Origin of the sequence: Azospirillum sp. TSO5 (assembly GCF_003116065.1) — a bacterium.
Classification (GTDB): Bacteria; Pseudomonadota; Alphaproteobacteria; order Azospirillales; family Azospirillaceae; genus Azospirillum.
The window spans coordinates 1-57,671 of the sequence record NZ_LGQY01000072.1 but is presented as its reverse complement, the minus strand read 5'-3'; the positions used below and the strand labels follow the sequence as shown (position 1 = coordinate 57,671).

Annotated in this window: 45 protein-coding genes and 2 pseudogenes (1 of these 47 running past the window's edge); 21 read left to right on the top strand and 26 right to left on the bottom strand. The window is 66.2% G+C overall.

The genetic code is table 11. The features are described 5' to 3' along the window. The 3 genes in view from dpdG to dpdE are tightly spaced (each overlapping or abutting the next) and all read right to left on the bottom strand, a layout consistent with a single transcriptional unit that may run on beyond the window. Positions 1 to 499, bottom strand: partial view of a protein DpdG gene (dpdG, locus tag TSO5_RS18870; RefSeq protein WP_109152994.1) — the 5' portion only. Its footprint begins 404 nt before the window's first position; 499 of the gene's 903 nt are visible here — the first part of the coding sequence; it begins with the start codon at positions 497 to 499; the stop codon falls past the left edge of the window. After that, positions 496 to 3,069, bottom strand: coding sequence for a protein DpdF (gene dpdF / locus TSO5_RS18865; RefSeq protein ID WP_109152993.1), 2,574 nt, complete (start codon positions 3,067 to 3,069; stop codon positions 496 to 498). The genes dpdG and dpdF overlap by 4 nt, the downstream gene beginning before the upstream one ends. Further along, the gene (gene dpdE, locus TSO5_RS18860) at positions 3,069 to 6,308 is read right to left on the bottom strand and encodes a protein DpdE (protein WP_146203806.1); all 3,240 of its coding nucleotides are present in this window, start codon (positions 6,306 to 6,308) and stop codon (positions 3,069 to 3,071) included. Before dpdE ends, dpdF begins: the two co-directional genes overlap by 1 nt. A 584-nt stretch (positions 6,309 to 6,892) precedes the next feature. Between dpdE and TSO5_RS18855 the strand changes: the two genes are divergently transcribed. The 8 genes from TSO5_RS18855 (at position 6,893) to TSO5_RS18820 (ending at position 14,227) form a co-directional block, all read left to right on the top strand. Then, entirely contained in the window at positions 6,893 to 7,405 is a 513-nt protein-coding gene (locus TSO5_RS18855) for a winged helix-turn-helix domain-containing protein (protein WP_109152991.1), read from the top strand. A gap of 199 nt (positions 7,406 to 7,604) precedes the next feature. Beyond that, complete coding sequence (locus TSO5_RS32750) at positions 7,605 to 7,781, top strand: hypothetical protein (RefSeq protein ID WP_158282451.1); 177 nt, start codon at positions 7,605 to 7,607, stop codon at positions 7,779 to 7,781. A 1,032-nt stretch (positions 7,782 to 8,813) separates the two neighbouring features. Continuing rightward, entirely contained in the window at positions 8,814 to 9,221 is a 408-nt protein-coding gene (locus TSO5_RS18845) for a hypothetical protein (RefSeq protein WP_146203805.1), read from the top strand. A 129-nt stretch (positions 9,222 to 9,350) separates the two neighbouring features. Next, a complete protein-coding gene (locus tag TSO5_RS18840; protein WP_247870826.1) occupies positions 9,351 to 11,453 on the top strand; it encodes a protein-disulfide reductase DsbD domain-containing protein in 2,103 nt (700 codons plus the stop codon). 117 nt (positions 11,454 to 11,570) lie between these two features. Continuing rightward, positions 11,571 to 12,254, top strand: a complete 684-nt coding sequence (locus tag TSO5_RS18835; protein WP_109152988.1) for a DsbA family protein — start codon at positions 11,571 to 11,573, stop codon at positions 12,252 to 12,254. Beyond that, positions 12,251 to 12,748, top strand: coding sequence for a hypothetical protein (locus TSO5_RS18830; protein ID WP_109152987.1), 498 nt, complete (start codon positions 12,251 to 12,253; stop codon positions 12,746 to 12,748). The genes TSO5_RS18835 and TSO5_RS18830 overlap by 4 nt, the downstream gene beginning before the upstream one ends. Before the next feature lie 140 nt (positions 12,749 to 12,888). After that, positions 12,889 to 13,353 carry a DUF2892 domain-containing protein gene (locus TSO5_RS18825; protein WP_109152986.1) on the top strand — a complete coding sequence of 155 codons (465 nt, stop codon included), beginning with the start codon at positions 12,889 to 12,891 and terminating at the stop codon, positions 13,351 to 13,353. Positions 13,354 to 13,453: 100 nt separating this feature from the next. Beyond that, positions 13,454 to 14,227, top strand: coding sequence for an OBAP family protein (locus TSO5_RS18820; protein ID WP_109152985.1), 774 nt, complete (start codon positions 13,454 to 13,456; stop codon positions 14,225 to 14,227). Between the two features lie 450 nt (positions 14,228 to 14,677). Here the strand turns inward: TSO5_RS18820 and TSO5_RS18810 are convergent, their stop codons facing one another. The 9 genes from TSO5_RS18810 to mgtA form a co-directional block, all read right to left on the bottom strand. After that, on the bottom strand, positions 14,678 to 16,726 hold the full coding sequence (locus tag TSO5_RS18810; protein ID WP_109152983.1) for an isoamylase: 2,049 nt from the start codon (positions 16,724 to 16,726) through the stop codon (positions 14,678 to 14,680). Between the two features lie 19 nt (positions 16,727 to 16,745). Further along, the gene (locus TSO5_RS18805) at positions 16,746 to 17,015 is read right to left on the bottom strand and encodes an acyl carrier protein (RefSeq protein ID WP_109152982.1); all 270 of its coding nucleotides are present in this window, start codon (positions 17,013 to 17,015) and stop codon (positions 16,746 to 16,748) included. Next, positions 17,012 to 18,163, bottom strand: a complete 1,152-nt coding sequence (locus TSO5_RS18800) for a dihydrolipoamide acetyltransferase family protein (RefSeq protein ID WP_247870825.1) — start codon at positions 18,161 to 18,163, stop codon at positions 17,012 to 17,014. Before TSO5_RS18800 ends, TSO5_RS18805 begins: the two co-directional genes overlap by 4 nt. Before the next feature lie 14 nt (positions 18,164 to 18,177). After that, positions 18,178 to 19,188 carry an alpha-ketoacid dehydrogenase subunit beta gene (locus TSO5_RS18795; protein WP_109152980.1) on the bottom strand — a complete coding sequence of 337 codons (1,011 nt, stop codon included), beginning with the start codon at positions 19,186 to 19,188 and terminating at the stop codon, positions 18,178 to 18,180. Next, complete coding sequence (pdhA, locus tag TSO5_RS18790) at positions 19,185 to 20,192, bottom strand: pyruvate dehydrogenase (acetyl-transferring) E1 component subunit alpha (protein WP_109152979.1); 1,008 nt, start codon at positions 20,190 to 20,192, stop codon at positions 19,185 to 19,187. Before pdhA ends, TSO5_RS18795 begins: the two co-directional genes overlap by 4 nt. Next, the gene (gene acsA, locus TSO5_RS18785) at positions 20,189 to 21,946 is read right to left on the bottom strand and encodes an acetate--CoA ligase (protein WP_109152978.1); all 1,758 of its coding nucleotides are present in this window, start codon (positions 21,944 to 21,946) and stop codon (positions 20,189 to 20,191) included. Before acsA ends, pdhA begins: the two co-directional genes overlap by 4 nt. A 149-nt stretch (positions 21,947 to 22,095) precedes the next feature. Further along, positions 22,096 to 23,472, bottom strand: coding sequence for a nicotinate phosphoribosyltransferase (locus TSO5_RS18780; RefSeq protein WP_109152977.1), 1,377 nt, complete (start codon positions 23,470 to 23,472; stop codon positions 22,096 to 22,098). 75 nt (positions 23,473 to 23,547) lie between these two features. Next, positions 23,548 to 24,105: an Hsp20/alpha crystallin family protein gene (locus TSO5_RS18775; RefSeq protein WP_109152976.1), complete on the bottom strand. Its 558-nt coding sequence runs from the start codon at positions 24,103 to 24,105 to the stop codon at positions 23,548 to 23,550. A 187-nt stretch (positions 24,106 to 24,292) separates the two neighbouring features. Continuing rightward, complete coding sequence (gene mgtA, locus TSO5_RS18770) at positions 24,293 to 26,881, bottom strand: magnesium-translocating P-type ATPase (RefSeq protein ID WP_109152975.1); 2,589 nt, start codon at positions 26,879 to 26,881, stop codon at positions 24,293 to 24,295. Positions 26,882 to 27,038: 157 nt separating this feature from the next. On the opposite strand from mgtA, the gene TSO5_RS18765 reads away from it, so the two are divergent. The 3 genes from TSO5_RS18765 to TSO5_RS18755 all read left to right on the top strand — a co-directional run bounded on the left by TSO5_RS18765 (position 27,039) and on the right by TSO5_RS18755 (position 28,704). Then, positions 27,039 to 27,527 carry a phasin family protein gene (locus TSO5_RS18765; protein WP_109152974.1) on the top strand — a complete coding sequence of 163 codons (489 nt, stop codon included), beginning with the start codon at positions 27,039 to 27,041 and terminating at the stop codon, positions 27,525 to 27,527. Between the two features lie 36 nt (positions 27,528 to 27,563). After that, entirely contained in the window at positions 27,564 to 28,259 is a 696-nt protein-coding gene (locus tag TSO5_RS18760) for a phosphoribosyltransferase (protein WP_247870823.1), read from the top strand. A 133-nt stretch (positions 28,260 to 28,392) separates the two neighbouring features. Then, complete coding sequence (locus tag TSO5_RS18755; protein ID WP_109152972.1) at positions 28,393 to 28,704, top strand: GYD domain-containing protein; 312 nt, start codon at positions 28,393 to 28,395, stop codon at positions 28,702 to 28,704. Positions 28,705 to 28,706: 2 nt separating this feature from the next. On the opposite strand, the gene TSO5_RS18750 is transcribed toward TSO5_RS18755, so the two are convergent. The 3 genes from TSO5_RS18750 to TSO5_RS18740 are packed head-to-tail and all read right to left on the bottom strand — an operon-like array spanning position 28,707 to position 31,685. Beyond that, positions 28,707 to 29,756 carry a hypothetical protein gene (locus TSO5_RS18750; protein ID WP_146203804.1) on the bottom strand — a complete coding sequence of 350 codons (1,050 nt, stop codon included), beginning with the start codon at positions 29,754 to 29,756 and terminating at the stop codon, positions 28,707 to 28,709. A gap of 22 nt (positions 29,757 to 29,778) precedes the next feature. Next, the gene (locus TSO5_RS18745) at positions 29,779 to 30,759 is read right to left on the bottom strand and encodes a ribose-phosphate pyrophosphokinase (protein ID WP_109152970.1); all 981 of its coding nucleotides are present in this window, start codon (positions 30,757 to 30,759) and stop codon (positions 29,779 to 29,781) included. A 38-nt stretch (positions 30,760 to 30,797) separates the two neighbouring features. Further along, positions 30,798 to 31,685, bottom strand: a complete 888-nt coding sequence (locus TSO5_RS18740) for a universal stress protein (RefSeq protein ID WP_109152969.1) — start codon at positions 31,683 to 31,685, stop codon at positions 30,798 to 30,800. A 192-nt stretch (positions 31,686 to 31,877) separates the two neighbouring features. Between TSO5_RS18740 and TSO5_RS18735 the strand changes: the two genes are divergently transcribed. Beyond that, entirely contained in the window at positions 31,878 to 32,399 is a 522-nt protein-coding gene (locus TSO5_RS18735; RefSeq protein ID WP_109152968.1) for a BCAM0308 family protein, read from the top strand. Between the two features lie 108 nt (positions 32,400 to 32,507). Here TSO5_RS18735 and TSO5_RS18730 read toward each other — a convergent pair whose 3' ends face one another. Then, positions 32,508 to 33,359, bottom strand: a complete 852-nt coding sequence (locus tag TSO5_RS18730) for a Crp/Fnr family transcriptional regulator (protein ID WP_158282449.1) — start codon at positions 33,357 to 33,359, stop codon at positions 32,508 to 32,510. 29 nt (positions 33,360 to 33,388) lie between these two features. Between TSO5_RS18730 and TSO5_RS18725 the strand changes: the two are divergent. Beyond that, positions 33,389 to 33,487: pseudogene (locus TSO5_RS18725) on the top strand (IS5/IS1182 family transposase); the annotation flags it as partial. A gap of 21 nt (positions 33,488 to 33,508) precedes the next feature. On the opposite strand, the gene TSO5_RS32305 reads toward TSO5_RS18725, so the two are convergent. Then, positions 33,509 to 33,751, bottom strand: coding sequence for a hypothetical protein (locus tag TSO5_RS32305; protein WP_146203803.1), 243 nt, complete (start codon positions 33,749 to 33,751; stop codon positions 33,509 to 33,511). Positions 33,752 to 33,976: 225 nt separating this feature from the next. Between TSO5_RS32305 and TSO5_RS18720 the strand changes: the two genes are divergently transcribed. The 3 genes from TSO5_RS18720 to TSO5_RS18710 all read left to right on the top strand — a co-directional run bounded on the left by TSO5_RS18720 (position 33,977) and on the right by TSO5_RS18710 (position 37,638). After that, a complete protein-coding gene (locus TSO5_RS18720; RefSeq protein WP_109152966.1) occupies positions 33,977 to 34,549 on the top strand; it encodes an HPF/RaiA family ribosome-associated protein in 573 nt (190 codons plus the stop codon). Positions 34,550 to 34,639: 90 nt separating this feature from the next. Continuing rightward, complete coding sequence (ppsA, locus tag TSO5_RS18715; RefSeq protein WP_109152965.1) at positions 34,640 to 37,063, top strand: phosphoenolpyruvate synthase; 2,424 nt, start codon at positions 34,640 to 34,642, stop codon at positions 37,061 to 37,063. Beyond that, entirely contained in the window at positions 37,060 to 37,638 is a 579-nt protein-coding gene (locus TSO5_RS18710; RefSeq protein ID WP_109152964.1) for an NAD(P)H-dependent oxidoreductase, read from the top strand. Before ppsA ends, TSO5_RS18710 begins: the two co-directional genes overlap by 4 nt. Before the next feature lie 78 nt (positions 37,639 to 37,716). Here the strand turns inward: TSO5_RS18710 and TSO5_RS18705 are convergent, their stop codons facing one another. Next, positions 37,717 to 38,187, bottom strand: coding sequence for a DUF3775 domain-containing protein (locus TSO5_RS18705; RefSeq protein ID WP_109152963.1), 471 nt, complete (start codon positions 38,185 to 38,187; stop codon positions 37,717 to 37,719). Positions 38,188 to 38,365: 178 nt separating this feature from the next. Between TSO5_RS18705 and ftsH the strand changes: the two genes are divergently transcribed. After that, positions 38,366 to 40,300 (top strand): ATP-dependent zinc metalloprotease FtsH, encoded by a 1,935-nt coding sequence (gene ftsH / locus TSO5_RS18700; RefSeq protein ID WP_109152962.1) that lies wholly within the window; start codon positions 38,366 to 38,368, stop codon positions 40,298 to 40,300. A 132-nt stretch (positions 40,301 to 40,432) separates the two neighbouring features. Continuing rightward, positions 40,433 to 42,154, top strand: a complete 1,722-nt coding sequence (locus TSO5_RS18695; RefSeq protein WP_109152961.1) for a long-chain fatty acid--CoA ligase — start codon at positions 40,433 to 40,435, stop codon at positions 42,152 to 42,154. A gap of 267 nt (positions 42,155 to 42,421) precedes the next feature. Here the strand turns inward: TSO5_RS18695 and glmS are convergent, their stop codons facing one another. Further along, positions 42,422 to 44,248 (bottom strand): glutamine--fructose-6-phosphate transaminase (isomerizing), encoded by a 1,827-nt coding sequence (glmS, locus tag TSO5_RS18690; protein WP_109152960.1) that lies wholly within the window; start codon positions 44,246 to 44,248, stop codon positions 42,422 to 42,424. A 52-nt stretch (positions 44,249 to 44,300) separates the two neighbouring features. Continuing rightward, positions 44,301 to 45,653: a bifunctional UDP-N-acetylglucosamine diphosphorylase/glucosamine-1-phosphate N-acetyltransferase GlmU gene (glmU, locus tag TSO5_RS18685; RefSeq protein ID WP_109152959.1), complete on the bottom strand. Its 1,353-nt coding sequence runs from the start codon at positions 45,651 to 45,653 to the stop codon at positions 44,301 to 44,303. Between the two features lie 1,074 nt (positions 45,654 to 46,727). Between glmU and TSO5_RS18675 the strand changes: the two genes are divergently transcribed. The 3 genes from TSO5_RS18675 (at position 46,728) to TSO5_RS18665 (ending at position 52,544) form a co-directional block, all read left to right on the top strand. After that, positions 46,728 to 49,286, top strand: coding sequence for an EAL domain-containing protein (locus TSO5_RS18675; protein WP_158282448.1), 2,559 nt, complete (start codon positions 46,728 to 46,730; stop codon positions 49,284 to 49,286). A gap of 241 nt (positions 49,287 to 49,527) precedes the next feature. Beyond that, complete coding sequence (locus TSO5_RS18670) at positions 49,528 to 50,667, top strand: diguanylate cyclase (RefSeq protein WP_109152957.1); 1,140 nt, start codon at positions 49,528 to 49,530, stop codon at positions 50,665 to 50,667. Between the two features lie 176 nt (positions 50,668 to 50,843). Next, a complete protein-coding gene (locus tag TSO5_RS18665) occupies positions 50,844 to 52,544 on the top strand; it encodes an ELWxxDGT repeat protein (RefSeq protein ID WP_158282447.1) in 1,701 nt (566 codons plus the stop codon). Between the two features lie 51 nt (positions 52,545 to 52,595). Here the strand turns inward: TSO5_RS18665 and TSO5_RS18660 are convergent, their stop codons facing one another. The 6 genes and pseudogenes from TSO5_RS18660 to TSO5_RS33355 all read right to left on the bottom strand — a co-directional run. Continuing rightward, positions 52,596 to 53,657 (bottom strand): biotin-dependent carboxyltransferase family protein, encoded by a 1,062-nt coding sequence (locus TSO5_RS18660; protein ID WP_247870822.1) that lies wholly within the window; start codon positions 53,655 to 53,657, stop codon positions 52,596 to 52,598. After that, complete coding sequence (gene pxpB / locus TSO5_RS18655; protein ID WP_109152955.1) at positions 53,654 to 54,373, bottom strand: 5-oxoprolinase subunit PxpB; 720 nt, start codon at positions 54,371 to 54,373, stop codon at positions 53,654 to 53,656. The genes TSO5_RS18660 and pxpB overlap by 4 nt, the downstream gene beginning before the upstream one ends. A gap of 10 nt (positions 54,374 to 54,383) precedes the next feature. After that, entirely contained in the window at positions 54,384 to 55,685 is a 1,302-nt protein-coding gene (locus tag TSO5_RS18650; protein ID WP_109152954.1) for a TRAP transporter large permease subunit, read from the bottom strand. 3 nt (positions 55,686 to 55,688) lie between these two features. Beyond that, complete coding sequence (locus TSO5_RS18645; RefSeq protein ID WP_109152953.1) at positions 55,689 to 56,198, bottom strand: TRAP transporter small permease; 510 nt, start codon at positions 56,196 to 56,198, stop codon at positions 55,689 to 55,691. A 115-nt stretch (positions 56,199 to 56,313) separates the two neighbouring features. After that, positions 56,314 to 57,327, bottom strand: coding sequence for a TRAP transporter substrate-binding protein (locus TSO5_RS18640; protein ID WP_109152952.1), 1,014 nt, complete (start codon positions 57,325 to 57,327; stop codon positions 56,314 to 56,316). 225 nt (positions 57,328 to 57,552) lie between these two features. Further along, positions 57,553 to 57,671: pseudogene (locus TSO5_RS33355) on the bottom strand (flagellar motor switch protein FliG); the annotation flags it as partial.

Sequence of the window (57,671 nt, the reverse complement as noted above, 5' to 3'; positions counted from 1 at the left end):
GCAGGCCGTTCCACCGCGTGTCGTTCTGAAGCATGCATCTGGATTTGTCGGCCACTTGTTTGGCTTCAAGGGCCTGGATTTTGCTGTGTGATCCCGTGTCGAGTGTGTAGACGTCCTGGGCCAGGATCCAGGACAAGCCGCGGCTCAGGTCCGCGCTCTTGTTTTCCTCGGCCTCCCAGAACCGGAGGTTGTTCTCAGGTGCGAGCGCGATCATGCGCATGACCTTCGGGAGGCGCCGTTCCGCGATGTCGGGTGCCTTCCCCAGTTCTGCGCGGTAGGGCTCACGCAAAGTAACCATTGCGCCTTCGGCGGCGAAGAGGCCCAGTTCCGTCCAACGGTTGAGGGTTCGGGTGAGTTGCGCGGGATCAATCGCGTCGACGCCGAACCCACATGAGAGAAGAAGTTCATCACGCGGCCTGGGACCGAAACGGACGAGCGCGCGGACCAAGACCACAGCGACATTGAATAGCCCGTCGCTCGGCATGTTGAGGATGCTCATCGGCGTGCCCCGGCTTTGAACTGGTCGAATGAGAGGACGTTGGTCCCAGTCTCGGCCAGTCGCCGGCCCGGGTGATGGGGATCGGGTGCCGCTGGGGGCACCAGGATGACGTGCAGTGGCCTCTCGAGCAGGAGGAGGTGCTCGGGCATCGGACCTGAGGCGAGGAGCGAGGCGCGGGCGACGCGGTATGCAGTGGGGCCCGTGGCCTCCTCCTCGTCGGTCGATTGCACGAAGAGGATGCCATCGCGGGCGTTCCGGTGGAGGAGTGTCAGTCCCTCGAGGCCGCGCATGGCGTCGGGGACCGCGATCTCCCGAATGCCGAAGGTCGACACGAGGTCCGCAAGGATTGCGACGACCTCCGCCGCTTTCAATGTACCCGGCAGCGGCAGCAAAACCGGGGCGGCGGCGTCAAGGTGGGGGAACCGTTCCTGGAACAGGCGGGTGTCACAGGGTTCCACGCCCTCGATGCCGAACGAGGCCGGCTCGGCGTAGCGGACGTTGGGCCCGTCCCTCCTGCGGTCGACCGAACAGCCGCCACAGGCGCGCGACACCACAACGGTACGGCGTGGTGCGTGGCTCGTATAGAGTTCATGGAGCAGGTCGGAGACCTCGGCCGCGCCACTGAGCAGCCTGTCCAAAAGGCCGCGGCCGGCCTCGGCGGCCTTGAACGAGCGTTCGCGCTCGGCGCTGATACGCACGTCAAACGCGTCCCGGTTACGATGGGTAACCTCGGAGACTTGGACGACCGCACGCGTGAAGTATCGGGCCCAGTACAGATCGGCACGCAGTTCATAGGCCGCCTCGGCCTCACCCTCCTGCCGCGCAAGCGTTTCAGGTGGGAGCGACCGCAGTTCGAGCATGTTTGCACGAGCCATCATGATCAGCGTGCGCATGTTCCAAGCGGCATTGTAGTCGGTCTCGCGGTTGAGCCGGGGCGGAACAACGCTGAGGTTGACCTCGAGCAGGGTCCCCATCGGGTCGAGCGCCCTAGCACTGCCCGACATTGCCGACCATCGCTCAAACCCGAGTTCCTCGCTGATGAGAGAAGGAGCGGCCAGATTATCGGCGATCTCCCGGTCCACGGCGGAGTAGATCAGCAAGGAGGCGGACGCGCGACCGTCACGGCCACCGCGCCCAACCTCCTGGTAGAAACGGTCGAGCGTCTCTGGGACCGTCGCGTGGATCACGGTACGGACATCGCGCTTGTCGATGCCGACGCCGAAGGCCGATGTCGCCACGATGATGTCGAGACTGTTCCGCGCCCATTGGTCGACGATTCGCCGACGGTCAGCGTCGTTGGTTTCGCCATGGAAGCACTCGGACCGCGCAAAGCCGGCACGACGCAAGCGGGTCAGCCAATCACGGGCGTCGTCCCGCTTCGTCACATAGAGGATGCAGGGGCGTGGCGCGTGCCGAACGGCCTCCAGGATCTTCGCTGCCTTCGCGTCCTCGTCGTCCTCCCTGTGCATCCAATACTGCGGTTCCGGACGCAGGTGGATCGAGGAGACCATTTGGACGGTCTCGGCTGGGCCGAACAGTGTGTCGAACGTAGCGACGGTGTCAGGCGCCAGGGTGGCAGACATCAACACGGTCTTGAACGGTACCGCCCCGCATGCGCCCAGCAAGCCCCGCCGAACGCCTGCGAGCATCTGGAATGCGGGCCGGAAGCCATCACCCCACTGGCTGACGAGGTGCGCCTCGTCGACGACGAGATAGGCGAGCAATCCGTCCCGCGCAGCGTCGTAGAGCGCCGGGAGCAACGCTCCGGTCACACCCTCCGGGGAGGAATAGAGGATGCCTTGCGTCCCTTGACGGATCGCCGACTTCACGGCGGACCGCTCGTCGTCGGTCAACCCCGCATGCCAAGCAAGCGTTGGAATCTCAAGGCGCGGATGTCGGTCCTTCAGTAGGCTTTCCATCTGCCGCGCTTGATCGAGCGCGAGTGCGGTCGTCGGCACGACGCAGATGGTGAGCGGGCCTTCCAGGCCCCGCGTCAGCACGGGTGCCTGAACCACGAAGCTCTTGCCCGACCCTGTAGGGAGGGAGACGACAAGTGTCTCGCCGGGCGGCAAGAGGAAAGCGCTGCGCACCGCCTCGCGCTGGCCCGCGGACATGTAGGTGGTGAAACCGCTTGCCTCCGCGAGGAAAGGGTCGATCGCACGGCGCCGGTCGATGCGGACGTCCCGTTCCGCGAAAGCGTCCTCGAAAAGGGGGGTGTCCTCGGCGTCCATCCACGCAGGCGCCCAGGCAACCGCTTCGATCAGGTATCGTGCGACGGCGACTGACTGCGCGCGGACGCCGAAACGGGCCCAGTCGTCGCGGGAGGGCCAATCCCCATCCGCTGGGACCCGCAGGCGGGCCGTCGCGCCTGTTTGGAGGGTACGGCGGCGAAGGGCATGCCGGAGGAGCGACATCAAGTCGGAGAAACGCGCGGGCCTCCCCAATGGCTGCGCCTGGAACAGGATTTGCCGGATCCTATCGAATACGCCGTCGGCGCCGCGCGCCGGCACCGGCGTGAGCGGCCAACCCTCAAGGACGTCGTGCAGCGTCTCGAAGTCGAGCGACGCCATCAGTCCCGCCTGTCCACCGTGGCGGTTGCTGCCGCGTCACCGCACACAAAACTTGCGACAACCGCGTCCACCATGATTGACGGCGAGGCGATCCCCTGGCTGAGCGCTGCCGAGAGATCGCGCTCGAGTGCCCAATCCGCTTGGTCGGTGGGTAGTCCTCGCCGATCTGCGCGGGCGTGCAAATGTCCAAGGCGCTCCTGGTCAACACGATTGGACCGCAACAGTGCCCCCTTGATAAGATCGCGGAACGTGGGTAGGTCGCCCAGCACCTCTTCGGCGCGCCTGCGCGCCGCTTGGCAGGTGGCCGGCCAATCCGTCAGTTGCGGCAGGCCCAGCCGCGCGATGTTCCGCCAACGACTGGGGTTGAGGTTGTAATCCCGACCGCCCTGGGGCTGCGCTTCGGGGCGATAGGGAAGTACCAGCCTCGCTAAATCAGCTTCGTCCGTGACTGGCTCGAGTTCCTGGTCAAGCCATATTGTCTGGAAAGTTGGCGGAAGGGCCATGTCTCCTCTCCGCTTGATTGCAGCCTGCGCCGAATCGCTCAACTTCCCGGCGCCCGCCAAGACGGCACGCGCGCAAGTGAGGTCTGGCTCGACGATGAAGTCGAAGCGGAAGTACAAGTGTGCGGTTCCCTCGGTCCGGAGGCCGGGAAAGAAGCGCCAGAATGCCGTCGACCGCCCACGGTCGTCGTCCTGTGTGAGGTTCCACATACCGGTGATGAAAGGGTCGCCGTACCGCAGGAGGCGGGCATGGGCGGCTCTGCCCTCCCGGCTGAGTGCGGTCTTGCGCCGGTAGGTCAGCGGGACAGTCTTCAACACGCGCCCGCGCTTGCCCATCGACGCCTTGTCGATCGACGTCGCGCAGCGTTCATAGAAGGTTTCAAGCGGCACCAGCGTATGTGGCTGGTGCGTTATGTACCTATAGGAGAACGGATCAGCCTCGGCTCCAGAACGGCCCATGTCCGCTTGGCCGTCGACACGGCTGAACTGGAGGTTGAACTCGATCCACGCGGAGGCGGCGTGGTCGAGCTCACGCCAATCGTCATCCACCTCTGCAAGCGCGTCCAGCGTGTCAACCGGCGGGGCGCCCAGCGCATCCAAGGCGTCCTGCTGGTCGAGGTTGCGGATCTCACGCTCGATAGTGCCGTCCTCACCCGCGCTCGACTGGGTAAGGTCGGTGACCGCTTCGGCGCCCTCGCGGAACAACGCTCCGCAGAGGCCGCGGGTTGTCTCCTCAATGAGGTATTGGAGGCTGGCGACCGAACGGTCGAACACCCGCAGGGCACGATCGAGATAGTCCACCCAAGCGGTCTCGAACGGGTTGTCGCGGCAGACTAGGACAAGCGAGCGGACGGCGTCTCCAGAGCCGTAGCGGTCGGCGCGCCCAAGTCGCTGCTCCACGCGATTCGGATTGAGGGGCAGATCGTAATGGACGACCGTCTTGCGGCCGCCCTGCAAATTTAGCCCCTCCTCGGCCCGGCGGTCGCAGACGAGGAGGGGGCGTCCGGTGTCGCTGTTGAAGGCGAGCCAGTCTTCCTTGCCAGGATCATGACGGTCCACGGGGACGCCGAGCCGTTTATGGAGCAGCGCAGCCAGGGCATCCGCGGTTTCGCTTTCCGAGCAGAAGACCACGAATTGCTGCTTCGGCCTGAGATTTTTCTTCAGCGCCTCGACTAGGGCATCCGCGCGAGCATCGAATGCCTCACGCCCGGACAGCCGGCGATTGATCGTCGCAAACCTCTCGATGTCGCCGACCAAGTCCGCACGCCGCGCCAAACCGCCGACTGTCCCGCTCCCTGAGCAGGCATACTCCGCGATACGGTCCAGGACCTGGAGGAAAGCCGTCCCCCGCTCCACGTGCGCGCCACCGTCGTCGGCCGCCGTCGACTCGTCGAACCGCCATGCCTCCGCCGCTTCACAGGCCCTTGCAGTCGCGGGACATCCATATTCAATGCGGGTCGCGCCCGATCGGCCGGGCGTCAAGCCGACGATGGTACGACGCCGGTGTCTTAAGATGCGGCGGTGGAGGCGATAGATCTCGCCCACATGCGCGCGGACCCGCCCGATTGCCGCGACGAGGTCCGGGTCGTCCTCTGAGGGCAGGCGGTTCGCGATCTCCCGTAGGGCGGTGACATGCTCCTGGAGCAGTCGGTCGTCCGCAAACAAGGCTGTGAGTTCGTCCAGCGTGGGGTCAAGGTAGAGAACATTCTCGGGGGCCAACCCAGCGACGATGCCCGCGAGCACTTGCCGGTTCTCGATGCGGCGGCGGAGTCCAGCCTCGTCGTCCAATGGGTAAGTGTCGGGGTCCAGGAGGTGGAGTATCTCCAGAAAACCCCGCTCGTTATGGAGCGCGGGCGTCGCCGAGAGCAATAACACGCGTTCGATGTCCGGCGCCGCGGCGGCGACGTCCGCATATAGCGCCCCCTCAGGCCCCGCGGGCTTGCCTGTCAGGTGGTGCGCTTCGTCGATGACCAGCATAGACGCGCCGCGGAGCAGGGACTTGATGCGTTCATGGCCGCTGAGTGGCAGCACGTGGATGAGCTTGTCCAAGCAATGGCCAAGGAAAAACTTGGATACGAGTTCAGTACGCCACTGGGCTTCCAGCGCGTCTGGTACGATCACCACGATCATCCCGTGGCCGCCGAAGTCGAGGACGCATTGCCGGATTAAGACGCCGGCTTCGACCGTCTTGCCGAGCCCCACCTCATCCGCTAGCAGGTATCGCTGCACAGGATCCTGTAGGACACGGCGGACTACCTCGATCTGATGTGCCTCGAGTTCCACGGCAGAGGAAGCGAGCGCGGACATACCCATCGTCACGGCGCGCTGGGCCATGATCGAGCGGACGAACCCGCTACGCCCATCGGCGAAATGCGGCGTTTCGTTGATCCGGCTAGCAAGGAAGGGCGTTGGATCAGTGATTGGACGTGCCCAGCGGACGAACACCTCACTGGCAGGCAGCAGACGGTCTGAGCCGTTCGGAAATCTAACGTGCAGACGATCTTCCAAATCCTCTAGAAGTCGTCCGATCTCCCAAGCTCCAGTTCTTGGATTGAAATAGTAAAGGCGCGTCTGCCCGGGAAGCGTAATCGGTTCAATCTCACTAGTATGGTAGGTGTGTAATATTCCGTCTGCAAACGGCGCGTCAAAATACTCGACTGTGCAGGATTGGCCATGCTGATGGATGAGCTTCCCAATGCCGAGCGAAGCGTTTTCACCGATGCGGGCTTTTACAAACACAGACTTCTCCCACGCCGTCGTTTCGCACGAAATGGCTGCCTCAGTACATTGCGAGTTTACCCAATCCGCTGTGGTATTTAGCTACGTGCAGGTTGGGCAAGAACTGCGCCGGCAGCACGGCTCCCGCATCGGAGCGCATCCAAACCGATTGAGTAATCACATTTCTCATCATCGCTCGGTAAAATTGCCACTTTATATCCGCTCTAGTAGCATGTCTCAATGCAACGCGCAATCGGCGCGGTGAGTGCCTGACGTGGTGTGGCGTCGATCGGAACTGGCCCGGCTCAATAAATGTCGATTGACTTGCGCACAAGGTGCTGAGTGATGCAAAAAGCATTCTCCCTCCGTGGTCTTCCTGGCCTGCGAGCAAGCCTGCGCCTGCCACCGACTTTCCTGTGCCGCCCACTCAACCTCTGCTTGGCTGCGCATGATTTGAAAGAACCGCTGATCCAATGCCACCCCTTCACAGCGGGATTGCGGCCTTGTGTGTGTCATACCGGCCAGCGGAGGCGCTGACTCACTGAAGGGGACTCCCAAGTCGAGCGAACGATGATTCGATTCCTCATTTCGATGGGAAAGAGCGGATGGCAGCGGCGTTGACGTTCCGGGAAGACCTGAACACCAGCGAGTCGCGCGCCTCGGCGCGGCGGGAGCGAAGAAGGCGGGTGGCGGCACGGATGTTCGCCATCGCCCATGCTCTTGATGGAATGAGCCGAGGTGAGGCAGCGCGTCCGGCCGGCATGGACCGCCAAGCCCTGCGCAATGCGGTGGTGCGGTACAACGCTGAGGGTGTGGCCGAACTGAGTGGTCGTCCGCCACCCGGTCGGCGGGAATGGCTGAGCGAGGGTGAATTGGCGATGCTCAAGGCGATGGTCCTCGTCGGCCGCGATCCCAAGCGGCAAGGCTGCGAGGAGTGGACCCTGCCGATCTTGTGCGAGGTGATCGCCGAACGCTTCGCCAAGACGCTGCATCCAGCCAGCCTGTCGCGCATTGTGCGGCGGTCAGGGCTGTTGACGCAGAAGACACGGCCCCGTCACCCGCAGTCCGACGCCAAGGCGCAAGCCGCGTTCCAAAAAAGGGGCTGCGCGAAGCCCTGAAGGCCGCGGCGGCCGCACACCCTGACCGCCGCCTCCAGCTCTGGTTCCAGACAAAGCCTGCATTGGTCAGAAGGGCCGCACCACGCATTTCTGGTGGGAGCGCGGGCAGTGTCCGGCCGGGCTGTGCGACAAGCGCTTCACCTCCGCCTACCTCTACGCCGCCGTCTCCCCGGCCAGCGGCGCCGACTTCGCGCTGGTAATGCCGACCGTCTCCACCGCCGCCATGAGCCTGTTCCTGGACGGCTTCTCCAGGAGCCTGGAACCGGACGTCCACGCAGTGCTCGTGCTCGACCAGGCCGGCTGGTATGGAGCGCGGGCGCTGGTCGTGCCGGACAACGTTGCGTTCGTGCCGCTGCCGCTTACAGTCCCGAGTTGAACCCGGTCGAGTGCGTCTGGCTGCACCTGCGCGAGCGCTTCCTCTCCCATCGGCTCCTGGACGACTACGACGCCGTCGTCCAGGCCTGCTGCGACGCCTGGAACACCCTCACCGCCACACCAGGGCGTCTCAGCTCCCTCACCAGCTACCCATGGCTCCCATTTGTCATTGTTTAGGCTCGGCGGTGTCAGTCTGCATGCCGGGGAAGTACATTTTTCCGTTAGGCCCAAGGTGTTTGGTTTCGGGTGTGTGATCGGGGTGCCAAGGGGCAGGAGGGAGCCGCATTTCTTGGACTTCTGCGGCCTCGATGTTGTGGACCACGTACAGGCAGTCCAATGAACCGTTCTTCCGGGCCACCCGCCTCTCTGTACTGCCCGATTGGCCGGCTTGAATGTGCCATCCGACTGTGCCATCTCTGTGCTGTTGTTTGGCGCCGAGACCGTGGTGAGCCAATGCTGGCAAGGGTTTCAGGAGATGTCAGTTGGGGGTCCTAGTCCCCCAACCAACCTCTCCAAACGGCTAGCACTTCAAGAGCTTACGGGCAGCGCGCACCCCGCAACGCCGAGCGTGGCGACGCTGGCACACCTCTCCCTCCGTTCCGGTGTCTGGTACTGGCGACGGCGCTGACCGCGCGCTCTTTCCTGCGGCGATCACCGGACGACATACGAGTTGTCGCTCAAAAACGGGCGACCGACGCATGTGGAGTGCCGCCCGAAACCGAGGTGGTAAATCACCGACAGTTGGGCACTCCACATGGCCACCATGATGATTGTCCTTCGTTAGGGAAACAGAGATCCGTATCGGCACGCCAGCCAAGTCGGGGCGCAGCCGATAGAACGTAGTTTCCTAATGTCTAATGGATTTGCTTGCGATCCGAACAGGCAGGGGCCAGAGTGGCTCCATCGGTGATGCGGCACTGACGACAGGATTGACGCGGCATCCCGCCACCGCTCGCGGAAGGGTGAGCAGGGTAGGGGTGCGGCCACGTCCATATCGCGGTTGGCCTCAAGGGAGCACATCGGGGAGACGCTGTTGGATCGCACGGCGACCATGGTTCGAAGACTGGTGGCGGGCCTGCTCATGCTGGCCGCGCTGGTTGCCGCCGCCGGTTCGGGCTCCGTCAAGGCGTTTCCCGGTGCGGCCTTCGCCCAGAGGTCGGAGGTGGTCACCGCGGTGGCGGACCAGCGGCAAACCATCGTGCAGGAGTTCGTGTCTACCGCCCGTGACGCCGAGCGGCCCTGCGGCCGCAACGGGAACGCGCCCGGTCTGGCGCGGTGTTCCACGGTTCAATGCATCACGGTCTGCGGCGGCCTGCCCACGGCCGCATTCGCTATTCCTCCGCCCTCCGCGGACGCCGACGCGCATGGCTTCGTGACCGACGACCCGTCGCGCGGCATCTCCACCACTCCGGACCTGCCTCCGCCGCGTCCGTCCGCCTGAGCGGTCACGGAGCCTTCTACGCGAACGGGCATTGCCTGTCTCGCCATTGCCTTTCGTGACCGGATCGCCGGACACCGCCGCCCGCAGGGCGCGGTGCCCGTTGGCTCGACCCTGCTCACGGACCATGACATGCTCTCCTTTCTGATGCGGCGCCACGTGCTGGCGTCGATCGCGGCGACCCTCGTCGCCATGCTGGCTCCGGCCTCCGCCGACGCGGCCGCCGGACCGGTCTCGGCAAGCCAGGCATCGCACACGCAGATCCTGTCCCCGGTGAATGCCACGGGTGACCTGGAGACGGTTCCCGCCGGATTGCGCATCCTCCTGGAGGACGGGTGGAAGACCTACTGGCGCAGCCCTGGGGACGCAGGCATTCCGCCCCAGATGGACTGGACCGGCTCGACGAATGTCGCTTCGGTCGAGGTGCACTGGCCCGCGCCGCACCGGTTCTCCACCCTCGGCATCGAGACCCTCGGCTACAAGGGCGAGGTCGTCCTCCCCCTCGAGGTGAAGCCTGAACGGCCGGGTGACCCCATCTCGCTGCGCGGCACGGTCGACCTGCTGGTGTGCAGCGACATCTGCGTCCCGGCCGCGCATCAGGTCCGGCTGGACCTTCCCGCCGGTACGGCGGCGGCCGATGCGGATGCCGGAAACCTGATCGCCCGGTTCACCGCCCAGGTCCCCGGCGACGGAAGCGCCTCGGGACTGGCCGTCGAGCGGGTCTGGGCCGACACGGCGCAGAATACGCTGGCCGTCCGCGTGACATCGGTCACCGCGCCATTGACGGAGCCGGATGTCTTCATCGAGGGCGGCGACTGGGCGTTCGGCAAGCCCGATGTGGCGTTCGAGGGTGGTGGGAAAGCGGCAATTCTGACCGTGCCGATCGCGGCGGGGCCCGACCCCGTCACCCTGCCGGGCAAGCCGCTCACCGTGACGGTCGTCGACGGCGGGCGGGCCGTCGAGGCCCCCGTCACCGTGTCGGCCGAGGCGCCCGCGGTCGCCGGCCGCATGGCCGATCTCCTACCGTTTCTGGCGGTGGCCCTCCTGGGCGGCCTCGTGCTCAACCTGATGCCCTGCGTGCTGCCGGTGCTCTCCCTCAAGCTGATGTCGGTCATTCGGCAACAGGGGCAGGAACTTCGCCGGGTACGGCTGGGCTTCCTGGCGACGGCGGCGGGCGCCATCGCCGCCATGCTCGTCCTGGCGGGCACCTTGGCCGCCTTCAAGGCAGCGGGCGGGGTGGTCGGCTGGGGCATGCAGTTCCAGCAGCCCGTCTTCATCGCCGCCATGGTCGTCATCCTGCTCGCCTTCACCGCCAGCATGGCGGGTGCCTTCGAGATCCGGCTTCCGTCATCGGTCATGACCGTGCTGGGTGGTGTCGGCGGCAATGGCTTGGCCGGGCACTTTGCCATGGGGGCTTTCGCAACCCTGTTGGCGACGCCCTGCTCGGCGCCGTTCCTCGGCACCGCCGTCGGCTTCGCGCTGGCCCGCGGTCCGCTCGAGATCCTGGCTGTGTTCGGCGCGCTCGGCGTCGGGCTCGCCAGCCCCTATTTGCTCGTGGCGGCCTTTCCCGGTGCGGTCCGGTTGCTGCCGCGGCCGGGGCGGTGGATGGGAGCCCTCCGCCACCTGCTCGCCCTGGCTTTGGCCGGGACGGCGGTCTGGCTTCTCACGGTCCTCGCCGCCCAGACCTCGGTCGCCGTGGCCGGGAGCATCGCGGCGGCCGCCACCCTCGCCATCGCCGCCATGACGCTCGCCATGCGCGGCGGTCGGAACCTGCGCCTTGCGGCCGTGCCGGTCGCGGTGGCGGCGCTTGCCGGAACACTGGCCATCCCGGCCTTCCTCGGCCACCGCGCGATGGCGGCGCCGGACGCTGCGGCGTCTTCGGCCCAATGGCGGCGATTCGACCAGGCGGACATCGGCAAGCTGGTCGCCCAGGGCCAGACCGTCTTCGTCGACGTGACCGCCGACTGGTGCGTCACCTGCATCGTCAACAAGAAGATGGTGGTCGAGCGCGAGCCGGTGGCGGGCGCCCTGTCGGCCGATGGCATCGTGGCGATGAAGGCCGACATGACCAGCCCGGACGCGGCCATCATGACCTACCTCGCGCAGCACGGCCGCTACGGTATCCCCTTCAACGTGGTCTACGGCCCCGGCGCGCCGCATGGCGTCGTCCTGCCCGAGGTGCTGTCCGAGGACGCCGTCCTCGACGCCCTCCGCAGGGCCCGGTCGGCCGGGTAAACGGGCCCATCGGTGACGGGAGCGGTCAAGCGGCCTCTCCCCTGTGCGTCATCCGACGGCCTTTCCCTGAACGCTCAAGATCTTCCTCACATCCCGAACACGGAGACTCATCCCATCATGACTTCACACCGGACCAAAATCTTCGCGGCTCTGCTGGTTTCAACCGTCGCGGTCGGCGCCGGTGCCGTCGCAGTCTCCTCCCTCGTGGCGCCGACCTCCGCCGAAGCAACGGCGGCCCCGCCCATGGTCGCCGAGCTTGGCCCCGAAGCGCTGGCACGCGGGCCGAGCGCCGTGGTGGTCGGCAACCCCGAGGGCGACGTCACCCTGATCGAGTATTTCGACTACCAGTGCCCGGTCTGCCGTCGGGTCCATCCGGCCGTCAAGCAGCTGGCCGCCGAGGACAAGGGCGTCCGGATCATCCACAAGCACTGGCCGGTGTTCGGCGCCTCCTCGATCTACGCCGCCAAGCTCGCGCTCGCCGCGCGTTGGCAGGACCGCTACGAGCAGGTCCACGATGCCTTCATGACCATCCCTGGCCGCCTGGACGATGACAAGATCCGGAAGGCCGCCGGGGAAGCCGGTCTGGATCTGGCACGGGCCGAGCGCGACCTGAAGGAGCGTGATGCGCAGATCGACGCAGCCTTCAAGGAGGTGTCGGCGCAGGCCGCCCTGCTGCAACTCCGGGGCACGCCGGGCTTTGTCATCGGCAACTATATCGTTCCCGGTGGGCTGGACCTGAAGGCGATGAAGGAGATCGTCGCCGAGGTTCGTGCGAAGCGGAAGAACGGGGGCCAGGGATGAACGCAGACGTGGCCGCCCTGTCGGCCGATGTTGGTGGTCTCGCGCCGGTGCGGCCGTGGCACGGCGTCGCCGCGGCCATCGGCACCTTCCTGGTGCTCGGCACGGTCACGGCGGTCTGGCCGAACCCGGTGTTCGTGCGGATGACGCCGACCCAGGGCTTCGAGATCTGGTTGCTGGCCATCCAATCCGTGCTGGTCGGCGTGTACATCGCCATCCGGCGGCCCCGATGCCCTGTTCGCGGCGCCGGCTTCGGCAGCCTGCTCGGGTTTCTCGGCATCGCCTGTCCGACCTGCAACAAGATCCTGCTCTTCGCCTTCGGGTCGGACCTGCTGCTCACCTATTTCGAGCCCTATCGGTTGCCGCTGGCCGCGGCCGGCGCGGCTGTGATGGTGGTGGCGGTCTCGTGGGAATGGAGGCAGCGCACCCGGACCGCGACTTGCCCCGTCGGGAGCGGCTTCGGACAGCCGGACGGCATCGGTACCGGCCGGCAATGAGGGTCTGGCGCCATGCCGTCCTCCGTTTCCAACACGGGACGGCATGGCGCCAATTCGGTCGAAGCCCGATCGGGAACACTTCAGCCATATCTAATGTTGGGATGGGACACCGCTCAGCATTTCCGACAGAGGAGGGAGCCTTGCTGCCCGCTACCGCATCCCGCGTGGAAAACGCCACGTCCGAAGACCTCAACCGCCATTTCGCCGCCGAGATCGAGGAGAGCCTGCGCCACCACGCCGAACACCCGGAGCACATCGCCCACCGCCTCGACGAACTCGACCACGAATGGGACATCGAGCGGACGCTGGAGGCGAACGCGGCGACCCTTGCGCTGACGGGTACGCTGCTGGGCGCCTTTGTCGACCGGCGCTTTCTGGTCTTGCCCGCCGTTGTGACGGGATTTCTTCTCCAGCACGCTCTCCAGGGCTGGTGCCCGCCGGTCCCGGTGTTCCGGCGCCTCGGCATCCGCACCATGGCGGAGATCGGCCGCGAGCGCACTGCGCTGAAGGCCCTGCGCGGTGATTTCGGACGGATCGAAGCGATCTCCACGGAGGCGAATCCGCGCCGGCGAGCCCAGGCCGCGCTGGAGGCTGTCGAAAGGTAACCGACGACTTCAGGGCAAGATCGATCCGCCAAGACGATAGGCGGGAGAGATGTCGCCTGAGCCACCTTGATCATCCTGATGGAAGGATTGGACCACAGCCATGGAAATCCAGCGAACCGCTTTGCCCCTCGCGTTCGTCGGCACGCTTGCCGCCTGCACCGGTATGGGCACCGTGGCGCCGTCCGTCAGCCCACAGGGCAGCGCCGAGAGCACGAAGACCAACGTGCTCGAAGCCGGAGCGGCGGCGCTCCAGAGCAATGCGCCGGTCGGTGGCATGGACATCTACCTCGTCGGCTTCCATCCCATGAAGAACGACCCCAACCACCAGATGGAGGCGCACCATTTCTGCCGTCAGATGAACGAGGACTTCGCCCAGTGCGCGCTGTTCGACGGCAACACGGCCGGCGCCAATCTGACGGGCGTCGAGTACATCATCTCCGAGCGCCTGTTCGAGCAGCTGCCACGGCGGGAGCGCCAGTATTGGCATCCCCACAACGGTGAGATCCTGTCCGGACAGCTGGTGGCGCCAAACCTGCCCAACATCGCCGAGCACGAGTTGATGAAGAGCAAGATGAACAGCTACGGCAAGACTTGGCACACCTGGCAGTCGGAGAATGGCATGCAACCAGGCGATCGGCTGCCCTATGGTCCTCCCATGTTGGCATGGTCGTTCAACCGTGACGGCGAGGCTCAGCCGGGACTGGTCGAGACCCGTGACCGTGAGATGCACATATCGACCGCGGACCGCCGCCGTGCCCGTCAGGATCTCGTGCCCACCGCCCGGCCGCAGGAGGGCGTGGATGCCCTCAAGGGCAAGTTTCCGCGGCCGACTCAGGATATTCCCGGCGTCGTGGACAAGCGCATTGGGCGCTGAAGCCTCGGCTGTCCGGTGTCGTAGTCGCGATCTCTCGGCGCGGGCGGCACCGGAACAGTCATGTCCGGGCGGATGCGGATTTGTCGAAATTGATCCGATCCCGGATCCGCCGCAGCGATCCATCCTTCCGGCGGACCCAGACATCGACGTCATATCCCAGTTCCCGAACCCGCACCGCATCATGCAGCGCCGATTGCAGGGCCTCCCGTCGCGACGGGTATTTTCCGCAATCGTCGCCCGGTGCGAAGCCGACGGTCCAATGATTTTCGTTCTGGCAAACGACGTAGCTGAGGTGCGGTATCGGTGCCATGGCCGACCTCCCAAGGCTCGGGGCTCATCCGTCCGGAGAGTATCCCAAAGGAATCCGGCCAGCGCCTTTATCGAGGTTAAGGCCAATGCACATCCGGGGCGGATATTGGGGGTAGGGCCCCCGGATTTCAGCGGGGCGCGTCAACACCGGACGAGCACGACGATCGACCGCGCCTCCACCCTGTGGTGCGGTCCGGTGACCGGTGGCGCATCGTCCAGGGACACGATGTCGCCGGGGCTTTCGCGCGCCGTGTCGATCACCCGGCGCCAGCCCCGTGGCGCGGTATCCTGAATCAGGAACTCCTGCTCCACCGCCGAGGCATTGATCATGGCATAAAGATCGACATCGCCTTGCGTGCCGCCGCGCAGCAGAAAGGCGAGCGTGCCGCTGTCGGCCGAAGGGTCGAGGCTGCCGGTCGTTCCGAACCACGTCACATCCTCGCGCCAGCTGCGGCTGCGGCACAGCGTGGGATGGGCTTTGCGGAACGCGATCATCGCCCGGCAGAAGCGGTGAAAGTCGGCGTTGGTCCGCAGCAGATCCCAGTCGAGCCACGTCGTCTCGTTGTCCTGGTTGTACGGATTGTTGTTGCCGCGCTGCGTGTTCAGAAACTCGTCGCCCGCCACGAACATCGGCGTGCCGTTCGCCAGCATCAGCAGGCAGAACAGGTTCTTCGCCTGCCGGCGCCGAAGCCTGGCCACGGCCTCGGGCAGATTCACGTCGCCTTCCCAGCCGCAATTCCAGGATCGGTTGTCGTCACGGCCGTCCCGGTTTCCTTCGCCGTTCGCCTCGTTGTGCTTCCGGTCGTAGCTGACCAGATCGTACAGGCAGAAGCCGTCGTGGCAGGTCACGAAATTGATACTCTGATAGGCGTGATAGGCGTCCTCGGGCGTGTCGGGGAAGATGTCGTCGCTGCCGCCGAGCCGGCGGATCAGGCCGGCGGTGACGCCTCGATCCCCACGAATGAAGGATCGGACCTCGTTGCGGAACGTATCGTTCCATTGCAGCCATGTGGTTCCGGGAAAGGAGCGGCCGAGCTGATAGCTGACCACGTCCCAGGCCTCGGCGATCATCCGCAGGCGCGCCAGATCGGGGTGCGTCTGGATCGCGCTGATCACCGGCGGCTCTTCGAGATCGATGGAGCCGTCATCCCGGCGCGTGAACAGCGAGGCGAGATCGAAGCGGAAGCCGTCGATGCGGAACTGCCGTGCCCAATGGTGCAGGCTGTCCATGACCATGCCGGAGACGTAGCGGTTGGCCGTATGCAGCACGTTGCCGGTGCCGCTGTCGTTGCGGTAGCGGCTGCGGTCCTCGGCCAGGAGATAATAGGTGGTGTTGTCGATGCCGCGGAAGCTGTAGGTCGGACCGCTTTCGTCGCTTTCGACCGTGTGGTTGTAGACGACGTCGAGGATCACTTCGATGTCGGCGGCGTGCAGTGCCTTGACCAGCGTCCGGAACTCGTCGAGCTGGCCGGCCGGCTCGGGGTCGGCCGCGTAGGTGTGATGCAGGGCGAAGAAGTTGAGCGGCATGTACCCCCAGAAATTTCCCTCCTGGGGATCGAACTGGAACACGGGCATCAGCTCGACCGCCGTGACGCCGAGGTCCCGCAGGTACGGAATTTTGTCGATAAGTCCCGCGAAGGTGCCCCGCCGGTCAGCCGGAACGCCGGAATTCGCCCGTTGGGTGAAGCCGCGGACATGCAGTTCGTAGATGATGGTGTCGTGGGTATGGCGCGGGGCATGGTCGCCGGCCCAGTCGAAGCCGGACGCCCTGGCATGCAGGACGCCGAGGGGGGCATGGCCGGGATTGGGTCCCGGATGGCGGGCGGCCTCGCGGCTGAAGCCGGACGGAAAGAAGACCGCCGTCGCATAGGGGTCGAGCAGGTTCTTCTCGGGATCGAACCGCTGCCCCTCGGCCGGCGCACGCGGTCCGTCGACGCGATACGCATAGTAGGTCGCGCGGTCGACCGTGGTCGCCGGCAACCGGCAGTGCCAGATACGGCCACTCTTGTTGCGGAGGAGATCGAAGGGCTGGATCGTGATGGGATCAATCGGATTCTGTGCGGAGAAAAGCAACAGAGTGACGGATGTCGCGTGCTTGGAATATAGAGCGAAGTTGTAGGCGTCTTCGTCGGGGATGAAGGACACTCCAAGCGGCGAGGGTGAGCCTTCGTGTCTTGTCCAATCGTCCATCGGAACATCGCCCTCCGCGTCATGCGATCCCGGCTTTTGCCGCGATCGCTGGATCGGCCATGAGGTAGGCGACCGCTCCATCGAGGGTGATCAGGCGCGGGTAATCGACCTCGGGGATCGCGACGCCCAGCCGGTTGTGCAGCGCCGTCACGAAGTTCAGGTGATCCATGGAGTCGATGTCCAGCGCCTCCCGGAGGTCGGCCGCCGGGTCGAGGAGGGCAAGGTCGGCTTCGGGGGCGATGTTGCTCAGCTCCTCCAGCACCACATGTCGTACGTCGTCGGGCGTCATAGCGATCCGGGCTCCTGCAGCAGACGATCGATTTCGGCAAGGAGAAGGGCGCCACGGTGGCCGTCGCTGACCCGGTGGTCGGCCGCGAGGGTCGCCGTCATGACGGGGCATGGAACGACCTGGCCATCCACCACCCAAGGCCGCTCGACCGGCTTGCCGAAGCCGACGATGGCGACCTGCGGCGGGTAGATGACACCGAACACCCCCTCTACCCCGCGGTCGCCGAGACTGGTGACGGTGATGGTGGGATCCTGCAGCTCGGAACTGCGCAGCCGCCCGGAGCGTGCCCGGGCGACCAGATCGCGCAGGCGGGCCATCACCTCGTCCACCGCCAACTGGTCGGTGTCGTGGATCGCGGGGGCGACGAGGCCGCCGCCGCGGATCGCCACCGCGGTGCCGATGTGGATGCCCTCGGCCGGCTGGAACGCCCCGTCGATACAGGATCCGTTGAACTCGGGCAGGCGCCGCAAGGCCAGCGCGACCGCCTTCAATTGCAGTGCCGCCAGGAGCAGCCGCTGTTCGGGCGGGCGCCCGGTGTTCCGTTCCGTGAGCCAAGCGTTCGCCTTGGCCAGGGCCACCGTGGTGCTCAGGTAGTAATGAGGGATTTCCTGATTGGAGCGCGCCATGGCCGCAGCGATCGCCCGCCTCATCTGCGCCAGATCCAGTCCGCGCGTCTGCGAGGCGGTGGACGGTTTGGCGGCCGCCCGCTCGACGTCGGCCAGAAGCACCGCTCCTCCTGGCCCGCTGCCGGCAATGGCGGTCAGGGCGATGCCGCGCTCGTCCGCCAGCCGCCGTGCCGCCGGCGACGCCGGCGGATGGGCGGTCGCCGCCGTGACCGGAGAGGACGGGAGCGGCACCGGCGCCCGCATCGGTGGGGGAGGGGGAACCAATGGCTGCGGCTCGGGGATGGGCAGCACGACAGTCTCGCCGGCTCCGGTGAGCAGGGCGAGCGGCGTACCGACCGGAACCGTGGTGCCGGGAGTGACGAGGAGGCGTTCGATCACGCCGGCCTCGAAGGTTTCGACCTCGATGGCGCCCTTCTGCGTTTCCACCACTGCGACGATGTCGCCGCGGGCGACGGCATCGCCCGGGCGCTTGAGCCACTCGACCAAGACTCCCGCCTCCATGTCGGCGCCCAGAGACGGCATGCGGAAAATGCCCATCACGCCCCCATCAGCGCCTTGACCGCCGCCACGATGGCGGCCGGCTGCGGAAGCGCCGCCTGCTCCAGATGCCGGGGGTAGGGGATCGGCACCTCAGCCGTGCAGATCCGCGCCACCGGAGCGTCGAGCGACCAGAAGGCCCCCTCCATGATGCGGGCGCTGACCTCCGCGGCGAAGCTGCCGGTCCGCCAGCCTTCGTCGACGATCACCGCCCGGCGGGTGCGGGCGACCGAGGCCAGCACGGTTTCGGCATCGAGCGGCCGCAGGCTGCGCAGGTCCACGACCTCCGCCGATATGGTGTCCGCCGCCAGGGCTTCCGCTGCGGCGAGCGTCTTGAACAGGCTGCCGCCGTAGGTGATCAGCGTCACGTCCGTGCCGGGGCGGCGGACCACTGCGCGGTCGATGTCGACCGGACCGGCCGCGGCAGCCAGCGTGCCTTCCATGTTGTAGAGCATCACATGCTCGAACATCACCACCGGGTCGGGGTCCTGCAGTGCGGTCCACAGCATGCCGCGCGCATCTTCCAGGGTGGCCGGCGCCACCACCCGCAGTCCCGGCACATGGGCGTACCAGCCCTCCAGACTGTGGGAATGCTGCGCGGCGAGTTGCCGTCCCGCCCCGGTCGGAATGCGGAAGACCACCGGCACGCTCACCTGTCCGCCGGACATGTGGCGGAGCGTCGCGGCATTGTTGACGATCTGGTCGAGCGCCAGCAGGCTGAAGTTGACGGTCATGATCTCGACGATCGGACGCATGCCGTTCAGCGCGGCGCCGATCCCGGCGCCGACGAAGGTGGATTCCGACAGCGGCGTGTCGCGGATGCGGTCCGGCCCGAATTCGTCGTACAGGCCTTTGCTCACGGCGTAGCATCCGCCGTAACACCCGACATCCTCGCCCATCAGGAAGACCCGCTCGTCGCGCAGCAGCGCATCACGAAGCGCCTCGCGCAGGGCATCGCGGTAAGTGATCGTTCGGCTGGCCGCCGCCACTGTGATGTCCGCATCGGTCATGGATGCACCTCGCGGGTATAGACGTCCTTCGCCAGATCCTCGACCGGCTCCCATTGCCCGGCCTCGGCGAACGCGACCGCCGCCTCGATCTCCGCTTCGGCATCCCGTTCGATGGCGGGGAGATCGGCGTCGTGCAGCATGCCGGTTTCCCGCATCCAGGCGGACAGCCGGGCGACGGGGTCGTGGCGCTTCCAATCCTCGATCTCAGCCTTGTCGCGGTAGAGCTGGGGGTCGAACATGGAATGGGCGCGGAAGCGGTAGGTCCGGCATTCGAGGAATTGCGGCCCGGCGCCATCGCGTATCGCATTGGTCATGCGCCTTGCGGTCGCCTCGACGGCGACGACGTCCATGCCGTCCACCGCCTCCGACGCGACCTGATAGACGGCGGCCTTGAGGTGCAGGTCGGTCTGCGACTGTGCCCGGTCGAGGCGCGTGCCCATGGCGTAGAGGTTGTTTTCGCAGACGAACAGCACCGGTAGTTTCCACAGCGCGGCGAGGTTCAGGCTCTCATGGAACTCGCCCTCGGCAACGGCGCCGTCGCCGAAGAAGCATGCGGTCACCCGCGGCCGGCCCCGCATGCGGTCGGCCAGCGCCATTCCCACCGCCAGGGGCAGTCCCCCGGCGACGATGGCGTTGCCGCCGAAAAAGCGGGTGCCGACGTCGAACAGGTGCATCGATCCGCCGCGCCCGCGGCTGCAGCCTTCGGCCTTCCCGTACATCTCTGCCATGACGGCGGTGATCGGGACACCGCGCAGGATGGCGTGTCCATGCTCGCGGTAGGTGGCGACGACGGCGTCTTCGGGTTGCAGGCACCCCATCACCCCGGCGGCCACCGCCTCCTCGCCGATATAGAGGTGAAGAAAGCCGCGGATCTTTTCCTGCTGGTACAGCTCGCCGCACCGCTCCTCGAAACGGCGAATGCGCACCATCTGCCGCAGCAGACCCAGCAGATGGTCGCGGGTCAGGCGCGGCTTCGCATGTGGGGCCGGAGACTGGTCGGTCATCGCTCGTCCCTTTCCAGCGTCGACAGATCGCCTTCGGGCAGGCCCAGCTCGCGCGCCTTCAAAAGACGGCGCATGATCTTGCCGCTGCGCGTGCGCGGCAGGGAGGCCCGGAAATCGATGGACTTCGGGGCGACCGCCGGACCCAGCCGGGCGCGGCCATGCCCGAGCAACTCCTTGCGCAGCGCGTCCGACGGTGTCCAGCCCGGCTTCAGCGCAACGAAGGCCTTCACCACCTCGCCGGCGATGGGATCGGGTACCCCGATCACCCCGGCTTCGGCCACGGCGGGATGCTCCATGAGCGCGCTCTCGACCTCGAAGGGGCCGATCAGGTGGCCGGCGGACTTGATCACATCGTCCGCGCGGCCGACGAACCAGAAATATCCGTCGGCATCGCGCATGGCGAGGTCGCCGCTCAGGTACCAGCCGTCGACGAAGCAGCGCCGATAGCGTTCCTCCTCGCCCAGATAACCGCGGAACATGGAGGGCCAGCCGGGCCGCAGGGCCAGTTCACCGACGGTCATCGGCTCTTCCACCGGTTGGACGCGACCGTCGGATGTGCGTTCGACGATCGCCGCCTCCACACCGGGGATCGGGCGGCCCATGGACCCCGGCTTCACGTCGGCGGAGGCGTAGTTGGCGATCATGATGCCGCCGGTTTCGGTCTGCCACCAATTGTCGTGGAAGGGGCGGCCGAACGTCTCCTGCGCCCATACCACGGCCTCGGGGTTGAGCGGCTCCCCCACGCTGGCCATGAAGCGCACTGACGACAGGTCGTAGCGCCGCGCCACCTCGGCGCCCACCTTCAGCAACATGCGGATGGCGGTGGGGGCGGTGTACCAGACGGTGACGCGTTCCCGCTGGAGGATGCCGTACCACCGCTCCGCATCGAACTCCGCCTCATCCACCAGCAGCGTGGCGCCGATGGTCAGCGGCGCGATGATGCCGTAGGAGGTGCCGGTCACCCAGCCGGGGTCGGCGGTGCACCAGAAAACGTCGCCGGGCCGCAGGTCCAGGGCGCAGCGGGCCGTGACATGGTGGGCGACCACGGCCTCGTGCACATGAACGGCTCCTTTCGGACGGCCGGTTGTGCCGCTGGTGAAGTGGAGAAGCGCCATGTCGTCCGGTGCCGTTTGCGCAGAGGCGAAGTCCGGCGACGCTGTCGCCAGCGCGCGCCGCAGATCCAGGACACCGTCGCCCGGACCGGCTCCGCCATCGACGAGCAGCACATGCTTCAATCCGGGAAGCTCGTGGCGGCAGGGTTCGATCTTGCGACGGTAGAGCGCTTCGCTGGTCACCAGCACCCGGCCGTCGCCGAGCGACAGGCGCGTTCTTATCGGCTCGGGACCGAAGGCGGAGAACAGGGGCGAGAAGACGCAGCCACTTTTCAGCGTGCCGAGGGCGGCGACATACAGGTCGGGCTGACGACCGAGCAGACTGAAAACGCGCTCGCCCTTGCCGACGCCCAGCGAGCGCAGGAGACTTGCAAACCGGCCGGAGTGCTCGGCGAGATCGCAATACCGGAACTCACGGGACGTTCCATCCTTCGCCAGCCAGCGCAGGGCGATCCGGTCGCCCCGGCCATGCGCCACATGCCGGTCGACGGCCTCGTACGCGATGTTGAGTCCCCCGTCCGGCAGGCCGTCCAGATCGGCGCGCGCCCCCGACCACGTGAAGGCGGCGCGGGCCTGATCGTAATCCGTCAGGACGGCGGTGGCCTTGTCGTCGGGTCGCTTGCGAATGGTCTCCCAGGGCATGGCTGCACCTCATCCTGAACGCACCGCCCGGCGAGCAGGTGCTGATGATGGCGGTATCGCGCAGCAGGTTACGCCCGTGTCCGGGGGCTGGGTTTAACCCAGGTTAGGAGCCGCCCGGAAATGCGATGTCTAAATCCGGTGCCTTGCCGTTATGGATGGTGCGGTCGGACCTGAGCGATGCTGTCGGCCTGTTCGGCGAGCGTTTCAAGGTCGGGAGAAATAGCGGTTTCAATGGTCGCATGATGCGTCAGGTCGCGCACCGGCTCCGGCAGGCTTGCCAATTCGGCCGCAGCGTGGAGGCGAATTGCGGTCAGGTCCGGCAGTGCCCCGACACGGCGCCCGTTCCGTAAGACGGGGATCAGCAGCGGACGTCCCGGCTCTTGCGCTTCGGCGACGGACAGCAGGTCCGTCCGGATCCGGCCGGCGGCATCGTAGCTGCGGAACACCTGCTTACGCCCCGGCCAAGTCGCTTTGCCGGGTGAGCGCTTGCGCCGAGGCAATCCGGCATACTCGACCAGCTTGTAGGCGCAATCGAGCGCCGGCGCGTCGCTGGAGGTGGTCAGGCTGGTGCCGATACCGAAGCTGTCGATGGGCGCATTCGCGGTCAGAAGCGACCCGAGCGCATACTCGTCCAATCCACCGCTCGCCACGATGTGCGTCCCGCTCAATCCACCGGCATCGAGGATCGCACGTACCCGGCGCGACAGCGCGGAAAGGTCGCCGCTGTCCAGCCTGACGGCAGACGGATGGACCCCGTCTACCGCCAGCTTGCGAGCCAGGGACACCACGGTCCCGGCCGCCGCCTCGGTGTCATAGGTGTCGAGCAGCAGGGTCAGATTCCGTGGACGTGAACGTGCGAAGTTGATGAATGCGTCGGCTTCCTGCCGATGGGCTTGCACGAAGGAATGCGCCATCGTCCCGACGATCGGAATGCCGAAACGCCGGCCGGCCAAAGCGGTTGCCGTTCCGGCGAAGCCCGCGATGTATGCGGCTCGTGCAGCCAGGAGCCCGGCTTCAGCGCCGTGTGCCCGGCGCAGACCGAAGTCGAACAGCGGGCGGCCGTCGGCCGCCAACACCAGCCTTGCGGCCTTTGAGGCGATGACGGTCTGAAGGTGAATCAGGTTGATCAGGCGCGTTTCCATCATCTGCGCTTCCGGCAGGCTGGCCGTCACGCGCAGGATCGGTTCATGGGCGAAAAAGGCAGTCCCTTCGGGGAGCGCGTCCACATCCCCGGAGAAGCGGAAATCTCCGAGATAGTCTACGGTCCGGTTCGACAACTGGGCATGGTCGCGCAGCCATGCCAGATCGTCCGGAGCAAATCTGGCCGTCTCCAGGAAGGCAACCGCCTGCTCGAGGCCGGCTGCGACCAGAAAATTCCGTTCGTTCGGCAGGGTGCGGACGAACAACTCGAATGATGCAGTGTCGTTCATTCCGTGGTCGAGGTAAGCGTCGACCATGGCGACCTCGTAGAGGTCCGTAAGCAGAAGATTGTCGCCATCGCCCAATGGACCGGGATGGATGTTCATGGCCGTCTCCCGCCCAAATGCTTTGCGCCGGCTGCCATGTCGCGGCCCGACACGGCAGCCGGCGGCGCCGGGAAGTCAGACCTTGGCGATTTCGATGGTGCGCTTGGTCGGCTTGCTCGGCTCGTTCTTCGGCAGCACGATGGTGAGCACGCCGTTCTTCATGCTGGCCGTGATCGCGTCCGCCTTCACGTTGGCCGGCAGCCGGAAGGTGCGGGCGCACAGTCCATAGCGGCGCTCAGAGAAATAACGGTTCTTGTCCTTTTCTTCCGTCTCCTCCTTCTTCTCGGCCTTGACGGTCAGGATGTCGTCCTGGATGGAAACCTCGGCGTCCTTCTCGTCCATGCCGGGGATTTCCAGGGTGACGCGGAATTCGGTCTCCCGTTCATCCACTTCCGCCGGGGGCACGATCGCTTCCAGATCGGCGTCGCTGCGCAACAGCGGCTCCAGGCCGAATATCGGGCGGCGGCTCCACGGGAAGCGCAGCATGGACGACGCCTCGTCGAACAGGCGGTCGAACTCGTCGCGCAGGGCGAAAAGTGGATGGCGATTGCGCTCCGCCACTTCCTTGGCCGCCATGCCGGTGGTCTTGAGCTCCTTCGGCTTTTCGCCGGCGCTCGTTTCAGTCATGCTCATGGCATCCTCCTGGTTTACCCTTGGGATTACCCTTGTGACGCGATGGTTTTTAGCACCCGGCGGGACCGGCCGACTTTATCTGGATTAAGACCGGGCATTGTTTCGCCGGAGAAGGCGGTCGAGGCCGTGCTTCGGCGGCCCCGAATAACGGCCGTGTTGCAGGCTGGTGGCGACGCGACAGCGAGGATCAGCTTCGCCAGGATGGTCTGGAGCGCGGGCGCCGTGCCTTCGATTGCAAAGCGGTGTGGCGGAAGAACAGCCGCTTGATCGCTTCGACCAGGGCCAGATAGGTGACCACCGCCGCCGCCAGGAACACGTAGAAGGAGGCCGGCGGTGCGACGAAGCCGAAGAAGGTTCCCGCCGGGGTGAGGGGAAGCAGTGCGCCGACGGTGGCGGCGCCCAGTGTCAGCCCGGCCAGGACCGGATGAGGACGGCTTCGCCAGGGGGCGTGGCGGGTGCGGATCACGAAGATCACCAGCACCTGCGTGGCCAGACTCTCCACGAACCATCCGGTCTGGAAGAGCGCTTCGTCGGCATCGAACAGGTGAAGCAGGGCATAGAAGGTCAGGAAGTCGAACACCGAACTGATCGGTCCCAACACCAGCATGAAGCGCTGGATCAACTGCAGGTCCCACCGTACCGGGGCGCTCAGCACGTCCGCCTCGACATTGTCGAGCGGAACGCCGGCTTCCGACGCGTCGTACAGCAGGTTGTTGAGCAGCACCTGGGTCGGCAGCATCGGCAGGAACGGCAGGAACAGGGAGGCGCCCGCCATGCTGAACATGTTGCCGAAATTCGAACTGCTGCCCATCAGAACGTATTTGGTGACGTTGTGGACGGTGCGGCGCCCCTCCGTCACCGCCTCGCCCACCACCGACAGGTCGTGGTCGAGCAGGATGAGGCCGGCCGCTTCCTTCGCGACATCGGCGGCACTGTCCACCGAGATGCCGACGTCGGCGGCGTGGATGGCGGATGCGTCGTTGATCCCGTCGCCGAGGAACCCGACCACGCGGCCGGACCGCTTGTAGGCCAACAGCACGCGCTCCTTCTGCTGCGGCGTCACCCGGCAATACACATTGACCTCGCCGAGACGGGCGCGCAGGGCCTCCTCGCTCATCGCGCGCAGGTCGTCACCGGTGACGAGGCCGGTGATGGCGAGGCCAAGCTCCGCGCAGACATGCCGCGTCACCCGTTCATTGTCGCCCGTCAGAACCTTGACCGCGACGCCGGCGCCGCTCAGGGCACCGATCGCCGCGGTGGCGCTCGCCTTGGGCGGGTCGAGAAAGACGGCATAGCCGGCGAAGTCCAATTCGCATTCGTCGCCCAGGGTGGCGGTCCGGTGATCGGCCGCCATCACCTTCGAGGCGACGGCCAACACCCGAAAGCCATCCTCTCCCAGCGTCTGGAACAGGGCATCCAGCCGTGACCGCGCCGCCGGGTCGAGCGGCTTCACGACTCCAGCGTCGGCTTCATAGTGGGTGGACAGCCGCAGCACGTCCTCCGGCGCTCCCTTGACCACCAGCAGGCGCTGGGTGCCGTCTGTGACGAGAACGGAGACGCGGCGCCGTTCGAAGTCGAAGGGCACCTCGTCGATCTTCTCCCAGCCCGTCACATCCATCTTGCGGAAGGCGATGACGGCCTCATCCAGGGGGCTCTTGATGCCGCTCTCGAAATGACTGTTCAGGTAGGCCAGCCGGAAGACGCGCTCACTCTCCGCGCCAAGGCAATCCAGATGTCGGACCATGCGGATCGTGGCCTCGGTCAGCGTTCCGGTCTTGTCGGTGCACAGCACGTCCATGGCGCCGATGTTGTGCATGGCGGCCAGCCGCTTGATGATCACCCGGTGCTTGGCAAGGCGTAGCGCACCGCGCGCCAGCGTGACGGTGACGATCATCGGCAGCAGTTCCGGCGTCAGCCCGACCGCCAGGGCGAGGGCGAACATCAGCGACTCGAGCCAGGGGCGGTGAAACAGGACGTTCACCGCCAGAACGAACAGGACCAGGAAGATGGTCAGCCGCAGGATCAGAAACCCGAATTGCCGGATGCCCAGTTCGAAGGCGGTGGGCGGCGGCGATGCCGTCAGGCTGCCGCTCAGCCGGCCGAAGACGGTGGCGTCGCCGATCCGGCAAATCACGGCGGTGGCGCTGCCGCTGATGACGGAGGACCCCATGAAGACGGTGTTGATCGCCTCGGCTGGTCCGCCGGCCGACGGGCAGGGCGCATCGGCGTGCTTCTCGACCGGATAGGGTTCTCCGGTCAGCGTCGCCTGATTGACGAACAGGTCGCGTGCCTCGATGAGACGGCAATCGGCCGGCACGAGATCTCCGGCCGCCAGACGGACGATGTCGCCGGGAACCAGCAGATCCGCCGCTTCCGAGATCTCGACACCATCGCGTCGGACCTGGACACGGATGGCGACGGACCGGCGCAAAGCCTCGATCGCGTTTTCCGCCCGCATCTCCTGGATGAAGTCGAGGGTGACGCTGAGTATGACCAGGATGAAGACGATGACGAAGCTGGTGAGATTGCCGGTGGCCGCCGACAAGGCGCTGGCAAACAGCAGGATGAGAACGAGCGGATTGAGGAAACGCGACAGGAACTCCAGCCACAGCGGCCGGCGGTGATGCGTCGTGGGGCGGTTGAACCCGTATCGCCTGCGGCGGCTAGCCACCTCGGTCCGGGCCAACCCGATGCTCGTCGTCCCCAACTCCGTCAGGACTGCGGAGATTGGCTTTGTCCAGATCTCGTCCGTGATCCTGTCCTCCTCAACTCCCATCCGCCGAAGGCTGAACCGATCAGCCAATTCGGCCGCGAAATCTCCAAAGAAGTATTCCCGTCCGAATGCACCATCTTGTTCTTAACGTGGATTAAGGGCCGAGAAAAAGATTCTCTTCTAAATCCCGCGATGCCCAGCCTGGGCTGGCCGGCGGCAAATGCCGGGCAGAAGAGGAGGAGTATCGATGAGGAGCCACGCGATCAACACACCGGCTTCCCCCCAATTGGAAGGGGCGTTTCCAATATGGACCGCCAACACACTGCTGCAAACCAACTTTCTGCAACGGACCGAGGCAATCTTGCGCATGCAGTCGAACCTGTTCGGCGGTTTCGAGACCATGAGCCGGAACTGGCTGGAACATCGCCAGGACGATCTCCAATCGGCATTGTCCACCGTGGAGCGGATGGGAACGGTGGAGGATGCGGCGGAACGATCCTCTCTCTGGAACGACTGGATGGCGGACCGCCTGAAACGCTGGTCGGAAGAGGCGACCGCGGTGATCGAGCAGGCGCAGGGCATGTCCCGCGCCATGGCCGAACAGGCATCCGCCAGCGCATCGGTCGACCGGCCCTTCCATCCGAGGGAACGGCGCTTTCGGAATGCCGAGGGCCGGCGCGACGGCAAGCCCGAGGAAGCGCGCGGCTGAAGCCGCTGTCCTGAAGAAGCACCGGGAGGAGGGGACATGGGCCGTTGGCCAGCGATGGATGGGGGCGACGGAATCACGGCCCTTTTCAGGGACCGGACCGATGCCGGCAGGCGGCTGGCCGACAAGCTGTCGCCCTTGCAGGATCAGGCGCCCGTTGTCCTGGCCCTCCCGCGCGGCGGTGTTGCGGTGGCGGTGGAGATCGCAAGGAGGCTTCACGCCCCGCTCGGGCTCGTTATGGTCCGCAAACTCGGCGCTCCGTACCAGCCGGAACTGGCGATCGGTGCGATTGCCAGTTGTGGGGCAGGAGGGAACGCGGCGATCGAGACTGTGATCAATTCCAATGTCGGCCTCCTTTTGCCCGATTCATGGCTCGAAGAGGAGACAGGTCGTCAACTCAAGGAATTGGAGCGACGCCGCACCACTTATCTCGCAGGTCGGCGTCAGCCGGCCATAGCCGGCCGTACCGCCATCCTGGTCGATGACGGCATTGCCACCGGTGCCACCATGCTCGCCGCTCTTCAGGCGGTGCGCAAGGAGGGGCCGAAGGCGCTCGTGTTGGCCGTTCCGGTGGCGCCGGCGGACAGCTTGGCTGCATTCACCGAAACAGCCGACACGGTCATCTGTCTGGAAACTCCCGCCTCTTTCATGTCCATCGGAGCGTTCTACCGCGACTTCCGCCAACTGGATGACTCCGACGTGATCGATCTCCTCGACGCTGCCGGACAATTTTGAGCGATCTCTTGATCTCGGTTAACGAGGATCGCTCTCCTGGCGTCCATTGTGAAAGCCGAAGAAAAGTCATGAACGCAGCTCGGCTGTCCGGCTGACCTCCCAGCCAGCGGCCACGGGAATGGAGAGGCACGCCATGGCCACATTCATCATGCTGACACGGCTTATCCAGGGGACGAAAGCTCCACCGAAATCCACCGACAAGATCCGGCAGCAACTCGCCGAACAGATCGGCCAGAACTGCCCGGATGTCGAATGGCGAAGCAGCTTTGCCGTTCTCGGTCCCTACGACTTCCTCGACATCTTCACCGCTCCAGGGATCGACGCGGCAATGAGGGTGGCGACCACCGTCCGTGCGTCCGGTTACGCCCACACCGAAATCTGGGGGGCAAGCGAGTTGCATCCCATCGATGCCGCTGTTCGGACCTCCGATCCTCTGGCCGAATAGGGTCAATGTTTCTCGATGCATGCGAGATATTGATCGATGCGTTCCAACCACCGTCTCCGTTGGGCGGCAGTGGCATCGGCCAGCCGGTGGGCGGCCAGACGGATGCGGATACAGGCGCGGACACTGCGATAGAAGGCAACCAGATGGGGGTCGGCCCTGTCCCCGCTCCGCGCCTCGTAAATTTTCAGAAGATGGCTGGCGATCCACCCTTCTCCCAGGCGATCGCATTCAAGGCCGAGATAGGAAAGCTCATCAACGGGATCGAGCAGCCGGAGTGCCCGGTCGAATTCAAGGCAGTCGATGATCTGAAGGGGAACCGTAAAAAAGATGTGTTCGGGGCGAAGGTCGCCATGAGCTTCGATGATCCGCCGGCCTTCCGCCCGCTTCCGCAACAGCCCGCGTTGTGTTTTCAGAAATCCTCGCTGCCAGATCGCAGCCTTGTTCGCCCGGTCGGCCATTCCTTTGGGGAGTGTGGTTCTGGCCGCGATCTGGTTCTTCTCAACATCCTGGGCAAATCGGCCCAGGTACCTGTCGGCCGGCATCGGAACGGGTCGACTGAAGCGGTAAAATCTCGACAGCTTAATCCCGAGATTGCGGACGTCGCACGTCTGCAAGGTGTTGGAGCCGATCAATTCGTCCATCCGCCGGTCGGTCGGAAGGCGCTGCATCCAAACCACCCAATCGACGACACGATCGGCAGGGCCAGGCCGCTCGCACAAGCTGAGGCCACCATCCGGCCGAAGGGCAAGGCAAAGGGCGGCGTGATAAACCAACGGACTGAGTCGACGGTTCAACCGTATTTCGGTCAGACAATTTGCGTGGCGCAATGCCACCGTTGACAGGTTCACTTCGGGAAGCCGTCGTGGTTTCTTCAGTTTGTATGCATGTCCCTCGGTCAGGAAGACCCAGGAAAGACGGGTTTCGATCGCTTCGATTTGCCCGGGGCGATCGAAATAAGCATCGGGTCTCTGTAGGAACTCCACCTTCAACTCGAGCGGATAGTCCTGGTCCGCCGGCATTCGATCCGCGCGCTGTATCGGATGGTCATCCACGTCGGGCGATCCGCCATCTGTTCTAAAGAAGATCGCTCAACGAACCGCCGGCATGCATGCGGGCGATCGCCTCCGCGAACAGCGGAGCGGTGTCCAGAACCGTGAGTCTTCGAACCGATATGTCGCCCTCCAATCGCCACGGCGGTACGGTGTCGGTCACCACGACGCTGTCGAAAGCCGGCGACTGCAGCATCTCGACGGCACCTGGCGCGAACACTCCGTGGGTTGCCAGTGCCATCACCGAAAGGGCCCCCGCCGTCCGGCACGCTTCGGCGGCCCGCAGCATGGTGGTTCCCGTCGCAATGAGATCATCAAGAATCAGCACTCTGCAGCCGGCGACGTTGCCGACCAGCTGTCCGCCACCGACAACTCCAGCACTGCGGGTCTTCTCCATGAAGGCCAGACCGACCGGCCGGGCAAGGCTGTGCTCCAGTGTTTCGTGAAGCTGTTCGACCCTCTTCATGCCTCCGACATCGGGGGAAACCAGGGCAATCGGGTCATTCCCCGCCGTCGCCTTGACGTGATCGGCAAAAAGGGGGCGTGCCAGAAGATGCTCGGTCCGGCAGCGGAAAGCATTCTCGAATGCGGCCTGATTGTGCACGTCCATCGTGACGACCCGATCGACACCGGCCGCCTCGAACAGGACCGCCAGTTGGCGCGTTGCCACAGGGTCGCGGGATTTCGTGCGGCGGTCCTTGCGGCTGTAGGCCAGATAGGGGGCCACCACCGTCACCCGGCGCGCGGACGAATCCTTCAGGGCCCCGGTGAAGAGCAGGAGCCGCCAGAGCTTGTCATGCACGCTGTCATGGGCGTCGCCCAGCAGGGACTGGACAACGAACACATCGCGGTCCCTGACGCTGATCAAGGGGCGAACCTTCATTTCGCCATCCTCGAAGCGCCTCTCCTCATGCGGGGAAACGGGAATCTCCAGATGTGTGGCGATCCGGCGGCCATGCCGCCAATGCGGGTCCAGATCGAACAGCAGCATTCCATCGTGCGTCATCGATGCCTCCCATGCCGGACTATCAGTGGCTGGCCGCCTCAGTGTGCGATCAGGACCGAGCATTCGAGAGCGGTCCCCAGCACATGGCGGGTCGCGCCGCCCAGGACCATTTCCCGGAACCGGCTGTGTCCGTAGCCGCCCATGACCAGAAGACCCGCACCGATCTCCTTCGCCCGTCCGCTCAGCAACTCGCCGGTCGGGCGGCCATCCTTGTGCAGGACATCGACCGCCACGGAGATGCCGTGCCAGGCCAGATGGTCGGAAAGGCATGTGATCATCGGCGCCGCCGGACCATTGACGTCATCGTCTCCGTCCACCGTCAGTATGGTGGCATTCCGCGCCCGCCGCAGGAGCGGCATGGCCCCGGCGATCGCCCTCGCCGCCTGCCGGCTGCCGTCCCAGGCGATTGCGACCGATGAAAGCGCCTCTCCATTCATGCCTGGTGCCGCCAGCAGGATCGGCTGACCGGTTTCGAACAATGCCGTCTCCAGCCGCAGGACATTGGCCGGAGCATCGAATGGCTGCGCGAACAGGAGGAGGTCGGCACAGCGCCCACGCTGAGTGAGAATATCCTCCGGCTGGCCAACCATTTCGCGCCATGTCGCTGTGATGGAACCGGACGCGATGGCGGTATCGGCGTCAGGATAGCCGACGCTGTGAATGCCGGCGGTCGCAACCGCGGTGTCGAAGCTGTGCCTTGCGTGCGATGCCCGTTCCTGGTCCGCCTGCTCCGCCTCCCGGATCAGGCGTTCCAGCATGTCGGCTGAGAAGCCCTCGGCAACCGGTGGAATGGCTACCCGCGGGTCGGGCCGAACGTGGAAGGCATCAACATGCCCATGGAACAGCTTGGCGAGGGTAAAGGCGGCGTTCAGCGCCCGTTCGTCGGCGGCGTCACCATCGAGCAGGACAAGAATATGCTTGATCATGAACCGTCTCCTGCAGCGGAGGATAGGTTCCGTACCGTCGCGCCAAAAATCGCAGCCCACCTTGATCCAGGTTAACCTGATCGCCCCCGACGGTGAATCTTCAGTCAATCGCGAACGGGTTTATCCAGGTTAAGGCGGTGTTTTGCCTGGGCGCGAGTATACCGCTTTCCGCTCACGGGGGAGGACGTGGCCATGGGACAAAAACCTCAGAACCGCCGCACGGTCATCGATGGCAGCCTGCAACCGGAACGGCGAGACCGGCTGATCCAGGAGAAGGAGCACGACCCCTACAAATCGGACCTCAAACCCGCCGATCCCAGCGTCTGTTCACGCTGCCACGCGGTCTACGAGGACGGTCGCTGGCGGTGGGGAGCAAGGCCCGCCGATGCGACGGAGACCGTCTGCCAGGCCTGCCAGCGCATCGAGGAGCGGATCCCGGCCGGCATCCTGACGATGAGCGGCGCCTTCGTCCAAGCCCATCGTGCCGAGATCATTGCGCAGGTCCGTCATCAGGAGAAACTCGAGACCGCCGACCATCCGCTCAACAGGATCATGGACATCCACGACACCGCCGACGGGATCAACGTGACGACCACGGATCTTCACTTGCCCCGGCGTATCGCCGAAGCGCTCGCTCACCATCACCACGGTGAAGTGACGTGGAAGTACGCCGAGGGCGAGTGCTTCCTCAGGGTGAATTGGCACGCCGATTGAGACGCGGACCGGCTCGGAGCGGAGTTGCAGGGAGCGGGGCTTCTCAGGCGATGCGGACCAGGTGGCGTGGGCCGGTCTTGCCTGCGCCACCTGGTCACGGCCATTTGGTCACGAGGGGCCGATGGGTGATGATATGGGCGATGATCCATGGCATCGGCCGGATGCGTTGTGCCAGGCGCCCCCGCACCATGTGTCCGGCTCCAACCCCGGAGGCGGCGGCAGGAATGCGGACTGGGGCGCCGGCGTCTCGGACATCTCCGCCAGATCGGCCAACCGCGGCCAGTCCATGACGCGCAGTCGTCCCTTGGTGAAGGACAGTAGTTCGGCTGCCCGCATTTCCTTCAAGGTCCGGCAGACATGAACCGAGGTCAGGCCGGTCGCGTCGGCGATCACCGTCTGGCTGATCGGGAGCGCGAACTCATCCACACGGGCGTCATCCACACAGGCGCCGGTCTCCCGGTTCTGGCGTTGGCACAGCGCGACGAGCAGGCGGGCGATCCGCTCGGTCGCGGTGCAGGTGCCGAGCCCGCCCAGCAGACGCCAGTCCGAAATCGTCTCCGCCGCCAGAAGCGACCACATCCGCAACGTCAGTTCCGGTGCGGTCTGGCAGAACCGCATCAACGACTGGCGCGGGATCGGACAGGCGGTGAGATCGGTCAGCGCCTCCACCGTGCAGGGCATGCAGCCGTCGGCGGTCGTCTCGAACCCGACCATGCTTCCGGGCATGGCGAAGCGAAGCACCTGGCGGCGCCCGTTCTCGTGGAAGACGGACACCGCTGCCCAGCCGCGGCGAATGATGAACACCATCTCGCTGCCATCCCCTTCGGCGAAGACGCAGCCGCCCGCAGGCACATGCCAGAGCGGGTGCTTGATGGTGCCGAGCGCCTGGAGTTGCGCGTCGGAGGCGCTTGCGCATAGCCCGTCGCGTCGAACCGGGCAGGATTGGCATTCGGGCCGCATGGGACGCCTTTCTCGCATGTGCCTAATGTCTCGGCTCGCTCATGCGCCTGCCCGGCCCGGATCCTCCGGTTCCCGATCACACCATGTTTTCCCGGCGCCGCGCCGGCTTGGAAGTGGCGAAAGCCCTTGCGACGGCGAACGGCCGGCCGCTATCGCGGGTCCGGGAACTCGCTGTCGCCAATCAGGATGCAGTACACCTGTTCGACACGGCCGGACAGTGCATGGCGCGCCTCTCCCATCGTATTGCTTTCCTGGGAGAACCAGGCAAATGCCTGGAGCAGTTCCTCACGGCTCGCTCCGGTTTCCAGAATGGCGGCGATGCTGGCATTGTCGATCCGGCCGACCGTCTCCACGATGTCCTCGGAAGTAAGCCGCTGGCTCAGAGGCTTCATGCCTGAGGGTTCCATGGCGACTTCCTCCTGGATGGCTGGCTGCGGGAGTGTTGGCTCGGATCATTAGACCGCAAGACTTCGGGTCGCCGCTTGATCCAGGTTAACGCCGGGACTCCTGGAGCCGCCAGAATGGCTGCCAGCGCGCTGTGCATCCCAGGTGGCTGATCTGCTCGTTACGATCGAGGTGACGGCCGCTGACAGGTGGCAACCGACAGGAGGAATGCCATGCAATTCCCGGTGCAGATCACCTTCGACAATCTGGAACCGTCGCCCGCCCTGGAGACGGTCGTGCGGGAGCACGCCGCCAAGCTGGAGCGGTTCTTCGACCACATCATGGCGTGCCATGTGACCATCGACGCGCCGCACCGGCACCAGCATCAGGGCAAGCTCTATGCGGTGCGGATCGACCTGACCGTGCCGGGGGAAAAGCTGGCCGTGCGTCACGCGAAGCCCGAGGACCACGCTCACGAAAATCCGAGAGTCGCCGTGCGCGACGCGTTCGACGCGGCCCGCCGGGAGTTGGAGGATTACGCGCGCCGCCGCCGGGCGGACGTGAAGACGCATGTGGTTCCCTTGCACGGCCGCGTGGTCCGCCTGTTCGCCGAAGACGGCTACGGCTTCATCGAAACGACGGACGGGCAGGAGGTCTATTTCCACCGCAACAGCGTGGCGGACGGGTCCTTCGATGCCCTGAAGGTTGACCAGGAGGTCCGCCTGAGCATCGCCGAAAAGGAAAGCGCCCAAGGCCCGCAGGCGACCACGGTCACCCCGGTCGGCAAGCATCATGTCGTCGGCTAGCGACCCGTCACGCCCGCGAGCACGAGGCGAACCCGCCATCCGGCCATGCTGCGCCTTTGGGACAAGGAGGCCGGAACAAGGAGGCCGGATATGCCGGACGCCACATACATCCGCTGGTTCTCCGACCTTGGTCGCGACGACGTCGCCCTGGTCGGCGGCAAGAACGCGTCGCTCGGTGAGCTGTACCGCCACCTGAAGCCGCTGGGGGTCGAGGTGCCCGACGGGTTCGCCCTGACCGCGGCGGCCTTCCGCGATGCGCTGACCGCGGCCAAGGCGTGGGAGGACCTCCACGCGCTGCTCGACGGGCTGGATAAGAGTGACGTGGCCCGGCTTGCCCGCGCCGGAGCCCGTGCGCGCGACATCGTCTACTCGGCCGGCCTCACGCCGGCGATGGAGGCGCAACTGCGCACGGCCTTCCGCGCCCTGCTGGCCGAGTACGGGGAGGGCCTGACCGTCGCAGTCCGCAGTTCCGCCACCGCCGAGGATCTGCCGACCGCCAGTTTCGCCGGCCAGCATGAGACCTATCTGAATGTGTCCGGCGAGGCCATGCTGCTCGACGCGGTGCGGCGCTGCCACGCCTCGCTGTTCACCGACCGGGCCATCTCCTACCGGATCGACCAGGGCTTCGACCACTTCAAGGTCGCGCTGTCGGTCGGCGTGCAGAAAATGGTGCGTTCCGACCTCGCCTCGGCCGGGGTGATGTTCACGCTGGATACGGAATCGGGATTCCGCGATGCCGTGTTCATCACCGGCGCCTATGGGCTGGGGGAAACGGTCGTCCAGGGGGCGGTCGATCCCGACGAGTTCTATGTGCACAAGGCGACCTTCCGGCAGGGCCACCGCGCGGTGCTGCAGCGGCGGCTGGGCGAGAAGCAGGTGAAGATGGTTTATCGGCCGGGCCGCACGCGCGAGCCGACGCGGACCGTCCCCACCCCCGATGCCGATCGCGAGCGCTTCTGCCTGACCGACGCGGAGGTGCTGCAGCTTGCCGGATACGCCATCCGGATCGAGGACCATTACGGCCAGCCCATGGACATCGAATGGGCCAAGGACGGGCTGGATGGCGGCCTCTACATCGTCCAGGCCCGGCCGGAGACGGTCGCCTCCCAGCAGACGGCGCTGGAACTGGAGAGCTTCGTTTCGGAAGCGAAGGGCACCGTGCTCGCGTCGGGACGCGCGGTGGGCGGACGCATGGCCACCGGGACGGTGCGCGTGGTGACCGACGCCCACCATCTGTCAGCCTTCCGTCCGGGCGAGGTTCTGGTGGCCGACACCACGACGCCGGATTGGGAGCCGGTGATGAAGACGGCCGCCGCCATCGTCACCAACCGGGGTGGCCGCACCTGCCATGCCGCCATCGTCGCCCGCGAACTGGGCATTCCAGCCGTGGTCGGAGCCGATCGCGCGACGGAGGCCCTGCGCGATGGGCAGACGGTGACCGTCTCCTGCGCCGAAGGTGAAACCGGCAAGGTCTATGACGGCGCCGTGCCGTTCCGGGTGGAGCGCCTGGATCTTGGCCGGCTGTCGCGGCCGCAGACGCACATCATGGTGAACCTCGGCAATCCCGATCAGGCCTTCCAGACCGGCCGGCTGCCGGTGGACGGTGTCGGGCTGGCGCGCATGGAGTTCATCGTCAACGAGGCCATCAAGGTCCATCCGATGGCGCTCGTCCACCCGGAGCGTGTCGAGGACGCCGACGTGCGGGCCCGCATCGCCCACCTGACCCGCAACCACCCGGACGGCAGCGCCTATTTCGTGGAGCGCCTGTCGGAGGGGATCGGCACCATCGCGGCGGCCTTCTTCCCGCGCCCGGTGATCGTCCGGCTGTCCGATTTCAAGACGAACGAATACGCTTCCCTGCTCGGCGGGAGATGGTTCGAGCCGGTCGAGGAGAACCCGATGCTGGGTTTCCGGGGGGCTGCGCGCTACGCCCACCCCGCCTACGAGGAGGGCTTTGCGCTGGAATGCCGGGCGCTTGCCCGCGTGCGTGGCGAGATGGGGCTGACCAACGTGAAGGTGATGGTGCCCTTCTGCCGCCGTCTGGAGGAAGCCGACCGGGTGATCGCCGCCATGGCGCGCCACGGGCTGGAGCGCGGGCGTGACGGTCTCCAGGTTTACGTGATGTGTGAAATCCCCAACAACGTGCTGCTGGTGGATGAGTTCGCCCAACGGTTCGACGGTTTCTCCATCGGGTCGAACGACCTGACGCAACTCACGCTCGGGGTGGACCGCGACAGCCCGCTGGTCGCCTTCGATTTCGACGAACGCGATCCCGGCGTGCTGGCCTTCCTGCGCCAAGCCGTGGAGGGCGCGCGGCGCAATGGCCGGCCTTGCGGCATCTGTGGACAGGCGCCCTCCGACTATCCGGAGATCGCCGAGTTCCTGGTGCGCCTCGGCATCGACTCCATCAGCCTGACGCCGGACAGCGTGCTCAGGACGCTGCGCGCGGTCGTGGAACTGGAACGGAAACTCGGCCGCGCGCCGCGCGAGCCCGGAACGGGAGGAGTGTCATGAAGCACGTCGTCGTTTTCGCGCATCCGCGCTCCGGCAGCTTCATCCGGCAGGCGGTGGGCGCCTATGTGGACGAGTTGGAGCAATGCGGGCACGCGGTCACCGTCCGCGACCTCTACGCCATGGGCTTCAACCCGGTCCTCTCGGAGGAGGAACTGGCCGGCACGGGTCCGGTACCCGGAGACATCCAGCGCGAGCAGGACCTCATCACGGCGTCCCAGGCCGTTTCCTTCGTGTTTCCGATCTGGTGGGCCGGCATGCCGGCGATGCTGAAAGGCTATGTGGACCGTGTCTTCAGTTACGGATTTGCCTGGGAAATGCGGGGCGAGGAGGTCGAGGGCAAACTGCATGGGCGCAAGGGGCTGATCGTCACGAGTTCCGGCGCCCCGATGGCCTTTCTGGAGGCGACCGGTGAGAGGCAGGCCTTCACGGTGACACAGGACGTTGCGATCATGGGCCTGTGCGGCATCAGGGTGGTCGAGCATCTGCATTTCGACGATCTGGGGCCGCACACCACGCCGGCGCAGGTCGACGACGACATCCGCCGCATCCGCGCGGCCGTGCGCAACCATTTCTGATTGGGGCTTGCGGCTTGGCCCCGCCGGACCGCGACGGATGCCGAAGCCGCGTCTCAACCATTCCGCCGCCAATCCGTCCTAAAGCCGGTTGATTTCGAATTCCTCGCAGGAATAGCCGAGCTGGGCGGCACCCTCCTCCAGGCAGTCTCCCAGGTTGGGGATGCCGATGAGGTAATCCGCGGAACGGGCCGTATGGCGTTCCCGGGCCAGCGCCTGCGCCTCGGCCCATTCCTCCGCTGAGAAATCGCCGCGCCCCAGCCAGACCAGTGCGATCACATCGACCACCTCGTCGTCGTCGAGGCCGTCGATGGCGTCCTTCAGTTCTGCCAGGGTCGGATCGCCGGCGTAATCCTCCAGCACCGCCCGCATGCCGTCGTCGCTCGGGTTGGAGCCCTCATCCAGATCGGACGGCTCCACCTTGGCGTCGAATTCACGGGCCTTGACGATCAGAAAGCACAGCTTCTGCAATCCGACGTTCAGCTCGGGCACCGGTTCGACGGACGGGGGTTCGGCGGATGGGGCTGGCTGGGGAGGAGCAGGTTTGGCCATGGCGGTCCGGACTCCTTTGGCGGACTCCCTGAACGGTATCCGTGCAACCGCATCGGGAGAATGCCGCCATTGATCCACGGCTTCACGGTGCCGGCCTTAACCTGAGTAAAGGACAGGACGCGGACGCCCCTGCAGCCTTCAGGGGATGCGGGCGGTTCGGACCGCAGCGGGAGGTGTCATGGACGACAAGAACGACAGCGACCGCGGCGCCGACCTGCTGTTGTGGCTTGCCCTTGCCCTGTCGATCGGGGTCGGGCTGTTCCTGCTGTGGGCGCTCCCCGGCGTTCATCAGGCGCAAACGATACCCTACAGCCAGTTCCAGGAACTGCTGGATCGCGGCAAGATCGAGCAGGTCATGGTCGGAGAAACCACCCTGACCGGTACGCTGAGCGAACCTCTGCCCAACGGGTCGCGGACATTCGAGACCCTCCGTGTCGCGCCCGACATCGCCCGCGATCTCACGGCCCGTCACATCCCCTTCAGCGGCATCAGCGAGTCAAATTGGGCATCGGGCATCGTCAGTTGGTTCGGCTGGCTCCTGATTCTGTTCGCCGTGTGGAGTCTGGCCGGGATGTCCGGCATGCGGGCGGGCGGAGGCCTGCTGTCGATCGGCCGCAGCAAGGCGAAGCTGTTCGCCGAGACCGATATCTCCATCAAGTTCGATGATGTCGCCGGTGTCGACGAGGCGAAGGACGAACTGCGGGAGGTCGTGGAGTTCCTGCAGAATCCGAAGGAGTTTTCGCGCCTGGGCGCCCATGTGCCCAAGGGGATTCTGCTGGTGGGTCCGCCTGGAACCGGCAAGACGTTGCTGGCCAGGGCCGTCGCCGGCGAAGCCAAGGTTCCCTTCATTTCGACCAACGGATCGGAATTCGTCGAGATGTTCGTGGGTGTCGGGGCCGCGAGGGTGCGGGACCTGTTCACGCTCGCACGGGCGCGAACGCCGGCCATCATCTTCATCGATGAACTCGACGCGCTCGGCCGTGCGCGCGGATCATTGCCGATGCTGGGCGGGCACGACGAGAAGGAACAGACGCTCAACCAGCTTCTGGCCGAACTGGACGGCTTCGACCCCAGTGCCGGGCTGGTTTTGCTGGCGGCAACCAACCGCCCGGAAATCCTCGATCCGGCCCTGCTCCGCGCGGGGCGGTTCGACCGGCAGATCCTGGTGGACCGGCCGGAAAAATCCGGACGCGCGCAAATCCTTGCGATCCACACCAGACGGGTCCCTCTCGGCCCGGATGTGGACCTCACCCATCTGGCGGCTCTGACCCCGGGCTTCACCGGCGCCGATCTCGCCAATTTGGTCAACGAGGCGGCGATGATCGCCACGAGGCGGGACGCCGACGCCGTGTCGACCGAGGATTTCGAGGCCGCCATCGAACGGATCGTCGCCGGATTGGAGAAGAAATCCCGCATTCTCAGCCTGCACGAACGATCCATCGTCGCCCACCACGAGATGGGGCACGCCCTGGTCGCCATGGCGATTCCCGGCACCGATCCGGTCCAGAAGGTATCGATCATCCCGCGCGGCATCGGGGCGCTCGGCTACACCATCCAGCGCCCGACGGAGGATCGCTTCCTGATGGGCCGCCACGAGCTGGAAGACAAGATGACCGTCCTGATGGCCGGCCGGGCGGCGGAGCAGATCGTGTTCGGCGAGGTATCGACGGGCGGAGCCGACGATCTGGCGAAGGTCACTGACATCGCCAGGGGCATGGTGATGCGGTACGGCATGGACGAAACGCTGGGGGCGGTCTGCTACGACACCGAGTCGGGCCATCTTCTCGGTCAACCCCAGGGCGCCTTCTGGCAACCCCGGCATTACGGCGAAGCGTCGGCCAGCCGCATCGATGCGGCGGTCCGCACCCTGGTCGAGGCCGCCGCGTCGCGGGCATCGGACATCTTGCGCAGGAACCACGCCATGCTGGAGCAAGGGGCAAGAAGCCTGCTGGAGCGTGAAACCCTGACCGCGGACGAACTGCCGAAGCCGCTGCCGGAAGCGGAGGGCACGGAACAAGACCCTGAAGGACAAAGCAAACAGAGCGCGGAGACTGTGCCGGATGAGTCGAAGGCTTTTGCCGAAACCCCGCGGTGCATTCTCGGCACGCAGTGAGACTTCGCACCGGTAGGCATCATCCATCCTTCGGGGAATGGCGACAAGGCAACGGCTTTAACCTGCATCAAGAGGTGGTCCCGGCAGGTCCGATAGACTGTGTCCGGCACACCCGTGATCGGAACCGACGCCATGATCAGGTCCATCGCCGACGCCACGGCAGGCGCGCAGGGGATCACCTACCCCTGGGAGCGCAGCTATCCTCCCGGATTGGACTGGCGTCGCCCGCCGCCGCCGCGGCCCCTGCCTGCACTGCTCGAGGCGGCGGCGGCGACCCACCGGGACCGGCCGTGCATGGATTTCCTCGGGCGGCGCCATTCCTTCGGTGAAACCCTCGATCTGGTCGAAAGGACCGCCAAGGGACTGCAGGAGCTGGGTGTCGGCGAGGGGACCCGGGTCATGCTTCTGCTGCCCAACTGTCCCTATTTCATCATCGCCTTCTATGCCATCCTCAAGGCTGGCGGCACGGTGGTGAACGCCAACCCGCTGAATGCCGAGTTGGAGCTTCAGCGGCAGATCGCCGACTCCGCCGCCGAAATCCTGATCACCCTCGACCTGCCAAGGTTCCAGGCCACCCTGTCGGCGGTGGGATGGCCGGGCCGGCTGCGCCGGATCATCGTCGCCTCCCTGGCGGAAAGCCTGCCCTTCCCGAAGAACTGGCTGTATCCCCTGTTGCACCGCAGGGACGTCGCCGACTTTCCGGAAGACGGACGCCATCTCTCCTTTTCCAGCCTGCTCGACAATGACGGCCGCTGTGTTCCGGTCGGCCTCGATCCGCAGCATGCGCCGGCCGTCATCCAATATACCGGCGGCACCACCGGACTGCCCAAGGGGACCGTCCTCACCCATGCCGGCCTCTTCGTGAATGCCTGCCAGTGCCGGGACTGGCTCACCGGAAGCGCTGCGGAACAGGAGCGCCTCCTTGCCGTGTTGCCGCTGTTCCATGTCTTCGGCATGACCGCGGTGATGAACTTCGGCATCGCGCTCGGCGCCGAACTGGTGTTGCTGCCGCGGATCGACGTGCGGGAGATTCTTGCCACCATCCAGAACAAGCGCCCGACCATGATGACCGGCGTTCCCCGGCTTTTCCAGGCGCTGATCGACTGCCCCACCGCAGCTCTCCATGATCTGTCGTCGCTGCGGCTGTGCATCTCCGGCGGCGACAGCCTGCCGCCGCTGCTGCAGGAGCGCTTCCATGCGATGACCGGCAGCAGGCTGGTCGAGGGGTACGGCCTGACGGAGGCATCCCCCGTCGTCACCTGTACCCCCTACGAAGGCGCCACCAAGCCCGGTTCGGCCGGGCTGCCCCTGCCGGGGACCATCGTCGAGATCGTGTCCGTTGAAGACGGCACGACGCCCCAACCGGTCGGCAGGGTTGGGGAAGTGTGTGTCAGCGGTCCGCAGCTCATGGCCGGCTATTGGAGCGACGACGAAGCGACCGCGAAGGCGATGGCCGGCGGACACCTCCACACGGGCGACATCGGCTTTCTCGACGAGGACGGCTATCTCCACATCGTAGATCGGCTGAAGGACCTGATCATTGCCGGCGGGCAGCATGTGTATCCGCGCGTGGTCGAAGCCGCGATCCGCGAACACCCGGCGGTGAGCGATGTCGCCGTGATCGGCGAACCCGATCCGGTGCGCGGCCAGACGGTCAAGGCGTTCGTCGTCGTGAAGGCCGGCGCCGGGCTGTCGGCGGAGGACCTGCACAGCTTCCTCGTTCCCCGCCTGTCCCGTTTCGAACGGCCGTCGACGATCGAGTTCCGATCGGCCCTGCCCACGTCGATCATCGGCAAGATCCTGAAACGCGATCTGCGCAGCGCAACCGAGCCGCCGAGGCCGCCCGGCCTGTGAACCGGCATGGAACGAGGGACACAGTGAACCGCACCGGGTTTTCCGGTGGCTGCTTGTGTTGAGTCACGCCGCCTTCCTGTCCTCGTCGAACGCGTAACGGCGGCGAGCCATGGCACCTCCGGGGTGCGGCTACCTCTTTCGATAGCGTGCCGAATCCCCAGAAGGTGCCAGGTCATTCAGGATGAAACTTTGTTCTCGGGTATGATGGTTTATTCTTCAGTGTGAGACTTTATTCCCCGTGAACACCAATCCTTTTCAAGCGGTCTCTTACTCCACAGTCACGCTCTTCGCCAAATTCCGCGGCTGGTCCACGTCCGTGCCCTTCAGCACCGCCGTGTGATAGGCCAGCAACTGCACCGGAATGGCGTACAGCAGCGGCGCCACCAGCGGGTCGCAGGCAGGAAGCTCAACCGACCAGCGGACCTTGTCCTTCAGCTTGTCGATGCCCTTCCGGTCGGCCAGCAGGAGGACCTTGCCGGAGCGGGCGCAGACCTCCTGCACGTTCGACACAACCTTCTCGAACAGGGCGTCGGACGGCACCAGCACGATCACCGGCACATTGTCGTCGATCAGCGCGATGGGGCCGTGCTTCAGCTCGCCGGCGGCGTAGCCTTCGGCGTGGATGTAGCTGATTTCCTTCAGCTTCAGCGCGCCTTCCAGGGCCAGCGGATACATGGCGCCGCGGCCGAGATAGAGCACGTCGCGGGCTTCCGACACCTCCTGCGCCAGCTCCTTCAGCCGCTCGTCATGGGCCAGCACGTCGGCGGCGCGGGCCGGGACCTCGCGCAGGGCGTGGGCGATCTGCTGCATCCGTTCCTGGTCGATGGCGCCGCGGGCGCGGCCGACGGTGACGGCAAGGCAGGCCAGCGTGGTCAGCTGGGTGGTGAAGGCCTTGGTCGAGGCGACGCCGATCTCCGGACCCGCCATGGTGTAGAGCACGGCGTCGGATTCGCGGGCGATGGTGCTTTCCGGGGCGTTGACGATCGACAGGATCTTCTGGCCCTGGCGCTTGCAGTAGCGCAGCGCTTCCAGCGTATCCAGCGTCTCGCCCGACTGCGAGATGAACAGCGCGATCCCGCCCGGCGGCAGCGGAGCCTCGCGGTAACGGAACTCCGAGGCGATGTCGACCTCGACCGGGATGCGGGCCAGCGTCTCGAACCAGTATTTGGCGACGAAACCGGCGTAATAGGCGGTGCCGCAGGCGACGATGGTCAGCTTGCTGGCGCCGGCCAGATCGAAGGGAAAGTCCGGCAGGGAGAAGGTGCCGGTTTCCGGGTTGATGTAGGCATTCAGCGTGTCGCCGATGACCTGCGGCTGCTCGTAGATTTCCTTGAGCATATAGTGGCGGTAGCCGTCCTTGCCGATCAGCGCGCCGGACACCGCGGTGGTCCTCACCGGCCGTTCCACCACCGCATCGGTGGCGTCGTGGACGATGGCGGCGGTGCGGCTGACCTCGACCCAGTCGCCGTCCTCTAGATAGCAGATGCGGTTGGTCAGCGGCGCCAGGGCGAAGGCGTCGGAGGCCAGATACATCTCGCCCTCGCCATAGCCGACGGCCAGCGGCGTGCCGTGGCGGGCGCCGATCATCAGCTCGTGCTCGCCGGCGAAGATCAGCACCAGGGCGAAGGCGCCGGTGAAACGCTTGAAGGCGGCGGCCGACGCCTGGACCGGCGTCATGCCGTGCTGGTCCAGGTAATAGGTGACGAGATGGACGATCACCTCGGTATCGGTCGCGCTTTCGAAGACGTAGCCGTGGCCGGTCAGCTCGTCCTTCAGTTCCTGGTAGTTCTCGATGATGCCGTTGTGGACGACGGCGACGCGCTTGGTGGCGTGCGGGTGGGCGTTGTTCTCCGTCGGCCCGCCATGGGTGGCCCAGCGGGTATGGCCGATGCCGACCGTGCCGGACAGCGGCTGGTCGCGCAGCTTCATGTCCAGGTTGCTCAGCTTGCCCTCGGCGCGGCGGCGCTCGATGTGGCCGTTCACCAGGGTGGCGACGCCCGCGCTGTCATAGCCGCGGTATTCCAGCCGGCGCAGGCCTTCCACCAGCCGGGGGGACGCGTCGTGAATGCCGTTGATGCCGATGATGCCGCACATGGACCTGATGCTCCTGAATAGATGCCGACCGGAGAGAAGACCCGAACCGACCTTACGCCTTTTTCGCTTTCTCGTTTTGCTTCCGTTCGCGGAAGCGCTGTGCCCAGCCGGCGTACAGCTTCTGGCTGCCGCGGGCGACCACCAGCGCATCCGCTTCCACCGCCATCGTCACCACGCTGCCGGCGCCGACGATGGCGCCGTCGCCGATGACGACCGGGGCGACCAGCGCACTGTTGGAGCCGATGAAGGCCCCGGCGCCGATATCCGTCCGGCTCTTGGTGAAACCGTCGTAATTGCAGGTGATGGTGCCGGCGCCGATGTTGGCCTTGGCGCCGACGCGGGCATCGCCGATGTAGGTCAGGTGGTTGGCCTTGGCCCCGGCTTCGATCACCGCGTTCTTCACCTCGACGAAGTTGCCGATGTGGACGTCCGGACCGATCTCCGCACCCGGACGCAGGCGGGCGTAGGGGCCGATGACGGCGCCGCTGTCGATGCGGACGCCTTCCAGATGGCAGTAGGGCTTGATCTCCACCCGGTCGCCGACCGTCACGCCGGCGCCGAAGAAGCAGCCGGGCCCGACCACCACGTCGCGGCCAAGCCTGGTGTCGACGCTGAGGAAGGTGCTGTCGGGATCGATCAGGGTGGCGCCGTTGTCCATCGCGGCCTTGCGCAGGCGGCGCTGCAGCAACTTCTCCACCTCCGCCAGTTCGGCGCGGGAATTGACGCCGACCACCTCGGCCGGGGCGGCCTCCACCACGGCGCAGGCCATGCCGGCGCATCGCGCGATCTGGACCACGTCGGTCAGGTAATATTCCGACTTGGCATTGTCGTTGCCGACGCTGCCGATCAGGTCGAACATGCGGGCGCCGTCGAACGCCATCAGGCCGGCGTTGCACAGGGTGACCGCGCGCTCCTCCTCGCTGGCGTCGAGATATTCGACGATCTTCTCCAGCCCGCCGCGGGCGTTCAGGATCAGCCGGCCATAGGCGCCGGGATCGTCGGGGCGCATGCCCAGCACCACCACTGCCGGATCGCTCGCCTGCCGGCGCGCCTGGACCAGTGCGCGCAGCGTGTCCGGCGTGACCAGCGGCGTGTCGCCGTACAGGACGATGACGTCGCCGGTGAAGCCCTCCAGCAGGCCGAAGGCGGCGCGCACGGCGTCGGCGGTGCCGCGCTGCTCATGCTGGACCGCGGTGGGGTAGGGGGCGACGGCGGCGGCCACGCTGTCCATGCCGGGGCCGACCACGACCACCACATGGTCGGGATCCAGTGTCTTCACCGCGGCCAGCACATGCCCGACCATCGGCCGGCCGGCAACCCGGTGCAGCACCTTGGGCAGATCGGATTTCATGCGCGTGCCCTTGCCGGCGGCGAGGATCACGCAGGCGAGCGGACGATGGGCCATGGTGGTGTTCCTGGTCGAGCCTTGTGTGGAGGGGGAAACCGGTCGCAAATGGCGTCGTACTTGAGCCGGGAAAGGTTAAGACATCACTGCCGGAAAGGACGACGCTTCTTCCGGAGTGGGCGCCGCACCATCGGCAATTCCGAGAGTGGTGTGCCACAGCACGCCGGGGAAGCCCAAGTCAACTTTTGTTTCAATCTGCAATAAACAAATGTTTCCAACGGGTTACCTGCCCAATTTTTCTGTGTGTACCGCCGGAGGCTTTCCAGCTTCGCGATGGCAGCGTTCGCCCTTTGTCGCCGGTCCGCCCGACGTGTGTGGATTTCGGGATTTTTCAGTGACATGTGCCCGGTGATGGCCGCGTTCTCCAGAGCCGAACAGCCGGTCTGCGCCGGCAGCGAGGCAGAAGCTTTCCGCAAGCCATGGAAAACGGAACCCTTCACCTCCGGATGAGCTTTGATTGCCAAACATAGGGCGTTGGAAAATCCCATTCTGTTCCAGGGCTGTCCGGAAGCGGGGTTGACCAGTATTGTTACGGAGGTAGCGTTTCTCTTCCACTCCGTCAACTCGACCTTTAGGTCCGCGTGACACGGTACCCACAGCCGGCTATCGGTCTTTTTCTGGGTAACCTGGATCTCGGGGCCGTCATAATCATCCGACCGCATCCTGATGAGGTCCGATGACCTCCGGCCGGTGTGGAGCGCCAGAACCGCGGCCCGGCGCATAGGCTCCTTGAAATGGACGATGGCGAAGTGGGCGAAGGCGAAACCGCCCGCCCGGTCCAGTCGCCGGGTCGCTTTTTCAATTGCGGTTTGTCTGTATCGGCGCAAATCGCCGAAAGACTGGCGCGATGCCGGCCATGGGCAGCTCGGCGTAAACAAAAGATTGGTGTGCTTGCGTTGCGAACTGTTCTCATAAGCGGAAAATTAACGGAGGCCGGGGTAGAATAATTGCAATGTCGGGAATTTGGTAACCGCTGCGATGATCTCCGCCCGCACTCCAGGAAACTTCGATCATGCCACGGGCGATGCCCGTCGCCTTAACATGGCCGGACTGCTTTTTGTCGCCATGGTTGTGATGACCATTTCGTTCGTGCTGTTCATGGCACTGGAGACGGCCCGTCGGATCGACATGGCCACGGCGGAGCGGACGAAGGACGAGATCGCCGACGCGGTCGCGGACCTCGGCGCCGCGATGGGAAAGAAGGCCGAGGAATACAGCCTGTGGAACGATGCCGTCGACCATCTGGTGGTCGGCTACGACCCCGTCTGGGCCAACGCCAACGTCGGCCCCTATGCGGAGCGGCTGTGGGGGCTCGACCGCTCCTATGCCTGGAATGGCCGTGACGGGCTGATCTATGCGTCGAAGGACGGCGCCCTGCGCGACGATCTGGACGCGGCGACCAGCGAGGCTGCCGATCTGCGGCCGGTTCTGGCGGCGGCGCGCGCCACCGGAAAGCCGGTCAGCGGCATCGTCCATATCGGGCAGATTCCCTTCGTCTTCGGCGCGCGGGTGATCGAATACGAAACTGGACACGCCCCGCTGCCGCCGAATCCCGACCGGCCGGTTCAGGTCTTCATGACCAGGCTCGACTCGGAGCTGGCGAAACTCGCAAGCTCGCGCCGGATCGCCGATCTGCACGTGGCTGCGGCCGACGGACCTGCACTGATGGAGGTCGTCAGCCTGCCGCTGGAGAGCATCGCCGGGCAGCGGTTCGGCGTGCTGACCTGGACGCCGGAGCAGCCCGGCCACACCCTTGTCCGCGAGACGGCGCCCTATGCCGGCGGCTTCGCGCTGGCGCTGCTGGCCCTGCTGTTCCTGTTCAAGCGCGTGCTGCAACGGTTGAAGCGGCAGGAACCGCTGCGCCTCAGCGAGGCCCGACTGGCCCAGGCGCAGGGGGTCGCAAAGCTGGCCTACACCGTCCATCTGCCCGACGACCTGGTGGAGGTCTCGGCCAATTTCCGCGAACTGGTCGGCGTGGACCCGAATGGCCTGAACCCGACCGGCTCGGTCGGCGGGGCCGAACGGCTCACCGTCGGGCAGCATCTCGACCGGGTGGTGCCGGAACAGCGGCCGGACGTGCAGGATGCCTACCGCAGGGCCTGGGCCGAGAACGCGCGGTTCGACATCGAATACCGCGTCACCCGGCCCAACGGCGACCATCTGGACCTTCAGGAGGTCGGGGAGCCCTTCCATGATGCCGGCGGCCTCGTGCTGGGGCTGATCACCGCCATCCAGGACGTCACCGCGCGCCGCCGGGCGGAGGAGACGATCCGCCATCAGGCCAATTACGATGCGCTGACCGGGCTGCCCAACCGGCCGCTGTTCTATGACAGGCTGCGACAGGCGCTGCGGCGGGCGGCGCGCGACCGGACCTGCATGGCGCTGCTGTTCATCGACCTGAACCGCTTCAAATGGGTCAACGACACGTTGGGCCACCAGACCGGCGACGTGCTTCTGCGCGAGGCGGCGCACCGGATGGCCGCTTGCGTCCGCGGGTCGGAGACCATCGCCCGCATCGGCGGCGACGAGTTCACCGTCATCCTGTCGCAGGTCGGTGACCGGGCAGAGGCGGAGACGGTGGCCCGCCGCCTGCTCGAAAGTCTGGGCGAACCCTTCCACATCGCCGGCCAGACCCTGCACATCTCGGCCAGCATCGGCGTCACCTTCGCGCCGGAACAGGGGACCGACCCCGAACTGCTGGTGAAGAACGCCGATGTCGCCATGTATCAGGCCAAGCGGCAGGGGACGGCCAACTGGACCTTCTATGATCCGGCGATGGACGCCGACGCGCTCGACCATTTGCAGATGGAGAACCTGCTGCACGACGCGGTGGCCAAGGGCCAGCTGGCGCTGTTCCTCCAGCCGGTGGTGGAGGTCGGCAGCGGCCTGCTGGCCGGCGCGCAGGCGGAGGTGCGCTGGAACCACCCCGACCGCGGTCTGCTGCCCCCCATCGACTTCCTGCATCTGGCCGAGGCGAACGGGCTGATCCTGCAGATCGGCGCATGGCTTCTTGATGCCGGCTGCCGGCAACTGGCGGGCTGGCCCGACCGTGGCGCCGCCGCGCTGCGGCTGACCGTGCCGGTGTCCACCCTGCAGCTCAAGCATTCCGGCTTCGGCGATCAGGTCACCGGCTGCCTCGCCCGTCATGGCGCGTCGCCGGACCGGCTGATCCTGGAACTGCCGGAGGCCGCCATGCTGGCGCCGTCGGCGGAGATGACGCGGACCATGCAGTCGCTCAGGACGCTGGGTGTCACCTTCTCCGTCGGCGGCTTCGGCACCGGCTATGCATCGCTCGGCCATCTGAGGCGGCTTCCGGTGGAATTCCTGAAGATCGACCAGGGCATCCTGCAGGACATGATCCGCAATCCCGCCAACCAGGAGACCGTGCGCGCCATCGTGGCGCTGGCCCGCAGCATGGACCTGACGGTGATCGCCGAAGGGGTCGAGACGGGAGAGCAGCACCTCCTGGCCGAAGAGGTCCGCTGCGGCTTCGCGCAGGGGGCTTTCCTCGGCCGGCCCATTCCGGCAGAAGCGTTCGATCCTGCGTCCAAGCCGGCGTTCGGCCCGGTGACGGCGGCTTCCGCGGGCGGGAGAGGCGAGTCGCTGTGTCCTGTCGGCGATGGAGAGAGCTGACAAGCCGCGATCGGACTGCTTTTCGCGCAATACGCATCACTCCGTCGGGCGTCTTCGGCTTATCGGCGGGGAGGCGGTGCCCGAAAACCGGTTCCTGTCCGGCAATGTCCCGGACAATGCGCCGCATTTGCGACAAACCCTCCGCATCACACTAGGATGTCCGCACTAAGCATATTAGAATATTCACACGAAGATGGATGCCTGAAGGTCGGCAACCCGGCGGTTTGAAGGGGAGCGGCAGGTGGAGGAACCCAGCGCCACGACGACGATCGCAACGGCACTCGCGGGCGGTGTCGGGCTGCTGGCGCTGGTGACGCTCGTTTACGGGACGATCCTGTATCGGATGGAGGAACGGCCCCGGGTCCGGCAGCTTTGCCTGGGGCTGCTGTTCGGCCTCGGCGGGGTGGCCGCCATGCTGCAATCGGTTCCCATCTCTCCCGGCGTTTTTCTGGACGTGAAGGCGGTGCCGGTCGCGCTGGCCGCTCCCTTCGGTGGACCGCTGGCCGCCGTGCTCGCCGCCGGGATCGTGTCGGCGGTCCGCATCGCGATCGGCGGCGCCGGGACGCTTCCGGGGGTGCTCGGGATCCTGCTGGCGGCGTTGGTCGGTCTGCTGCTCCGGCGGCTGGTGCCGGATGCGGAGTGGCGAAACACCAGACCGCTGCTGATCCTCGGCCCGGTTGCGTCATTCCACCCCCTCAGCATCTTCGTGCTGCCGTGGGAGGTCGCGCTGCCGGTCTTCATCGAAGGCGGGATTCCCGTCGCCCTGTTCACGATGGCAGGCATCCTGCTGCTGGGCACGATGCTGGCGCGCGAACGCCGCCGCGTCGACACCGAGCATATGCTGCGCAACGCGGCGTTGAGCGATCCGCTGACCGGACTGGCGAACCGCCGGGCCTTCTTCGCTTTCATCGACCGGGCCGTGGCCGGCGCGCTGCGCCACGACACGCCGGTGTCGCTCCTGATGCTCGATATCGACCATTTCAAGGAGGTCAACGACAGCCGCGGGCACGATGCCGGCGACGCCGTGCTGGTGGCGCTCAGCCGTCTGCTCCAGTGCAGCGTGCGGCAGAGCGACCTCGTCGCCCGTTTCGGCGGCGAGGAGTTCGCCATCCTGCTGCCCAATGCGCCGGGCGATGGGGCGTTCCAACTCGCCGAACGGCTGCGCTGCGCCGTGCGCGACATGAGCATTCCGCAGGACGGCACGATCCTGCATGTGACCGTCAGCATCGGCCTGTCGACCCTGACCCCCGACATCGGCCGGGCCGACGCCATGATCAAGGCGGCCGACATGGCGCTCTACCGCGCCAAGCAGGGCGGCCGGGACCGGGTCTGCCGCCATCGGGAAAGCGGCGTGAAGGAGCCGGTGCCGGCTGCGGAGTGAAGAGTCCGCCGTACTTTCTTTCGGACGATACGGGGATGTCCCCGGCCGAACCGGGGTAGCGGCGCGGAGCGATGGATCACTGGCTGCGTGCACATGCAGAATGCACATATGAGAGCCGTATAATATAGGCACCCTGCCGATGCCATCCGCGTCGGCACCATTGGGAGGGTGCGGTCATGGCGTGGGATCAGGCGCAGAAACACGGCGTGTCCGGTCGGCGGATCACGGGCAGCCCGCATCGCGATCTTCTGTTCGGCGGCAGCGGGGACGACACGATCACCGGCAATCGCGGCAACGATTATATGGAAGGCGATGGCGGCAGTGACCGTTTCGTCCTCAAGCCCGGTGACGGTTGGGACTGCATCGGCGATTTCCAGGGTGGTGCGGGCGGCGACCTGCTGGACCTGCAGGGCTGGGGCGGCATCGGCAGCCTGGAGGATGTGCTGGCCCATTCCCATCAGGATCGCGACGGGCTGGTCCTCGATTTCGGGCCGCGCGACGGGGTCAAGCTGATGGGGCTGACACGGAACGACCTGAGCGCCGACAATCTGCTGCTCAAGACCAGCCATGTCAGGGCCGATGCCGTCTTCGCGGCCGTGGACACCGGTCATGGCGATGAGCTGTGGGGAACCGACGGCCACCGGACTTTCCTTCTGCGGGACATCGCTCCGGGTGCGGCCTCGTCGGACCCGCGGGACTTGGTCCGCCTGGGCAAGCGTGTGTATTTCAGCGCGAATGACGGGGTGCATGGCCGCGAAGTGTGGACGACCGACGGAACGCCGGGCGGGACCCGCATGGTGGCCGACATCAATCCGGGGGCGACGGGCTCGTCGCCGACGGCGCTGACCGTTGCGGACGGCAAGCTTTTCTTCCGGGCCGACGATGGCCGGCACGGGACCGAGCTGTGGGTCAGCGACGGCACCGCTGCCGGGACGCACATGGTCAAGGACATCGGTGACAAGTCGGCCGGTTCCTCTCCGGGCAATCTGACGGCGGTGGGTGACGAGCTGTTCTTCTCCGCCACCGACAGCGATCACGGCATCGCGCTGTGGCGCTCGGATGGAACGGCGGCCGGAACGGTGCTGGTGAAGGACTTCTATCCCGGAGCGGTCGATCCGCCGATCCCGGTGCCGTTGCCGATCTTTCCCAACCATTTCACGGCGGTCGACGACCGGCTGTTCCTGACGGCGTGGGACGGCACCGGCTCCTACAGCCAGCTGTGGGTCACCGACGGGACGGAGAAGGGCACGGTCAAGCTGCGCGAAGGACTTGGTGAGAATGTGAGGATCGGGCGCACGGTGTCTCTGGTCGCCGCGGGAGATACGCTGTTCTTCAACAGTGGCAACGATCTGTGGAAGAGCGACGGCACACCGAATGGCACGGTCCTGGTCAAGGCGTTCCCATCATCTGGCCTTTCCGGTCCCAATCAGTTCCTTGCCGTCGACGACCAGGTCGTCTTCAACGCCCGCACTGAGCAGAGCGGCTACGAACTCTGGATCTCGGACGGGACGGAGCAGGGAACGCACATGGTCAAGGACATCGCGCCCGGCAGCGCCAGCGCCGCCATCGGAAACCTGACCGTCGCCGATCACAGGCTGTTCTTCACCGCGGATGACGGCGTGCATGGCAACGCCCTGTGGAGAACCGACGGCACCGAGGCCGGCACGCGGATGGTCACCGACAAGACCCACCGTACGACCTGGACCCAGCCCACCGGCGTGGATGCGGTCGGCGACCAGCTGTATTTCAGCGCGACGGACTCCACCCAGGCCGGTGCCCTGTTCCGCATGGATGTGGACAGCGGCGTGGTGAGGGAACTCGCCAGCTCGCAGCCCTTCACCCTGTCCAGCGGCGGCTTGCAGATCGTCGGTGTCTGAGCCGTCCCCGGCGGGTGCCCGTCACAGCAGGGGGCGTCGCAGCAGGGGGCATCACAGCATGGGAATGTCGCTGCCGCCGTTCACGATGTCGACGGTGCCGGAGATCAGGTTCTGCGCATAGAGTGCCTCCAGGTCGATGCCGCCGGTGGGGCGCACCGGGCGGATGGCGCGGATCCAGCCGGCGATCGCCTGTTCCTGGCGGCGGCGGATTGCTTCGGCCTCCTCCACCGTCACGGCCTGGAAGGACAGGCTGTCGCCGGGGCGCAGGCGGCCGGCGCGGGCCAAGTCGGCGGAGATCACCGTGGCGATCTTGGCATAGCCGCCGGCGGTCTGGTGGTCGTTCAGCAGCAGGATCGGCTGCCCGTTGCCCGGCACCTGGATGGAGCCGGTGACCAGCCCGTCGGACGGAATGTCGGCGCTTCCGCGATGCGCCAGCGCCGGCCCCTCCAGCCGCAGGCCCATGCGGTCGGCCTGTTTGCCGACGCGGTAGGTCGCCGACAGGAAGGTCTCCACCGCGGCGTCGGTGAAGCGGTCCTCCTGCGGCCCCAAAACGACCCGCAGCGGACCGGCGCCATAGTCGGGCGGCTGCGGCAATTCGACGTCGGAACCGTCCGGGGCGCTGTCGCAGACCAGAGGCAACCGGTCGCCCTCGGCCAGCGGCCGCCCGCCGAGCGGACCGATGCCGGCGCGCACATAGGTGGACAGGCTGCCAATCACCGGCGCCAGCGCGAAACCGCCGGCCACCGCCACATAGGCGACGGAGGCGCCATCCACCGCGCCCAGCCGCAGAACGTCGCCCAGCCGCAGGGTGTGGCTGCGGTGCGGGGCGAGCGGCTGCGGGGCATCTCCCTCGCGCTCCAGTGTCAGGGCCAGCGGTCCGACGGCGGCGATGCGGACGGAGGGGGCGTCCACCCGCAGGGCAGGGCCGAGCAGGGCAATCTCCAGCCCGGCGGTTCCCTGAGGATTCCCGACCAGCGCATTGGCCAGCCGCAGCGCCACCGGGTCGAGCGCCCCGGCCACCGGCATGCCCAGCTCCTGATAGCCGAAGCGGCCCAGATCCTGGATCGTCGCGAACACGCCCTGCCGGACCACCGTGAGACAGGCGGCCATCATGCGGCCCTCAGGCCGGCGGGGTCGAAGCGGCCGGCGCTTGCCGCTTCGGCGATGGCGTCGAACGCCGCGCGGTCCACCGCGTCGAAGCGCACCCGGTCGCCGGCCGCCAGCAGCACCGGGTCGGGCCGGTCGCCGTCATAGAGCGGCACCGGGCAGCGGCCGATCAGGTGCCAGCCGCCGGGGCTCTCCCAGGGGTAGACGGTGGTCAGCCGGCCGGCGATGGCGACGGAGCCGGCCGGCACCCGCACCCGCGGCTCGGTCCGGCGCGGCCGTTCCAGCTCGGCCGGCAGATCGCCCATGTAGCCGAAGCCCGGCATGAAGCCCAGCATGTAGACGAAATACTCGACCGATCCGTGCAGCGCCGCCACCCGCTCCGCCGTCAGGCCCAGCGTGTCGCACAGTTCCGCCAGATCGGGGCCGAGGTCGGGGTCGTAGCAGACCGGCAGCCGCCACAGCCGTCCCTCCGCCGGGGCGGCGTCGCTGCCGGCCAGCGCCGCCTCGACCGCCGCCTGCATCTCGCGGCGGCTGGTCGTGACGGGATCATAGACCACCAGCAGCGAGCGGAAGGTTGGCACCGTTTCCACCAGTCCCAGCGGCGGCGCGGCCTTCAGCCGGGCGTGCAGGGCCATGACGCGGGCGTTGGTCGCCCGGTCGATGGTCTCGCCGAACTCGACGTTGAAGGCGGTGTCGCCGGCGCTGGTGAAGCGGACTTGCACGTTTTCCTCGTTACCCGATCATCATCGACGGCAGCCAGGACACCAGCCCGGGGAACACCCACAGCAGGACCACCATCACCACCATCAGCAGGAAGAAGGGCAGGCTGGCCTTGCCGATGGTGAAAATGTCCTTGCCGGTCATCGCCTGCAGCACGAACAGGTTGAAGCCCACCGGCGGGGTGATCTGCGCCATCTCCACCACGATGATGATGTAGATGCCGAACCACAGAAGGTCGATCCCCGCCTGCTGGACCATCGGCAGGATCACCGAGGTGGTCAGCACCACCATCGAGATGCCGTCGAGGAAGCAGCCCATCACGACGAAGAAGGCGGTCAGCGCCACCAGCAGCGCCGCCGGGGACAGCTGCATGGTGGTGATCCACTCAGCCAGCAGGCGCGGGATGCCGGTATAGCCCATCGCCACCGTCAGGAAGGCCGCGCCGGCCAGGATGAAGCCGATCATGCAGGAGGTGTGGGCGGCGCCGAACAGGCTGTCGCGGAAGGTCGTCCAGTTCAGCGTGCCGGTCACCAGCGCCAGCACCAGAGAGCCCAGGACGCCGATGCCCGCCGCCTCCGTCGGGGTGGCGATGCCGACATAGATGGAGCCCAGCACCGCCGCGATCAGCAGCATAACCGGGATCAGCGCGCCGGTGTCGCGGATCTTTTCGGCGAAGCTCTGCGAGGCCTCCGGCGGCGGCACCCGGCCGGGGTTCAGCAGCGACCAGCCGCCGACATACAGCATGAACAGCCCGGTCAGCACGATGCCGGGAATGACGCCGGCGATGAACAGCCGGGCGATCGACACGTCGGCGGCCACGCCATAGACGATCATGATGATCGACGGCGGGATCAACAGCCCCAGCGTGCCGGCCCCCGCCAGCGACCCCAAGGTCATCATCGGATCGTAGCCGCGCCGGTTCAGCTCCGGAATGGTCATGCGGCCGATGGTGGCGGCGGTGGCGGCGGACGAGCCGGACACCGCGGCGAAGATCGAGCAGCCGATGATGTTCACATGCATCAGCCGGCCGGGCAGCCAGCCGGTCCAGGGCGCCAGACCCTTGAACATGTCGGACGAGATTCGGGTGCGGAACAGGATCTCGCCCATCCAGATGAACAGGGGCAGGGCGGTCAGCGTCCAGGAGGTGCTGGCGCCCCAGACGTTGGTCGCCATCACCATGCCGACCGGCCTTGCGGTGAACAGCGCCATGGCGACGAAGCCGACGCCGGCCAGCGCCAGCGCCACCCAGACGCCGGCCCCCAGCATCAGGAACATCGTCACCACGACGACGATGGATGCGGTCGTCTCGTCCATCGCTCAGCCCTCGCTCTGCATGCCGGCATGCTGGTAGGAGGCGTCACGCCCCTGCAGCACGGCCAGCAGATCGTCGATCAAGGCGATGACCAGCACCACCAGCCCCGCCGCCATCAGCGCCTGCGGGATCCACAGCGGGATCGGCAGCACGCCCTGGCTGAGGTCGCCGAAATCGTAGGAATCATAGGTCATGCGCACCCAGTACCAGGCGAAATAGGCGCTGAGCGCGGTGGCGAAGCCCAGGCACAGCAGCTCCATGACGCGGCGGGCGGGACCGTTCAGCCGCTCCACCAGCACGCCGACGCGGATATGGGCGCCGCGGCGCAGCGCCGGCCCCAGCATGAGGAAGAAGGACGCGGCCATGCAGTAGCCCGCCAGCTCGTCGGCGCCCGGCACCATGCGGTCGAACAGGCGGCTCGCCACCTGGGTCACGATCAGGACGGCAATGGCGGCGAGCGAAACCGCGCCCAGAATCTCGGCGGTTCGGTAAAGGATGGACAGTGCGGTGCGCATGGCGCAACCACCTCCTGCGGTCGGTCGTGACGAAGGGGCGTCAGGAATGGAGAGGCCCGGCCGGCCGCCCTTGCTGATGGCTGCCGGCCGGGTTCTCGTCTCTCAACTCGGAGCCTTACTTGCGATAGGCGGCGATGATGGCCTCGCCGTCTGCGCCGGCCGACTTGATCCATTCCTCGGTCATCGTCTTGCCGATGGCGGACAGGCCTTCCTTCAGCTTGTCGGACGGCGGCAGCACCTTCATGCCGTTGTCCGACATGGTCTTGTTCAGCTCGGCCGTCTTCTTCTCCCACTCGGCCCAGCCCTTGGCCTCGGCCTTCGCCGCGGCGTCCTGGATCGCCTTCTGGGTGTTGGCGTCCAGACCCTTCCAGACTTCGGAATTGACGAACACCATGTTGCGCGGCAGCCAGGCCTGGACGTCGTAATAGACCTTCACGAAGTCCCAGGCCTTGGTGTCGACGCCGGTGGCGGCCGAGGTGATCATCGCGGTGACGATGCCGGTGCCGAAGGCCTGCGCGACCTCCGCCGCCTCGATCTTCACCGGAATGGCGCCGGACAGTTCGGCGATGCGGGTGGTGGCCGGGTTGTAGGCGCGGAACTTCTGGCCCTTCAGCCCCTCGACCGACTGGATCTCGTCCTTCACATACAGGCCCTGCGGCGGCCACGGGATCGAATAGAGCAGCTTCAGGCGCTGGCGCTCCAGCTTCTTTTCCAGAAAGGGCTTGGAGACGTCGTACAGCTTGTGCGCGGCCTTGAAGTCGGTGGCGAGGAAGGGCACGGAATCGAGTCCGTAGAGCGGATCCTCGTTGGCCCAGGAGCTGATCAGCACCTCGCCCAGCTGGGCCTGACCGGACTGGACCGCGCGCTTGATCTCCGGATGGCGGATCAGCGAGCCGTTGGTGTGGACGGTGATGCTGATCTTGCCGTTGGTGGCCGCCTTCACGTCGTCGGCGAACTGCTTCACCACGACGGTGTGCAGGTTCGTGTCCGGATAGGGGGTCGGCATGTCCCAGGTCTCGGCCGCGGCGGCCAGCGGCCCGGCGGCGACGACGCCGAGGCCGAGCAGGCTGGCGACCACCGGACCGGCGATCCGGCGGGTGAGACGGGATTGCAGCGTGTCAGCGGTCATGATGTTCGGAAGCTCCCTGTTGTTGGCCGATGCGGCACCCGCCGGCCTTATGGCCGGTCGGACGGGAGCGGAAGCCGCATCACCGGCCCGGCCGCCCCCCTGATCCCGCCCTGCTTCGGACTCCAAAGGTTCACCGTTCCGGACCTTCCGTCAAATCTCCTGTGAGGAATGCGGGAAAAAAAGTCAGCGCTGCCCGCCGCTTATTGGCTGCAACGCATCCGCCGGTCAGTAGATCAGCTCGTTCTCGCCGCTGCCTTCGGCCAGGACCAGTTCGCCGCGGGCGGCAAGGTCCTTCGCCAACTGGACCATGTACATCTGCGCCTCGTCCACGTCGCGGACGCGCA

Coding starts and splice junctions, on each gene's coding strand:
- dpdF (WP_109152993.1), bottom strand. CDS start 3,069: ATGGCGTCGCTCGACTTCGAGACGCTGCACGACGTCCTTGAGGGTTGG.
- TSO5_RS18855 (WP_109152991.1), top strand. CDS start 6,893: ATGGCAGCGGCGTTGACGTTCCGGGAAGACCTGAACACCAGCGAGTCG.
- TSO5_RS32750 (WP_158282451.1), top strand. CDS start 7,605: ATGCCGACCGTCTCCACCGCCGCCATGAGCCTGTTCCTGGACGGCTTC.
- TSO5_RS18840 (WP_247870826.1), top strand. CDS start 9,351: ATGCTCTCCTTTCTGATGCGGCGCCACGTGCTGGCGTCGATCGCGGCG.
- TSO5_RS18835 (WP_109152988.1), top strand. CDS start 11,571: ATGACTTCACACCGGACCAAAATCTTCGCGGCTCTGCTGGTTTCAACC.
- TSO5_RS18830 (WP_109152987.1), top strand. CDS start 12,251: ATGAACGCAGACGTGGCCGCCCTGTCGGCCGATGTTGGTGGTCTCGCG.
- TSO5_RS18820 (WP_109152985.1), top strand. CDS start 13,454: ATGGAAATCCAGCGAACCGCTTTGCCCCTCGCGTTCGTCGGCACGCTT.
- TSO5_RS18810 (WP_109152983.1), bottom strand. CDS start 16,726: ATGGACGATTGGACAAGACACGAAGGCTCACCCTCGCCGCTTGGAGTG.
- TSO5_RS18805 (WP_109152982.1), bottom strand. CDS start 17,015: ATGACGCCCGACGACGTACGACATGTGGTGCTGGAGGAGCTGAGCAAC.
- TSO5_RS18800 (WP_247870825.1), bottom strand. CDS start 18,163: ATGCCGTCTCTGGGCGCCGACATGGAGGCGGGAGTCTTGGTCGAGTGG.
- TSO5_RS18795 (WP_109152980.1), bottom strand. CDS start 19,188: ATGACCGATGCGGACATCACAGTGGCGGCGGCCAGCCGAACGATCACT.
- pdhA (WP_109152979.1), bottom strand. CDS start 20,192: ATGACCGACCAGTCTCCGGCCCCACATGCGAAGCCGCGCCTGACCCGC.
- acsA (WP_109152978.1), bottom strand. CDS start 21,946: ATGCCCTGGGAGACCATTCGCAAGCGACCCGACGACAAGGCCACCGCC.
- TSO5_RS18780 (WP_109152977.1), bottom strand. CDS start 23,472: ATGAACATCCATCCCGGTCCATTGGGCGATGGCGACAATCTTCTGCTT.
- TSO5_RS18775 (WP_109152976.1), bottom strand. CDS start 24,105: ATGAGCATGACTGAAACGAGCGCCGGCGAAAAGCCGAAGGAGCTCAAG.
- mgtA (WP_109152975.1), bottom strand. CDS start 26,881: ATGGGAGTTGAGGAGGACAGGATCACGGACGAGATCTGGACAAAGCCA.
- TSO5_RS18765 (WP_109152974.1), top strand. CDS start 27,039: ATGCCGGGCAGAAGAGGAGGAGTATCGATGAGGAGCCACGCGATCAAC.
- TSO5_RS18760 (WP_247870823.1), top strand. CDS start 27,564: ATGGGCCGTTGGCCAGCGATGGATGGGGGCGACGGAATCACGGCCCTT.
- TSO5_RS18755 (WP_109152972.1), top strand. CDS start 28,393: ATGGCCACATTCATCATGCTGACACGGCTTATCCAGGGGACGAAAGCT.
- TSO5_RS18745 (WP_109152970.1), bottom strand. CDS start 30,759: ATGACGCACGATGGAATGCTGCTGTTCGATCTGGACCCGCATTGGCGG.
- TSO5_RS18740 (WP_109152969.1), bottom strand. CDS start 31,685: ATGATCAAGCATATTCTTGTCCTGCTCGATGGTGACGCCGCCGACGAA.
- TSO5_RS18735 (WP_109152968.1), top strand. CDS start 31,878: ATGGGACAAAAACCTCAGAACCGCCGCACGGTCATCGATGGCAGCCTG.
- TSO5_RS18730 (WP_158282449.1), bottom strand. CDS start 33,359: ATGCGGCCCGAATGCCAATCCTGCCCGGTTCGACGCGACGGGCTATGC.
- TSO5_RS32305 (WP_146203803.1), bottom strand. CDS start 33,751: ATGAAGCCTCTGAGCCAGCGGCTTACTTCCGAGGACATCGTGGAGACG.
- TSO5_RS18720 (WP_109152966.1), top strand. CDS start 33,977: ATGCAATTCCCGGTGCAGATCACCTTCGACAATCTGGAACCGTCGCCC.
- ppsA (WP_109152965.1), top strand. CDS start 34,640: ATGCCGGACGCCACATACATCCGCTGGTTCTCCGACCTTGGTCGCGAC.
- TSO5_RS18710 (WP_109152964.1), top strand. CDS start 37,060: ATGAAGCACGTCGTCGTTTTCGCGCATCCGCGCTCCGGCAGCTTCATC.
- TSO5_RS18705 (WP_109152963.1), bottom strand. CDS start 38,187: ATGGCCAAACCTGCTCCTCCCCAGCCAGCCCCATCCGCCGAACCCCCG.
- ftsH (WP_109152962.1), top strand. CDS start 38,366: ATGGACGACAAGAACGACAGCGACCGCGGCGCCGACCTGCTGTTGTGG.
- TSO5_RS18695 (WP_109152961.1), top strand. CDS start 40,433: ATGATCAGGTCCATCGCCGACGCCACGGCAGGCGCGCAGGGGATCACC.
- glmS (WP_109152960.1), bottom strand. CDS start 44,248: ATGTGCGGCATCATCGGCATCAACGGCATTCACGACGCGTCCCCCCGG.
- glmU (WP_109152959.1), bottom strand. CDS start 45,653: ATGGCCCATCGTCCGCTCGCCTGCGTGATCCTCGCCGCCGGCAAGGGC.
- TSO5_RS18675 (WP_158282448.1), top strand. CDS start 46,728: ATGACCATTTCGTTCGTGCTGTTCATGGCACTGGAGACGGCCCGTCGG.
- TSO5_RS18665 (WP_158282447.1), top strand. CDS start 50,844: ATGGCGTGGGATCAGGCGCAGAAACACGGCGTGTCCGGTCGGCGGATC.
- TSO5_RS18660 (WP_247870822.1), bottom strand. CDS start 53,657: ATGATGGCCGCCTGTCTCACGGTGGTCCGGCAGGGCGTGTTCGCGACG.
- TSO5_RS18650 (WP_109152954.1), bottom strand. CDS start 55,685: ATGGACGAGACGACCGCATCCATCGTCGTCGTGGTGACGATGTTCCTG.
- TSO5_RS18645 (WP_109152953.1), bottom strand. CDS start 56,198: ATGCGCACCGCACTGTCCATCCTTTACCGAACCGCCGAGATTCTGGGC.
- TSO5_RS18640 (WP_109152952.1), bottom strand. CDS start 57,327: ATGACCGCTGACACGCTGCAATCCCGTCTCACCCGCCGGATCGCCGGT.